The 57671-nt window shown below is 64.3% G+C and carries 55 protein-coding genes and 1 pseudogene (2 of these 56 running past the window's edge); 20 read left to right on the forward strand and 36 right to left on the reverse strand.

The window, feature by feature from the left end; all coding sequences use genetic code 11:
- Nucleotides 1-270 carry the start of a CDP-glucose 4,6-dehydratase gene (gene rfbG, locus IVB45_RS25650; protein WP_247356653.1) on the reverse strand. 804 nt of this gene lie to the left of the window's left edge, so only the first 270 of its 1074 coding nucleotides appear in the window; its start codon is at nt 268-270; its stop codon lies beyond the left edge, outside the window.
- Complete coding sequence (gene rfbF, locus IVB45_RS25655; RefSeq protein ID WP_247356651.1) at nt 267-1037, reverse strand: glucose-1-phosphate cytidylyltransferase; 771 nt, start codon at nt 1035-1037, stop codon at nt 267-269. The genes rfbG and rfbF overlap by 4 nt, the downstream gene beginning before the upstream one ends.
- A gap of 251 nt (nt 1038-1288) precedes the next feature.
- Between rfbF and IVB45_RS25660 the strand changes: the two are divergent.
- A pseudogene (locus IVB45_RS25660) lies at nt 1289-2103 on the forward strand (UDP-glucuronic acid decarboxylase family protein); the annotation flags it as partial.
- A gap of 404 nt (nt 2104-2507) precedes the next feature.
- On the opposite strand, the gene IVB45_RS25665 reads toward IVB45_RS25660, so the two are convergent.
- From IVB45_RS25665 to IVB45_RS25710, 10 genes are all read right to left on the reverse strand, one after another.
- Nucleotides 2508-2678: a hypothetical protein gene (locus IVB45_RS25665; RefSeq protein WP_247356649.1), complete on the reverse strand. Its 171-nt coding sequence runs from the start codon at nt 2676-2678 to the stop codon at nt 2508-2510.
- Between the two features lie 49 nt (nt 2679-2727).
- Nucleotides 2728-3171: a hypothetical protein gene (locus tag IVB45_RS25670; protein WP_247356647.1), complete on the reverse strand. Its 444-nt coding sequence runs from the start codon at nt 3169-3171 to the stop codon at nt 2728-2730.
- A 462-nt stretch (nt 3172-3633) separates the two neighbouring features.
- Nucleotides 3634-4827 (reverse strand): glycosyltransferase family 1 protein, encoded by a 1194-nt coding sequence (locus tag IVB45_RS25675; protein ID WP_247356645.1) that lies wholly within the window; start codon nt 4825-4827, stop codon nt 3634-3636.
- Nucleotides 4820-5752 (reverse strand): NAD(P)-dependent oxidoreductase, encoded by a 933-nt coding sequence (locus tag IVB45_RS25680; RefSeq protein WP_247356643.1) that lies wholly within the window; start codon nt 5750-5752, stop codon nt 4820-4822. The genes IVB45_RS25675 and IVB45_RS25680 overlap by 8 nt, the downstream gene beginning before the upstream one ends.
- Before the next feature lie 3 nt (nt 5753-5755).
- A complete protein-coding gene (locus IVB45_RS25685) occupies nt 5756-6529 on the reverse strand; it encodes a methyltransferase domain-containing protein (protein ID WP_346015286.1) in 774 nt (257 codons plus the stop codon).
- A gap of 67 nt (nt 6530-6596) precedes the next feature.
- On the reverse strand, nt 6597-7202 hold the full coding sequence (locus tag IVB45_RS25690) for an acyltransferase (RefSeq protein ID WP_247356638.1): 606 nt from the start codon (nt 7200-7202) through the stop codon (nt 6597-6599).
- Nucleotides 7203-7244: 42 nt separating this feature from the next.
- A complete protein-coding gene (locus IVB45_RS25695; RefSeq protein ID WP_247356636.1) occupies nt 7245-8285 on the reverse strand; it encodes a glycosyltransferase in 1041 nt (346 codons plus the stop codon).
- Nucleotides 8286-8336: 51 nt separating this feature from the next.
- A complete protein-coding gene (gene asnB, locus IVB45_RS25700; RefSeq protein ID WP_247356634.1) occupies nt 8337-10175 on the reverse strand; it encodes an asparagine synthase (glutamine-hydrolyzing) in 1839 nt (612 codons plus the stop codon).
- 3 nt (nt 10176-10178) lie between these two features.
- The gene (locus tag IVB45_RS25705) at nt 10179-11732 is read right to left on the reverse strand and encodes an oligosaccharide flippase family protein (protein WP_247356632.1); all 1554 of its coding nucleotides are present in this window, start codon (nt 11730-11732) and stop codon (nt 10179-10181) included.
- Between the two features lie 213 nt (nt 11733-11945).
- Entirely contained in the window at nt 11946-12557 is a 612-nt protein-coding gene (locus tag IVB45_RS25710; protein ID WP_247356630.1) for a hypothetical protein, read from the reverse strand.
- Nucleotides 12558-12954: 397 nt separating this feature from the next.
- On the opposite strand from IVB45_RS25710, the gene IVB45_RS25715 reads away from it, so the two are divergent.
- Nucleotides 12955-16506, forward strand: coding sequence for an autotransporter outer membrane beta-barrel domain-containing protein (locus tag IVB45_RS25715; protein ID WP_247356628.1), 3552 nt, complete (start codon nt 12955-12957; stop codon nt 16504-16506).
- A 28-nt stretch (nt 16507-16534) separates the two neighbouring features.
- On the opposite strand, the gene gspM is transcribed toward IVB45_RS25715, so the two are convergent.
- The 9 genes from gspM to IVB45_RS25760 form a co-directional block, all read right to left on the reverse strand.
- Nucleotides 16535-17116, reverse strand: a complete 582-nt coding sequence (gene gspM, locus IVB45_RS25720) for a type II secretion system protein GspM (protein WP_346015288.1) — start codon at nt 17114-17116, stop codon at nt 16535-16537.
- Nucleotides 17117-17124: 8 nt separating this feature from the next.
- A complete protein-coding gene (locus tag IVB45_RS25725) occupies nt 17125-18162 on the reverse strand; it encodes a PilN domain-containing protein (RefSeq protein ID WP_247356623.1) in 1038 nt (345 codons plus the stop codon).
- Between the two features lies 1 nt (nt 18163).
- Nucleotides 18164-19078 (reverse strand): type II secretion system protein GspK, encoded by a 915-nt coding sequence (locus tag IVB45_RS25730; protein ID WP_247356621.1) that lies wholly within the window; start codon nt 19076-19078, stop codon nt 18164-18166.
- Complete coding sequence (locus IVB45_RS25735; protein WP_247356619.1) at nt 19075-19779, reverse strand: general secretion pathway protein GspJ; 705 nt, start codon at nt 19777-19779, stop codon at nt 19075-19077. Before IVB45_RS25735 ends, IVB45_RS25730 begins: the two co-directional genes overlap by 4 nt.
- A gap of 11 nt (nt 19780-19790) precedes the next feature.
- The gene (locus IVB45_RS25740; protein WP_247356617.1) at nt 19791-20186 is read right to left on the reverse strand and encodes a prepilin-type N-terminal cleavage/methylation domain-containing protein; all 396 of its coding nucleotides are present in this window, start codon (nt 20184-20186) and stop codon (nt 19791-19793) included.
- Nucleotides 20164-20658 carry a prepilin-type N-terminal cleavage/methylation domain-containing protein gene (locus IVB45_RS25745; RefSeq protein ID WP_247356615.1) on the reverse strand — a complete coding sequence of 165 codons (495 nt, stop codon included), beginning with the start codon at nt 20656-20658 and terminating at the stop codon, nt 20164-20166. The genes IVB45_RS25740 and IVB45_RS25745 overlap by 23 nt, the downstream gene beginning before the upstream one ends.
- Nucleotides 20621-21076 (reverse strand): type II secretion system major pseudopilin GspG, encoded by a 456-nt coding sequence (gene gspG / locus IVB45_RS25750; protein WP_051462659.1) that lies wholly within the window; start codon nt 21074-21076, stop codon nt 20621-20623. The genes IVB45_RS25745 and gspG overlap by 38 nt, the downstream gene beginning before the upstream one ends.
- 64 nt (nt 21077-21140) lie before the next feature.
- Nucleotides 21141-22352, reverse strand: coding sequence for a type II secretion system F family protein (locus IVB45_RS25755; RefSeq protein WP_247356613.1), 1212 nt, complete (start codon nt 22350-22352; stop codon nt 21141-21143).
- Between the two features lie 5 nt (nt 22353-22357).
- A complete protein-coding gene (locus tag IVB45_RS25760; protein WP_247356611.1) occupies nt 22358-24067 on the reverse strand; it encodes an ATPase, T2SS/T4P/T4SS family in 1710 nt (569 codons plus the stop codon).
- Between the two features lie 204 nt (nt 24068-24271).
- Here IVB45_RS25760 and gspD point away from each other — a divergent pair, with 204 nt between their 5' ends.
- Entirely contained in the window at nt 24272-26572 is a 2301-nt protein-coding gene (gene gspD / locus IVB45_RS25765; RefSeq protein WP_247356609.1) for a type II secretion system secretin GspD, read from the forward strand.
- Nucleotides 26573-26576: 4 nt separating this feature from the next.
- Entirely contained in the window at nt 26577-27173 is a 597-nt protein-coding gene (locus IVB45_RS25770; protein WP_247356607.1) for an A24 family peptidase, read from the forward strand.
- A gap of 101 nt (nt 27174-27274) precedes the next feature.
- Here the strand turns inward: IVB45_RS25770 and IVB45_RS25775 are convergent, their stop codons facing one another.
- Together IVB45_RS25775 and IVB45_RS25780 are read right to left on the reverse strand one after the other, a co-directional pair.
- Nucleotides 27275-27841 carry a tetratricopeptide repeat protein gene (locus IVB45_RS25775; RefSeq protein ID WP_247356605.1) on the reverse strand — a complete coding sequence of 189 codons (567 nt, stop codon included), beginning with the start codon at nt 27839-27841 and terminating at the stop codon, nt 27275-27277.
- A gap of 214 nt (nt 27842-28055) precedes the next feature.
- Nucleotides 28056-28712, reverse strand: a complete 657-nt coding sequence (locus tag IVB45_RS25780; protein ID WP_247807528.1) for a right-handed parallel beta-helix repeat-containing protein — start codon at nt 28710-28712, stop codon at nt 28056-28058.
- Here IVB45_RS25780 and IVB45_RS25785 point away from each other — a divergent pair.
- From IVB45_RS25785 to IVB45_RS25795, 3 genes are all read left to right on the forward strand, one after another.
- Complete coding sequence (locus IVB45_RS25785) at nt 28699-28980, forward strand: hypothetical protein (RefSeq protein WP_247807529.1); 282 nt, start codon at nt 28699-28701, stop codon at nt 28978-28980. The two genes, IVB45_RS25780 and IVB45_RS25785, sit on opposite strands and share 14 nt — an antisense overlap.
- 1232 nt (nt 28981-30212) lie before the next feature.
- Nucleotides 30213-30371, forward strand: a complete 159-nt coding sequence (locus IVB45_RS39105; RefSeq protein ID WP_346015285.1) for a hypothetical protein — start codon at nt 30213-30215, stop codon at nt 30369-30371.
- A 145-nt stretch (nt 30372-30516) separates the two neighbouring features.
- Complete coding sequence (locus IVB45_RS25795) at nt 30517-31710, forward strand: CoA transferase (protein WP_247356601.1); 1194 nt, start codon at nt 30517-30519, stop codon at nt 31708-31710.
- A 90-nt stretch (nt 31711-31800) separates the two neighbouring features.
- Here the strand turns inward: IVB45_RS25795 and IVB45_RS25800 are convergent, their stop codons facing one another.
- From IVB45_RS25800 to IVB45_RS25845, 10 genes are all read right to left on the reverse strand, one after another.
- Nucleotides 31801-32073: a hypothetical protein gene (locus IVB45_RS25800; RefSeq protein ID WP_247356598.1), complete on the reverse strand. Its 273-nt coding sequence runs from the start codon at nt 32071-32073 to the stop codon at nt 31801-31803.
- Nucleotides 32074-32142: 69 nt separating this feature from the next.
- Nucleotides 32143-32658, reverse strand: coding sequence for a leishmanolysin (locus IVB45_RS25805; RefSeq protein WP_247356596.1), 516 nt, complete (start codon nt 32656-32658; stop codon nt 32143-32145).
- Nucleotides 32607-32987: a hypothetical protein gene (locus tag IVB45_RS25810; RefSeq protein ID WP_247807530.1), complete on the reverse strand. Its 381-nt coding sequence runs from the start codon at nt 32985-32987 to the stop codon at nt 32607-32609. Before IVB45_RS25810 ends, IVB45_RS25805 begins: the two co-directional genes overlap by 52 nt.
- A gap of 180 nt (nt 32988-33167) precedes the next feature.
- Nucleotides 33168-34061: an outer membrane protein gene (locus IVB45_RS25815; RefSeq protein WP_247356594.1), complete on the reverse strand. Its 894-nt coding sequence runs from the start codon at nt 34059-34061 to the stop codon at nt 33168-33170.
- Between the two features lie 445 nt (nt 34062-34506).
- Nucleotides 34507-35376, reverse strand: coding sequence for an outer membrane protein (locus tag IVB45_RS25820; RefSeq protein ID WP_247356593.1), 870 nt, complete (start codon nt 35374-35376; stop codon nt 34507-34509).
- A 149-nt stretch (nt 35377-35525) separates the two neighbouring features.
- Nucleotides 35526-37049, reverse strand: coding sequence for a tripartite tricarboxylate transporter permease (locus IVB45_RS25825; RefSeq protein ID WP_247356592.1), 1524 nt, complete (start codon nt 37047-37049; stop codon nt 35526-35528).
- 12 nt (nt 37050-37061) lie between these two features.
- A complete protein-coding gene (locus IVB45_RS25830) occupies nt 37062-37604 on the reverse strand; it encodes a tripartite tricarboxylate transporter TctB family protein (protein ID WP_247356591.1) in 543 nt (180 codons plus the stop codon).
- Between the two features lie 176 nt (nt 37605-37780).
- Nucleotides 37781-38755 carry a tripartite tricarboxylate transporter substrate-binding protein gene (locus IVB45_RS25835; protein WP_247356589.1) on the reverse strand — a complete coding sequence of 325 codons (975 nt, stop codon included), beginning with the start codon at nt 38753-38755 and terminating at the stop codon, nt 37781-37783.
- 146 nt (nt 38756-38901) lie between these two features.
- The gene (locus tag IVB45_RS25840) at nt 38902-39699 is read right to left on the reverse strand and encodes an enoyl-CoA hydratase/isomerase family protein (RefSeq protein WP_247356587.1); all 798 of its coding nucleotides are present in this window, start codon (nt 39697-39699) and stop codon (nt 38902-38904) included.
- Nucleotides 39700-39743: 44 nt separating this feature from the next.
- A complete protein-coding gene (locus IVB45_RS25845; RefSeq protein WP_247356585.1) occupies nt 39744-40943 on the reverse strand; it encodes an aminotransferase class V-fold PLP-dependent enzyme in 1200 nt (399 codons plus the stop codon).
- Between the two features lie 231 nt (nt 40944-41174).
- On the opposite strand from IVB45_RS25845, the gene IVB45_RS25850 reads away from it, so the two are divergent.
- The gene (locus IVB45_RS25850; RefSeq protein WP_247356583.1) at nt 41175-44186 is read left to right on the forward strand and encodes an FAD-binding and (Fe-S)-binding domain-containing protein; all 3012 of its coding nucleotides are present in this window, start codon (nt 41175-41177) and stop codon (nt 44184-44186) included.
- On the forward strand, nt 44179-44607 hold the full coding sequence (locus tag IVB45_RS25855; RefSeq protein ID WP_247356582.1) for a heme-binding protein: 429 nt from the start codon (nt 44179-44181) through the stop codon (nt 44605-44607). Before IVB45_RS25850 ends, IVB45_RS25855 begins: the two co-directional genes overlap by 8 nt.
- A gap of 159 nt (nt 44608-44766) precedes the next feature.
- Here IVB45_RS25855 and IVB45_RS25860 read toward each other — a convergent pair whose 3' ends face one another.
- Complete coding sequence (locus IVB45_RS25860) at nt 44767-45405, reverse strand: DUF3102 domain-containing protein (protein WP_247356581.1); 639 nt, start codon at nt 45403-45405, stop codon at nt 44767-44769.
- A gap of 587 nt (nt 45406-45992) precedes the next feature.
- Here IVB45_RS25860 and IVB45_RS25865 point away from each other — a divergent pair.
- From IVB45_RS25865 to IVB45_RS25900, 8 genes are all read left to right on the forward strand, one after another.
- Entirely contained in the window at nt 45993-46340 is a 348-nt protein-coding gene (locus IVB45_RS25865; RefSeq protein WP_247356580.1) for a hypothetical protein, read from the forward strand.
- A gap of 359 nt (nt 46341-46699) precedes the next feature.
- Nucleotides 46700-47041: a hypothetical protein gene (locus tag IVB45_RS25870; RefSeq protein WP_247356579.1), complete on the forward strand. Its 342-nt coding sequence runs from the start codon at nt 46700-46702 to the stop codon at nt 47039-47041.
- Nucleotides 47038-48339, forward strand: coding sequence for a hypothetical protein (locus IVB45_RS25875; protein WP_247356578.1), 1302 nt, complete (start codon nt 47038-47040; stop codon nt 48337-48339). Before IVB45_RS25870 ends, IVB45_RS25875 begins: the two co-directional genes overlap by 4 nt.
- A gap of 482 nt (nt 48340-48821) precedes the next feature.
- A complete protein-coding gene (locus tag IVB45_RS25880; RefSeq protein WP_247356577.1) occupies nt 48822-49106 on the forward strand; it encodes a hypothetical protein in 285 nt (94 codons plus the stop codon).
- A gap of 242 nt (nt 49107-49348) precedes the next feature.
- A complete protein-coding gene (locus tag IVB45_RS25885) occupies nt 49349-50281 on the forward strand; it encodes a hypothetical protein (RefSeq protein WP_247356576.1) in 933 nt (310 codons plus the stop codon).
- Nucleotides 50282-50292: 11 nt separating this feature from the next.
- Nucleotides 50293-50913 (forward strand): hypothetical protein, encoded by a 621-nt coding sequence (locus tag IVB45_RS25890; protein ID WP_247356574.1) that lies wholly within the window; start codon nt 50293-50295, stop codon nt 50911-50913.
- Nucleotides 50910-51695: a metallophosphoesterase gene (locus IVB45_RS25895; RefSeq protein WP_247356571.1), complete on the forward strand. Its 786-nt coding sequence runs from the start codon at nt 50910-50912 to the stop codon at nt 51693-51695. The genes IVB45_RS25890 and IVB45_RS25895 overlap by 4 nt, the downstream gene beginning before the upstream one ends.
- A 55-nt stretch (nt 51696-51750) precedes the next feature.
- Nucleotides 51751-52107: a DUF6634 family protein gene (locus IVB45_RS25900; protein WP_247356569.1), complete on the forward strand. Its 357-nt coding sequence runs from the start codon at nt 51751-51753 to the stop codon at nt 52105-52107.
- A 248-nt stretch (nt 52108-52355) separates the two neighbouring features.
- On the opposite strand, the gene IVB45_RS25905 is transcribed toward IVB45_RS25900, so the two are convergent.
- Together IVB45_RS25905 and IVB45_RS25910 are read right to left on the reverse strand one after the other, a co-directional pair.
- Nucleotides 52356-53138 (reverse strand): enoyl-CoA hydratase/isomerase family protein, encoded by a 783-nt coding sequence (locus IVB45_RS25905; RefSeq protein WP_247356567.1) that lies wholly within the window; start codon nt 53136-53138, stop codon nt 52356-52358.
- Nucleotides 53139-53255: 117 nt separating this feature from the next.
- The gene (locus IVB45_RS25910) at nt 53256-55346 is read right to left on the reverse strand and encodes a molybdopterin oxidoreductase family protein (RefSeq protein ID WP_247356566.1); all 2091 of its coding nucleotides are present in this window, start codon (nt 55344-55346) and stop codon (nt 53256-53258) included.
- 250 nt (nt 55347-55596) lie between these two features.
- On the opposite strand from IVB45_RS25910, the gene IVB45_RS25915 reads away from it, so the two are divergent.
- The 3 genes in view from IVB45_RS25915 to IVB45_RS25925 are tightly spaced (at most 15 nt apart) and all read left to right on the forward strand, a layout consistent with a single transcriptional unit that may run on beyond the window.
- Entirely contained in the window at nt 55597-56553 is a 957-nt protein-coding gene (locus IVB45_RS25915; RefSeq protein WP_247356672.1) for a tripartite tricarboxylate transporter substrate binding protein, read from the forward strand.
- A 15-nt stretch (nt 56554-56568) separates the two neighbouring features.
- On the forward strand, nt 56569-57039 hold the full coding sequence (locus IVB45_RS25920) for a (2Fe-2S)-binding protein (RefSeq protein WP_247356564.1): 471 nt from the start codon (nt 56569-56571) through the stop codon (nt 57037-57039).
- On the forward strand, nt 57036-57671 hold the start of the coding sequence (locus tag IVB45_RS25925) for a molybdopterin cofactor-binding domain-containing protein (RefSeq protein WP_247356563.1). 1500 nt of this gene lie beyond the right edge of the window; only the first 636 of its 2136 coding nucleotides appear in the window; it begins with the start codon at nt 57036-57038; its stop codon lies beyond the right edge, outside the window. Before IVB45_RS25920 ends, IVB45_RS25925 begins: the two co-directional genes overlap by 4 nt.

Genomic DNA, 57671 nt, shown 5'->3' on the forward strand with positions numbered 1-57671 from the left:
TTGCGCCGCCATGTGAATGACAATGTCCGGCGCGGCCTCAGTCATTGCGGCGCGCAAGGCGGAGAGATCACGAATGTCGGCGATGCGCTGCCTGATGTCGTCGGCGATGCGCGCCGTCACGAACAGCGAGGATGGATGCGTCGGCTCGAGCGCATACCCGTAGACGCTGGCGCCGAAGCGGCGCAGCAACAGCGAGGCCCATGCCCCCTTGAAACCGGTGTGCCCGGTCAGAAAGACTTTCTTGCCGCGCCAGAATGCGGGATCCGTCACCAGACTCTCCATTTGGCGCGGAGGTTCGCCCATTCGCCCTCCAGGAAATTGCGATCCCGCAGCGAATCCATCGGATGCCAGAAGCCGGGATGCACATAGGCGCGGAGATCGTCCCCACTCACGAGTTGCTCCATCGGCTCGCGCTCCCATATCGTCTTGTCGCCCTCGATGACATCACCGACCGACGGCGACAGCAGGAAGAAGCCGCCATTGATCCAGCCGCCATCGTCGTTCGGCTTCTCCTCGAAATTGACGACCCGGTCACCCTCGATAGCAACCGCGCCGAAGCGCTTTGCAGGCCGCACCACGGCGACGGTGGCGCGCCGCCCATGCGCCTTGTGGAAAGCGATCTCGGCGGCGAGGTCGATGTCGGCGACGCCGTCCCCATAAGTCAGCGCAAAGAAAGGCTCGTCCGCGACGTAAGGCAGCACCCGCTTCAACCGCCCGCCGGTCTGGGTGTCTTCCCCGGTGTCGACCAGGGTGACCCGCCAGGGCTCGGCAGTTTCGCGATGCACCTCCATTCGGTTTTCGGCCATATGAAAAGTCACATCGGACATGTGCAGGAAGTAGTTCGCGAAGTACTCCTTGATTATGTAACCTCGGTAACCAAGACAGATCACGAAGTCATTAAAGCCATAATGACTGTAGATCTTCATGATGTGCCAGAGAATAGGACGGCCCCCGATCTCGACCATCGGCTTCGGACGGGTGCTGGTTTCCTCGGCGATTCGGGTACCGAGACCTCCGGCAAGAATTACGACCTTCATTGATCTCTCCAGACGGGAACACGCATCCATCGCAACTTCTATACAACCGGCCGCGACCGGGAAAATCCATCCCAGCGAGAGGTTTAAAGGCAATAACTCAGCAGGAGCAACCCTCTTGGCATTTCCCTATAGCGGCATGAGGCTGACAGCCTCTCCGAGAACCGGTCGTGCCGTCAAATGGCTATGAAATTGCCGAATGTTCGTCGGCTCGGGGCAGCGGCTTCATCGGGTAGCATGCTTGCTAAAGACCGATCGAGCCCTAGCGTCAAGGACGGAACAGCAGACAGTTCACCGGCAGCCGGCGCAACATCGCCCCATCTGATCGCAAATCCGCTGTTCGAGGCGGTCCGGCACGACGTCAGTTTCCCGCTCTACACCGAGGTCGACGCGATCTTCAACCTGGCCTGCCCGGCCTCGCCGATCCACTACCAGCGCGATCCCGTCCAGACCACCAAGACCTCGGTGCACGGCGCCATCAACATGCTCGGCCTCGCCAAGCGGCTCAAGGCCCGCATCTTCCAGGCCTCCACAGTGAGGTCTATGGCGATCCGCTGATCCATCCCCAGACCGAGGATTATTGGGGCAACGTCAACCCTATCGGCATTCGCTCCTGCCACGACGAAGGCAAGCGTTGCGCCGAAACGCTGTTCTTCGACTATTGGCGCCAGCACGGCCTGCCGATCAAGTCGCGCGCGTCTTCAACACCTACGGCCCTCGCATGCAGCCCAATGACGGGCGCGTGGTGTCGTCCTTCATCGTCCAGGCGCTCAAGGGCGAACCGATCACGGTGTTCGGCGACGGCGGGCAGACCCGCTCCTTCTGCTATGTCGACGATCTCGTCGAAGCCATCACGCGGCTGATGGCGACCGGTGAGAACATCACCGGCGAGCTCGCCGAGAAGGTGATCAAGCTCACCGGCTCGCGCTCGCAACTGATCTTCCAGCCGCTGCCGCAGAACGATCCGCGCCAGCGCCAGCTCGACCTCACCAAGGCAAAGGCGGCACTGGACTGGGAGCCGAAGGTCGCGCTTGAGGACGGGCTGAAGGAGACCATCGCCTATTTCAAGCGTACTCGAGCTGGTCTGATCCAGCTCGCAACTTCCGTCGGCCGCGCAAGCGAGCTTCCGCAACGAGCGCACCGCAGGCAGCGAACCTGGAGGTGGCTTGGGCTGGGGATCAGCTACGGGCCGGCGAGCGGATGCGCTCCACCGCTTATCTCGTGCCCGTCTGTGGCAGCCCAACCGCCCAGCCCATAAATCCAAACAGTAGCGCCGAGTTCGTCGGCGAGCCACTCATCAAAAACTCGATCCCGACGAATATCAGGCCAGCAAGCAGAAAGGACGCGGCGGGATTCGAGTGCGTCCGCTTTGCTGCCGACATCACCGCCAAAACGAACGCAGCAGCCAAAAGCAGCGCTGCGACAACACCAACCTCGACTGCGGCTTGCAATACGACGTTGTGCGGCTCAGCCTTATAGCAAGATTGTTGAGCGAACGTTTCCGATGCCTTGGCCGAGAAGTCCAAGCTTCGGCAACAGGTTCAAGGCTTCCTCTGTGATTATTTGAATCGCAAAGGTACCCTGGGTATCGCTTGCCAAGACCGGAACGTTCTCCACGACAAGCCCGATGATCTTGCCGGACATCGCGGGACGCGCGGCCAAACCGATGACAATGCTCAGACCCCGACGCCGGCTACGGCAATCTGACGCCGGCTGCCCATCCTAGCCGTCGCAGCGAGCGTGACAGCCAGGGCGACGAAGGGTGTCGCACCATTGCTGCGGCAAACACGAACGCAGGCAAGGCGATCAAACCGCCAACAACACGCCATTGAAGCGACGACAAGTTCATTGAAAGCAAAGCAAAGACCAGGAAGCACCACGTCAGCGAAAAAACGGTCGGACCTTCGTGGAAACCAAGAACGAGCGGCTTGTACTCGCCGCTCCGATCGTAAACCACCGCCCAAGCCGTCAGCAGGGTCCCAACCAAAACGAGCGCCGCCGTGATGCAGGAGAAACGCGAGAGATCAAAACGACTACCCACGGCCCGAAACGCGGGATAGGCGGCCATTGAAAGGGCGAGCAGCGCATAGTCGCGATCAGTCGTCGTTCGACCGTTGACGACTACGGACGCCAACATGAGCGCTGCCAATGCAACGAACAAATAGTCTGCCGGTGGCGGCTGAAATTCCTCGCATGACGAGCAACGGCGCGATCATGACAGCCGCTGTCATGGCTGCATGGCCCTTCGTGCCACGCATGCCATACAAGAGAAGGACTGAGTTAGTTGAGACCCAAACCGCTATTGCTGCGTTCGTCAACCAAGTCTTCGTCATCGGTTTGATCGCTGACATCCGATCGCCGAGACGATCAATAATCCCATCGTTGTGACGAGAGGTGCAAAAAGCCCAATAGCATCGACGTCAATCATGACTACGAGCAAGACGCGCTACTACGCGTACCTGCTAGCATTGCGGCATCAACTTGTAAATATCGCGCTGCCAACTGAGCAGGCTTGGGTCGGCGCGCGTTCGTCGGGCACCTAAGAATTCGGTCACTCTGAGCGAACCATGGTCATGCGCATCCACGCTTTCAATCAGGTTTAGCCGCGCCGCGACGCCATCACATCCCGAGTCAGCCGGATGAAATCCGCAACGAACGCCTCTACGCGATGCTGCAGGTTCGGCAACAAATTTCGGACGAACGCAGGCCCGGTGGTTTGCGCAACCTGCAACATGTGATCGGCAAGCGACTTGGGGTCGCGGATGCCGAAATATCGCGCGCCGCCCTCGGTCTGTTCGCGATGGACATCGATGTCGGACAGGATCATCGGGACACCAAACGACTTCGCTTCTTCGACAGTGGTGCTCCACCCCTCGCACTCCGAAGGATTGATGAGGGCCATCGATGCACGCAGGAGGGCGTAGACGTGATCCAGCGGGATCATTCCGAGATGTCGAAAATTCATCTCCAAGCCGCGCGCCCCGACCTCCTTCATCATCGCCTCGAAAAGACCAGGCTCGCGGAAGTCTTGCGTGCTTCCCGACGCCGCGACAACGACGTCCAGCCCTCGAGATTTCAGCAGATCAAGCGCATCGACCACGATCTGGTGGTTCTTGTGCCGCCAGAACTGGTTGGGCAGATAGAAATATCGTGGTGGAAGGCCATAATGGGCGATCACGTCCGGCGGCTTCGTGGCGAGCAGGTTGACGGGGGGCTCGGTCGCAAACCGAACGACCGAGACGCCGTTTGAATTGCCCGGATAGAACCTTCTGAGATCTCCGAGCGCGCTGGCGCTGCTCAACATGATGTGCCGGCCGGACGCGATCTGAACCCGAAAGCCGATATCACGCCGCCAATAGGCGCCCCTGGAGAAAAGATGGGGAAGCAGGCGATGCTGGAAATCCGGGAACCATGCGACCGCGGGAAATGGCAGGCGCCAGCCAAAGAAGCGCGCAGACTCGAACACCATGTCGATCCTGCTGGCCTTGAATTCGGCGACGGCAGGCACGTCCAGACCAAAGACGATCGCGCGGGCGAGGTCCGTCGCACGGGCAAGACCGGTCGCTGCGTGATCGAACACCGGCGAGCGCACGACCTCGACGCCGGGAATGCCGGCCAACGCCGCGATCTCCTCGGGATCGTCCGCCGTTCCGGCAAACAGCACGGGTGCCACCGTTCCCGGAGAATGCCGGTTGAGCACCTCGAACAGATTGCGTTGATAGTTGTAGCCACCCGCCCATAGTCGACGTGGGATGTTGGTGAATGCAATCCGCAGCGGCGCGCGCTCAGGCACGAGCCTGGCTCCTGAACCATTCGACGTAGTCGGCCAGTCCGTGCTCGAGCGGGATACGCCAATCGAAATTCATGTCGAGCACGCGCCCGTTGTCCGCCAGCAAGCTCGTCGGGTCCCCTGGACGTCCGACGCCGGAAAAGCGCACGACCGTTTTGCTGTCCCAATGCCTGATCAGTCCCTCGGCAATCTCGGCCACGCTCACGCCGCGCCCCGAACCGCCATTGATCACGCCAAAATCGTCCTGCCACTCGGCCCCCGCGACGCGCGCCAGCAAGCGAACGACGTCGCGAACGTCGGTCCAATCCCTTATCTCGGCCCCCGTCCCTCCGAGATTCAGCGTTTCTACCTCGCTCCCCAGCCGAGAGCAGATATCCCAGAGCAGTTGCTTGCGAAGGTGAGGACCGTAGACAGAGAACAGCCGCACGGCCATGCAGTGAATGCCGAAGCTCTGGACGTAGCTTTGGCACAACTGTTCCATGACCAGCTTGTGGTGTCCGTAAGGCGACATCGGCAGAAGCGCCGCGCTCTCCGGAATCGGACCGGTATGATCGGCGCCGTAGACAGCGGCGCTTGACACCGCGATCAGCCGGCTGCTGGGCGCAAAACTTCGAAGCCATTCGAGCAGCCGCGCCGTGCTCGTCACGGTCCGCGAAAAATCCTCGAACGGGCGCGCGATCGACAGCCCAACCGACGACCCGCCGGCCAGATGGAAGACGTGCGACGGCAGGCCGTGCAAGGCGGCGAGCGCATTCAGATTGGCATCATCAACTTCACCGTTGATCCAGGCCTGCAAACCGAGGGCCTGTGCCTGGGCCGGATCCAGCGCACCGTGACCGACGCCATGGACCGCATGCCCGGCGCTCGCCAGTTCGCGAACGAGATGACGTCCGATGAATCCGTTCGCACCGGTAACCCACGTGGACATGTCCTAGACCTTGTGACAGACGAACGAATAGAGCCGGCCGGGCCGGTGGTCAAAGCGCTCGGCAAGCGAGAGCAGGGACTCGAAGACATGCTGCGAAGCAAACGCCGCGCGCCACAGCGGGCCGGCGGGAATCTTCCGCGTCAGTTTTTCGACGACCGCGGATCGCAGCGTCTGCATCGTATACGGGAACAGATTGATCGCGCTCTGCAGCGGAGCCAGTGTCCCGACAGTGGCGAACCCGGCCGACTTCAACGCGCCGGTATAGCGGTCGAGCAGGTAGGCATGCTCGCCCCCGTAGAGGTGATGCAGCGGGTGCTGATCGAGGAATTTTTGAAGATCGCCTTCCTTGCTGATCACGTGCTCGCGCGCCGCGATCAGCATACCGCCGGGGCGAAGCACGCGAAAAATCTCGCGGCAGGCACCATCAAGGTCGCGGGTATGATGCAGCACGGCGCGCGCGAAGACGAGATCGAAAGTGTTGTCGGCGAACGGCAGGCGCTCGGAAAACTCCTCGACCACCTGGATGGGCAGCTGCGTGCTCGCCGCAAGAGCCCGGATTGCCGCAGTGCCGACGATGGCGCTGCCATCGGGCTCGAGTGCAGTCACCTCAAATCCGCTGCGAGCCAGCGCGTAGCTGGCAATGCCGCGCCCCGCTCCCACATCGAGAGCCGTGCCAGAGCGCCCGGCCAGGAGCGCCGTGACCGCCTGCCATTCGGAACTCTGAAAATAACGCTCGGCGGCGGCGATCAGCGGATCATCGTAGAAGGCGTCGCGCACGAGCTGACCCTGATCCGGCTGATTGCGCAGCCAGACAACGGCATCCTCCCACGTCGTGAACTTGTCGTCACCGCTCATCGGACCGGAGCTCCCTGACCAGCACAGCCGGATTTCCGGCCACGATCGAGAAAGGCGGCACGTCCTTGGTCACGACGGCCCCGGCCGCCACCACGGCCCCCGGCCCGACCGTCACGCCGCGCAGCACCATGGCTCCCGCGCCAATCCAGGCATCATCGCAGATCCGGACCGGGCTTTCGTCGAGCGAGAGTTCGCGCGGATGACCACTTGTGAAGATCTGCCGGACCTGGGCATGCCGCGCGGCCGCCCCGATCGGATGGGTCAGACTGTCGAAAACATTTGCCGAATGGGAGATCAGAACCCGGTTTCCGATTTCGATGGAGCCGGCCGACCAGATCCGCGTCCCCTCCCCGACATAGCACCATTCGCCGATCTTGATCTCGCCGCCATGGGCGAAGGTCATGAGTTCGCCGAGGATCCGGCTCTGTGGGCCGATGACGATCCTGTCGGCATCGCCGCGGATGTTCCTGATCCTCGCGCTGGCTCCGAGCGCTGCCCCGTCATCGAGACGGCAAGTCGCCCGGCCCATCATGCGCTGGATCAGGTAGTCGGCATTGCGGCCGGTGAGCCGCTGGATCAGCAAGTTGAGGTTCATGCAATCAACTGAAATCGCGTCGTTCTGGACGCTCTAGCACGGCTAAACCCGTCCGACGAGGTCGCCGAACTGTTTCCATTGCGCGTCCTTGCTGTAGATGTCCCGGATGCGGGCCCGACCAAGCGCAGCGAACTCCGCCAATCTAGGCCAGTCCTGCAGACTGCGCGAAATGACCTCGACGGCCTGTTCGGGGCTATTGTAGGTCTCGATAGTCACCCCCTCCTGCATGCCGGCGGGATAGCTACCGGCGTCGGAGACAAGCAATGCGCCGCATCCCATCGTCTCGAAGCAACGCATGTTGCCGCGATCCGTGCCGGCCATGTCGATCGCGCCGTTGAACACGATCTTCGACGAGCCAATCAGTTCGTAGAGGGCTCTGCCGAACACCGGCGGCCTAGCAATGGCGGCGATGGCATCGGGGCGCCGGTGCTGTCGCAGTGGCAGCAATCGCCCGATCGTGCTCTCTGCGAGCCTGGTCAGGCGTGATGCATCGAGACAAAGCACGATATTGCGGTGATCGGCGAGCTGTGCGACCTGCTCCAGCGTCTTGGCGCGCACGCGATGATGTCGAGAATAGCCGCCGGCAAAGGCGACATCGATCGGGCGCTCGCCGTGGCCATACTCCTCCATCACCGGATCATGCGCCGGGAAGAATGTTTCGACCCGGCATCCGTTACGGCGCCAGATATCGAGGATAGAGGGAGCATTTCCGAGCACGGCTCGATAGGCAGTGAAATCGGCATTTCCCGACGGCGCGGCACGCCAGCACAGCGCCTTCTTCACGCAGCCCGGCAGCTTGGCAACGAATGCGCTTGGGTAGCGCACGGGATCGAGATTGTAGAATACCTCAGTAGCGTGATGCTCAATTTGCGCGAGCAGAATGGCCTCGAGCGTCGGCTCGCCCGACATACCCTGCTCGCGCGCCCAGCGGCGCTGCAGGACCTTGTCGTCACCGTTGGTGAAGAAGGCGTCCGGCGAACCGTCGAGCACCGGTTGAAGAAAATGCGACGCGCCGAAACGGTCGTGCAGAAACACGCGCCGCCGCTCCGCGAAGCTTTGCGTGCCGGCCGCGAGCTGGTTCAACCGCGGCAGATAGGACGGATATAGGGCGCTATTCTGGAACAGACGCATCGTTTACGCGTACCTCGCCAACATCCATTTCATATTCAGATACGGCCAGATCCGCCCGACCGACTCCCAGTCCCAGGACTTCGTCGCCGTCAAACGGCTGACCGCCGCGCGCAGGCCCGCTTCATCCACCAGTTCCGCGAACGCCGGCACATTCTTGTTCAGCAGGTCAGCCGTCCAGCCGGCCAGCGGTCCGTTCAGCCATTCCGGCATCGGCGAATTGAAGCCGACCTTGCGGCGAGCGGTGCGAATGGACTCCGGCATCAAATTGGCCATCGCCCCCCGGGCAACAGCCTTGGTATAGCCGTCTGCCGACTTGCTGCTTTCGGGAAGCGCCATCGTATAGGTCACCAGCCGCCAATCCATGAACGGCATGCGGACTTCGACGCCGTGCGCCATCGAAAGGCGATCGAAGTTGCGCAGGATGGTGGGCAGCACCGTGCTGTGAAACATCCGATAGAGGCGCTTGTTCAAGCCACCCCATTCACGCGGCAGCACATCGTCCTCCGCTATCAACGGGAGCGGGGCGGGAAGATTGCGCAGCCCACCGCGCAGAAAATACACGCCCTTCCGCTTGAGGGCCAACGCACGGAGGACATCCACACAACGCCGGGCCAGTTTCGAACGTGACGCGAGGTCCTCCGCCGCGTTCCGTATTTGAAACGCGCGCGCTTGTCCTTCCTGCAAATAGCCGCCCATCAGCTCGTCCGCGCCGTGGCCGTCGAGTGACACCGTCACGTTGTTCTGGGTCAATTGGCGATAGAGCAGCCATATGGCGCTGGGCAACGCGATGTAGACGTCATCGAGATCGTCGAGAATCTGATCGAGGTCCGTCAGCGCATCGGCCTGTCCGATTTCGAGAAAAGTTGGCGCGACATTGGCCCAGACGGCGGCCTCCTCGGCCATCGGCCTCTCGTCGTTCAAGGCGCCGGGGAACGTCGCAACAAAGGCGTGACGCCATGCCGCGCTGTCACGCGGCCCCATGCCTTCTTTCTCGTGCGCCGCCATGGCGCAAATCACGGCCGAGGAATCGAAGCCACCCGACAGGCATGTTCCGATTGGCACATCGCTGCGCATGCGCAGCGCCACCGCATCCTGGAACAGCTCGCGAAAGCGCGCGACACGCTCGGCTTCGGTGGCCGGCACCGGTGGCAGATGGTCCACGGTCCGCCACCAACGCTTGACACTGACCTTGCCCTGGCGAAGCCACATGCAGTGGCCGCCCTGCAGGCGGCGAACCTGGCGAAACAGGGTCCGCTCGCTTCCTTCGATCCCGAAGGCATCGAGGAGCAGCCGGCGCGCAACCTCCATGTCGACGAAAGTATCGATCAGTCCGCTCCGTACCAGCGCCCGTTGCTCGGAGGCGAAGATGAATCGTTCCGGCGACGTGGCATAGAGCAGCGGCTTGATGCCGAAGCGGTCGCGCGCAAAGAACAGCTCGCGGGTGCTCGTGTCGAAGATCGCCAAGGCCCACATGCCGTTGAAGCGGGGCAGCATGTCCTCCCGCCAGGCCTGCCAGGCGGCCAGGATCACTTCGGTATCGGATTGGCTGCGGAACACCGCGCCCTGCGCCTCGAGTTCGCGGCGAAGCTCGAGGAAGTTGTAGATCTCGCCGTTGAACACGATCACATGGCGGCCGTCCGCGGACAGCATGGGCTGATAGCCGCCCTCGCCGGGATCGATGATCGCCAGGCGGCGGTGGCCGAATGCGAGGCTTCGGTCCGCGCTGAACCAGGTCCCCTCGCCGAACGGACCGCGATGCGCGATCAGGCTGGTCAGCCGCGAGATGTCGGCCGGTTCGACCGCATCGCCACCCAGATTTACGATGCCTGCGATTCCGCACATGTCCTAGACAGTCTTGAGGGGCCAGAAGCGAGCGACGATCGAACGAATATCTTGCCGGCAAGCCCTTCGATACGGACCCAATTGCGACGCCGCAACCACGATTGCGAAAATGATCGCGGCCGTCCCCGACGAAACAGCTCCCACCGACCACCAGGACGGCGCGGGCTGGAATGGCGCGCGGTCGAGACCGTACCGCACCGCCAGCGCCGTCGCGATGCCGATGCCGAGCGGCATCAGCACGCAATGCACGATGCGCGACCACATGCCGGCGACGTCAAAACTACGGCACAACAGGAAGACAATGGTCGCCATCTGCGCGATCATTCCGGCGCATGCGCTCCAGCCTGCGGCCTGCCATCCGAAGCGTGGCAATGCGATGGCACTGGTCACGAGTGTGACGACACCCGTGGTCAAGGCGATAAGCGCGTTGGAGCGCGACCGCCCGTGCGCGAGCAGGTAAAAGCCAAAGACGTTCGCGCTCGATCCGAGGATCCCGGCAATCGACAGGACGACGAGAACCTGTGCAGCCTCGGCCGCGACCTCGGCGCCGGTCCAAACATGCAGCAGCGGACCGGCCACGGGGATCAATCCGCCGAGCGCGCTTGCGGCCAGGACGTTGAGAATCCACGACGATCGGAACAGCAGATCGACCTTGCGGTCCTCGCTCTCCCCCTGCAGCGTGCTGAAGAAGGGAAGCAGGATCTCGCCGATCTTCAGGATACCGATATAGGTCGCCTCCTGCAGGCGCTGCGCGACGCCGTAGAAGCCGACAAACTGCGGTTGCAGCAGTGCGCCAAGCAAATATCGATCGGCCTGCCCCGCAAGCAGCGCACCACCCTGTGCGGCAACCTGCCATCCGCCGAACCGAACCAGCCTACCAAGCGCCTCGCGATGCAATGCTGGAGGCGCCAGCCACTGACGCATTTGGCCGCGACACCAAGCCAGCGCCAGCAACAGGCCGATCGCCAACCCCAGCGCCTGGCAACCCAGGAATGTCGATGCGTATGGCGCGGCGGGGATCAGGAGGAGCATCGAAAGAGTCGAGACGACAGTGCTGACGATGCCGATCGAGGCGATCCGGCGATAGTCTTGCCGCGCGGTGAACAACGAAATGAAGATCGCCGATACACACTGGCACAACCAGCCGATACCGGCCAGCGCGAAGGCCAGCGCGAGATCCTCGGCGGCCGGACCGGTCAGATGAAATCCGAGACGCGCGAGCGGAGCCCCGGCAACCAAAAGGAAAATGGCGATTGGCCCGCCCGCGCCGACCGCGAGAATGGCCGCGGTCGCGAACAGGCGTCGCGCGTCGTCGCGGTCGGACGGCTCCAGTCGCTGTGCAAGCTCGCGCGACGTCGACAGCCCGAGCGCGTTGCTGAACACCAGTGCCGGCGCAATGCATGCGGTGACAAGACCCGCGACGCCGAATGCCGCGAGGCCAAGATGGGTGATCACGAAAGGCAGGATGGCCAGGTTCAGCACCACGGCTACCACGAACGTCATCGCATTCCAGGCGGAATTCCCCAGCAGATCGGGCGGTGTTTTTCTCAACCTCATGCCAGCCACCCGGCTACCACCTCAACAAGCCTTTGCCCCGCGCCGGTCAGGGTTCCCCCAAGGCAGCGCGAATTCGGGCTAGCAGTCGGTTCACGGAATGTCGATAGCCGGCGGCGGCCGCAGCCGCCACGGTTTCGACCGTTCTTTCGGGCTCGTCCGGAGGCTTCCCGGACAGATCACGGACGTGTGCGGCCCGATCCCCGAAAAGCACGATCAGAGCCCATCCGACTCGCCGTTCTTGGGCGTCGAGCGCGGCACGAAAGGCGAAGATGGGTCAGTCAGGCCCGGCATCGTTGGCCTTCCGCCGGCATCCGCGGGCGGGCCCGCGGGAGGGGCTGCGTCCGGCCGCTGGAGCGCCAGCACCTCGCTGCGCTCGCCCTGCTTGAAGGTCACCTCGCGCGGCTGCACGGAGGTCAGCGACCAGCCGCCGAGCGATTCGCCCTGCCGCAGGCGCACGACCTTTTGATCGGTGCGGTTGACGAGAATCGCGATGGCATCGCCCTCGCCCACCACGGCCCCGACCAGCAACAGCGGCGGCGGGGCCTCGACGGGCTTGGGGGGCGGTGCGGACACATCCTCGACCGGCGATGCCACGACCGCGCGCGGCGGCGGCCGGCGCATGGCCGAGAAGATCGGGCGCTCCTGGGTCGCGGTCAGGGCCGAGAGTGGCACCGACCACAGCGGATTGCCGCGAGGAGCGGGCTTGGTCGAAGCCTGCTGCGGTGGCCGCGCGATCGGGCGCATCGTTCCGACATCGACACTGTCGGCGGGGCTGCCCGCAGCATCGTCGGACAGGACATCGATCCGCGATGAGGTGGCGGCCATGGTCCCGGCGGGGCCCAGAACCACGCACAATACGGCCAGTCCTGTCGGTCTCAACCACCCGGACATCGACATTCCCCTGCGACCACCGTTCGCACGAAAAGACGGCGAGGCGTCCGCGCCAAACTAGTTCCGATCGTCAGCGCCATCAACCTAAAGCGTGCTGCCGGACCGACGGCAAAGCCATTTGCTCCGCAGATGTTGCAATGCATGAATATGTTGCCCGAGGGCCACGATGGTCGAAAATGCAAGGCGGAACAGGGCGGAACCCGATGCAGATGGATATCCGTTCATTGCGGCACGCTGCAACGCTATGAGATCATGGCGAAAGCGCCGGGCCTTGCCACGCGCCTCCGTTACCTCGTTTGCGACTATTTCTTTGCTGATTTGAGAAGACCTGATGGCTGGACCGACGAAGGCTGGTGGGCGGAACGGATACGGGCTGCGATCGGGCCTGCGCCACTCCCTGGCGACCCTGCTGGCGACCACTGCGCTCGGCGTCGTCGCCGCGCACGCCCTGGACGGCGACTGGGTCGGCGGCACCAGCGACTGGACGGACGGCACGAACTGGTCGTCCAACCCGATTGTGCCGGATGTAACCGCGACGTTCACGAACACCGGCAGCACGGCCGTCGACAACAACAACGGCGTCGTCGTCATCGGCACGATCAACTTCGCGAACACGGCGCAGGCCTACTCGGTCACGATCGGCAACCCGTTCATCATCAACGGGACGGGTATCATCAACGATTCCGGCAATGCGCAGAATTTCGAAGTCACCTCCGGCAACAATCTGGTGTTCCAGAACAGCAGCACCGCGCGCGGCGGTGTCGGCGCCGGGGCCGTAATCATCACAAACGATGCCGGCGGCACCGTCAACTTCCTTCAGAACAGCACCGCGGGATCGGCAACCCTCGTCAACAACAACTTCGTCACGTTCGAGGATTCCAGCTCTGCCGGCAACGCCCTGATCACCAACAACGCCAACGGCCAGATCGATTTCTTCACCAGCGCTTCCGCTGGCAGCGCCACGATCAACAACCTCGCTTCGGCGACGCTGAACTTCCACAACAATACCACCGCCGCAACGTCGACCATCACCAACGACGGAACGGTGAACTTCGACGGTTCCAGCACGGGCGGCAGCGCGCGTTTCGTTAACAATGTCGGGGGCACGGTCGATATTTCCGGCCTGACCAGCACCGGCATGACGGCGGGCTCGATCGAAGGCGCCGGCAATTACGTGCTCGGCGCCAAGACCCTCACCACAGGCAGCGTCAACACCTCCACCCAGGTCGACGGCGTGATCTCCGGCACCGGTGGCGGACTGACCAAGGTCGGCACCGGCACGCTGACGCTGACCGGCATCAACGGCTACACCGGCCCGACGACGATCTCGGCGGGGACGCTGGCGATCTCGGGCTTCGGCAGCATCGCAAGCTCCAGCGTCGTCACGGTGAATGCGACGCTCGATATCTCCGCGGTGTTGTTCTCGTTCAATCCCATTACGACACTCGCCGGTAATTCTGCTGGTATTGTCAACATGGGTGCCAACAGCCTCGTCATCACCAATGGTTCGACCGAATTCGCAGGCGTGATCCAGGGCACAGGCGGGCTTGAGGTTTTCGGCGGAACGCAGACGCTATCGGGCGTGAACACCTACAGCAACGTCACGCAGATCGATTCGGCCGCGACCCTGGCGCTGAAGGGCAGCGGCTCGATCGCCAATTCGCTCTATGTCGCGTTCTCAGGCCCCGGTGCAACGCTCGATATCTCCCAGACCACGTCCGGGGCTTCGGTCACCCAGCTGTTCTCGTTCGGCGCCAGCGGCGTCGTCGCGCTGGGATCGAAGACCCTGACGATCACGAGCGGCAATTCCTTCGGCGGCGTGATCCAGGACGGCGGCATTGGTGGCGGTACCGCGGGCAATCTCGCGATCGCGAACGGAGCTGTGCAGCAGCTCTACGGCACCAACACCTATACCGGGACGACAACCATCGCGAGCGGCGGCGAACTGGATCTCATCAACTCCGCCGGCAGCGACGGCAGCATCGCAACCTCGCGCAATGTCATCGCCAACGGCATCTTCGACATCTCGGCCCTGAGCGCCGGCACTTCGATCAAGTCGTTGGCGGGCTCTGGTAACGTCAACATCGGCGCCAACACACTGACGATCACCAACGGCATCGGCAATTTCGCGGGCGTGATCGACGATGGCGGCGCGGGCGGCGGCCTGACGATCGCCGGCGGCAAGCAGACGTTGTCCGGCGCTAACACCTATAGCGGGCCCACCACCGTGAACGGCGGCACGCTGGTCGTCGATGGGTCGATCCTGAGCTCGACCACCGTCAACGCGGGCGGCACACTCGCCGGCAGCGGCACGGTCGCCGGCGTTGCGGTCAATGGCGGTACGCTCGCCCCAGGCAGCACAGCGACCCCGTTCGGCCCGCTGACGATCAACGGCCCCCTGAGCTTCACAGCGGCCTCGACCTATCTCGTGCAGGTCTCCTCCAGCAATGCCAGCCTCGCCAATGTCAACGGCGCGGCCACGCTCGGCAACGCGACGGTGAGCGCGATGTTCGTCTCGGGCACGATCAAGAAGCAGTACACGATCCTGTCGGCGACTGGCGGTTTCGGCGGCACCGCCTTCAACGCAGCCGTCCTCTCCAACCTACCGACGATCAACGCGTCGCTGAGCTACGGCACCAATAATGTGTTCCTCAATATCGGCGTGAACTTCGCGCCGAGCGGCGGCCTCACCGTCAACCAGCAAAACGTTGCGACCACGCTGGCCAACTTCTTCAACTCGACCGGCGGCATTCCGGCAGCCTTCGCTGCGCTGACGCCGGCCGGGCTGACGACAGCCTCGGGCGAACTCGGCACCGGCATCATCCAGTCCGCGATCAATGCCGACGGGCAGTTCCTCAATTTGATGCTCGACCCGACCGTTATCGGCCGCTCGGCCGGTTTCGCCAAGGCGGGCAGCGTGGCGCAATTCGCCGAGAGCGACGACGCGGCCGCCTATGCGTCGATGCGCCCGGCCAACGCGCGCGAGCGCGAGGCTTATGCGATGGCGACCAAGGCGCCGCTGCTCGTCTCGCAGCCCGCCAGCCGCTGGAGCCTCTGGACGGCCGGCTATGGAGGCTCGGCACAAGTCGGCGGCAATGCACCGGTCGGCTCGCAAGACCTCACCGCACGGGTCTGGGGCGGCGCGGCCGGCGCCGACTACAGGGTTTCGGTGGACACGCTGGTCGGCTTCGCGCTCGGTGGCGGTGGACTGAGCTACTCGCTCGCCAATGCGATGGGTTCGGGCTCGGCAGACCTGTTCCAAGCCGGCGTCTATGGCCGGCACAATTTCGGACCGGCCTATATCTCCGCCGCGCTCGCCTATGGCTGGCACGACGTCACCACCAACCGCACCGTGGCGCCCGGCGGCTTCGACCAGCTGCAGAGCCGCTTCAAGGCCGACACCTTCTCGGCCCGCTTCGAGGGCGGCTACCGCTTCGCGACGCCAATGATCGGCCTCACCCCCTATGCGGCGGCGCAGGTGACGAACTTCAACCTGCCCAGCTACTCCGAAGTCAGCCTCAATGGCGGCGGACTGTTCGCGTTGAACTATGCCTCGCAATCGCTGACCGACCCCCGCTCCGAGCTCGGCCTGCGCACCGACAAGTCGTACGCGATGCAGAACGGCGTGCTGACGCTGCGCGGTCGCGCCGCCTGGGCGCACGACTACAACCCGGGCCGCGCCGTCCTCGCGCTGTTCCAGACCCTGCCGGGCACCAGCTTCGTCGTGAACGGCGCCCGGGTCGACGCCGACTCCGCGCTCGTCAGCGCCAGCGCCGAGATGAAATGGCTGAGCGGCTTCTCGATCGCCGGCACCTTCGACGGCGAGTTCTCCGGCAACGTCACCAGCTATTCCGGCAAGGGCGTGTTCAAGTACGCTTGGTGAGCCGACGTCGTGAGTTGACGAGGCCGCCCTACTTCCCCGCCTGCCATTGACCGGAGACGCCCAAAATCACCCTGACGCGGCCGCTGGCCGCATCACTCAGCGCCGTGGTCTGCGGCACCTGGACGTCGAGCTGGTCGACGAACAGGAACGGCATGCCGGCTTCGAGATCGTACAGAAGCCTCTGGAGCGCGGGCTGCTCCAGCTCGCAGCTGACGACCAGGCCGACGAAGCCGTCCTTGGTCTGCGCGCCCGTGACGTCGACCTGCGAGGACTGGACCGAGCCGCCCACATCGGCGACCGCGGCCGCAACCCGCTGCAACAGATTGGCGCCCGCGACCGTTACGGTCGGCCCCTCCAGAAACGGCGTGCCGGGATGCTCGGCCGAGAGGGCCGCGGCGCTCTTGGCGCCGCTCTTGCGGCCGCGCAACTGGTCGAGCAGGTCGGAGGTCTGTGCCAGCGCCTGGCGGTGGGCGATGACGTCGGCGATCGACAGCCCCGCCATCAGCAACAGCCCGCCGGTGATCGCGAGATAGAGCGTGACCGCGATCAGAGGCGAGCCGACGAGCGCCCGCTCAACCGCATTTCCGTTTGCGACCTTGGCGCTGCTCATGATCTTGTTCATGGCGCGTTCCTCGGTTCGATCTGTGCCTCGATGTGGAAGCGTTCGCCGGGATCGGATGGGCTACGCGTCGTCGGAGCGTAGAAGGTCGCGCGGGTGAAATGCTGGGACTGCTCGATCAACGGGATCAGCGAGGGCGCATCGCGGGTGATGCCGCCGATCTGAACCTTGTTGCCGGCCAGATGCAGCTCGGTGACATAGGTGTGGTCCGGCAACAGCCGGCTCAGCGATTCCAGCACGATCACACTCGCTGGCGTCTCGTACTTACGGCGCTCGAGCAGCGCGAGCGGCGAGCGCTCGCCGCTGTCGTTGCCGCGAAGTGCGGCGCGACGCTGGCTGATCTGGCGTTCGAGCTCGCTCTGCCGCGCGCTGAGGCTGTCGGCCAGGTAGCTTGCCGCGACCGATCCGATCACCGCTGCGACCGCCGCGAGAACCAGCACGGCTTGCAGCGTCCGGCCCAGCCGCACGGGGTCGATCGCCCCGCGCGATCTTTGCTCGAACACCTTGATGCGCCTGCCCTCGGGCGTTTCCGTCACGATCGCGATCGCCGTCGGGTGGAAGGACGACACCGCCTCGACATAGGTCATCGCCAATTTGCGCGGTGCCGCCGCGATCTCCGTGGAGATGCTCTCGCTGCCATGCGCCACCGGAACGCTGCAACCGAATACGGCCTCGCTCGCGCTCCAGGGCGTCAGCCGGTCGATCTGCGCCCGCACGATGCCGTCCAGGAAATCGGCCGCGCGCGCCGGTAGCTCCAGTGGTCGGAACAGGAAACGGGTCGGCCGCAGCACGATCTCGATGCGGCTACCGCGGACGATCTGCGCAAGATCGGCACCGATGAACTTACCATCCTCGAACGCGATTTCCTTCGGGACGTTCTCCGCCTTCGCCGCATCCAGCGCGAACGCGCCGCTCTCGAGCTCGACCACCCGCACCACGCGCGGCGATACCATCCGCTCCAGCCCGGCAACGACCGTGCCGGCGACGGTGCCGGTCCATGCATCGATCACGGCGCGAAGGGAGTGGAGCGAACTCATCTCACAGAGACTTTCCGGCGGAGCCGTCATAGGCGTTGTGCCACGACAATACACGATACGGCTCATCGCCGTTTTCGAGAAGCAGGATGACGATCTCGGCCGAGCTGCGCCGATGCGAACGCACCTCGACCGCGACCGTCAACCGGTACGCCCTCGAGCCCTCGACCGTCGCGTTGACGGCGCCGGCGAGCCCAATCAGAGATCGCGGGTCGACGTTGGGATCGGTGCGGTCGCGCAGCACCTGTTGCAGCATTCCGGGCGTCATGCCCGGCAGTGCCGCAACCACCTGTGGCGCGGCGTCGAGCACGTTCACGGTCCGCATGTTGCTGAACACCGTGACGAAGGGCAGCGCGCGTTCCACGACGGCGGCCGGAATGCCGCGCACCAGCCAGAGCTCGTCGCTATGCGGGAACGGCGCGTGGCGCGGCAGATAGGACGCGCCGAGCGTGCGATAGTAGGAATCCTCCGGATTGTCCTGGCCGGGCTCCGTCGACGCTCGCCAAGCCAGGATCCGGTCGGCGTAAACGGGCGCGTCCGCCGCTGCGACGCCGAGCGCCATCATCAGTCCCGCGAGCATCGGCTTCGGCGCCATGTTGAGATCGACGCGCGCGGCTTCCGACCGGAAGGTGACGCTGACACGTCCGGCGCCGACGCGGGCATCGAAGGTGCCGCTGGTCGGACGCGTGGCCTCGTTCTGCGCCGTCAGCCGGTACGCCGCGAGTTCGAGCCCGGCATTCACCAGCGCATCCGCCTGCAACCGGTCGGCATTGACGGCGACCGTGACCGCGGTGTTGGTGACATAAGTCAGGTAGATCAGCGCCAGCGCAGCCAGCGCCGCCAGCATCCAGAGCACCGCAACGACGATGAAGCCGCGGCCGTCACGAAGTCTCGCACGCCCGTGCCTCGCTCCGCTCACAGCTGCTGCTCCTCTTTCTCCGCCTGTTGCGGTCGCGGGCGTGCCGTCACGCAGGTCGTCGGATTTTTCGCCCGCGCACATTCGGCCGGGGCCGTGATGTGCGGGGTCACCGCGCCTGAGACCGAGAGGACCTGGCCGGTGGCACTGTTGCGCACCGTGATGCGGATGCGATCCGGCAGCCGTGTCTGGCCGCGCCAGGTCGGCAGCCACAGACCATCCGGCCCGGCATAGCTGAAGCTCACGCGGAACGGCGCGCGGATCAGCACGACCTGGTCGACGAAGCGGATCTGGCCGTCGGTCGGCATCGGCTGGAACGGTGCGCGCTCGCGCACCAGCGCGAGCCCCTGTGCGTCGGCCTTCTCGACCAGGCGGATGAATTCGAGCCCCGGGCGCGTGCTCGGGCCGAGCGCAGTGCGCAGGAAGGTCACCGACAATTCGGCGCCGTCGAACAGCGGCGCCCTGGCGTCGCCGTTGACCGTCATCTGCTCGGCAACCGACAGGTCGGCGACGATGCGGTCGAGGCCGGTTGCGAGACGCTCGGCCTGCTGCACGCGGGCGATGCCGCGATTCCAGTTCGGCAACCATTGCGCCGTCACGGTCGCCAGCGCCGCCAGGATGACGGTCATCAGCAGCGTCGCGAGCAACACTTCGAGCAGGGTGAATCCCGCTTCGTCGGCCAGCGCGCGGCGCAGGCGCTTCATTGCCAGGCTCTTCATTGAGGAGGCCTCGGCACCAGCTTCACGGTGGTGATCTGGATCGCGCTGCCGTCGGCGCGCTGGAGGCGCAGATTGACGGCCAACGGCACGAAGCGGCCGGTGGCGGGATTTCCGCCCGCCACGTTCATTGGCGCGACGTCGACGCGCCAATGGCTGCCCGCCAGTTCGCCGCTCTGCCGGCCGGGTTTCAGCAAGGAGCGTGCGGGCAGGTCCGCAAGCAGGGTCTCGGCGGTGCCTGATAGCGCCAGATGCTGATCGATCGCACGCGTGCCTTTCACCGTCGTGGCAATGACCGCGCCGATCGTCCCGAGCACGACCGCGATGATCGCAAGCGCGACCAGCGCCTCGATCAAGGTGAAGCCGGCGGCGTCAGAGCACCTTCTGCGGGACAATCTCGACGCCTCCGGTCAACCAGTTGACGCGCACCTCATAGCCCATGCCCGGGCGCGCCAGCGCGATGACCCCGCCGCACGACATCCCCGACGGAAAGAAATCGATCGACCGCCCCGCGGCGCGATCGGCACAGCGAGAGGCCAGCATCGCCTGCACGACCACGTCGCCCGGCAGGCGGATTGTCCGACCGGTGACGCCGGAACGGATCGAGCGCCCCTCCGCGTCAACTTGAGTCGCGATCCGCACTTGCCGGCGCAAAGCCGCGTTGCGGTCCGCTTTCAGCAGTGCCGCGGTCTCTACCGCGTAGCTCTCCAGCCTGGCGCGCGTCGTCGTGCGCGGAACGGCCGGAAGGATGATCGCCGCGAGCAGGCCGAGGATCGCGAGCACGCACAGGATCTCGATCAGCGCGAAGCCGCGCGCATGGCAGACGTCCTCAGCGCGCGCCGCTGACAATGTCGGCTGCCGTTCCACTGCCGCCTTCCTGACCGTCTGATCCGAGCGAGATGATCTCGTAGGGCGTGCCCGCGCCCGGCGAGCGATAGACATAGATGTGCCCCCAGGGATCGCTCGGCACCACGCCGCCGCGCAAATAAGGCCCGTTCCAGCCGGCCTGGCTGGTATTACGGGCCAGCGCCGCGAGACCTTCATTGGATGTCGGATAGCGCCCGAGATCGAGATAATAAAGATCGAGCGCGCTGGAAAAACTCTCGATCTGGATCTTCGCCGCCTTCGCCTTGGACTCGCCAAGATAATTCAGGACCCGCGGACCGACCAGCGCCATGATCATCCCGATGATGGTGATGACGACCAGCATCTCGACAAGGGTGAAGCCCGCCTCCCCGCAGGCTCCGCGCCGCCGGTCGCGCCTCAGCGATGGATGTTTGGTCACTTCAAGCCTCTCCCGTTATCTAACAAAGTATGGCCTAACAGTATCCGTCCCAACAATATCCGGCCTAACCGACAATCTGGCTCACCGACATCAGCGCCGTCATCACCGAGGTGATCAGGCCGCCGACCACCACCGAGATCGCAATGATCGCCGCCGGTCCGGCGATGCCGACGGCGCGGTCCAGCGTGCGCTGCAACTTGACCTCGTAGAATTCCGCGACGCGTCCGGACAGCATCGGCAACTGTCCGGTCTCGTCGCCGAGCCGGAGCATGCGCACCGCCATTGCGGGCAGCGCCTGCGTCTCGGCTAGCGCGTCGGAGAGCTTCGAGCCATGGCGGACACGGTCGGCCGCATCGCTCCAGACCGCGGACGGACCGGTTGTCGCCATCATGTCGATGAGGATGCGCATGGTGACGGTGAGATTGACGCCGCTGCCGAGCAGCAGGCCGAGATTGCGACAGAACAGCGCGGTGCGATACGCGCTCATCACGTTGCGGATCGCCGGCAGCCGCGTGATCGCATTGGTGAGGCCGCGGCGGAAGCGCTCCTGTCGGAGCACGAGCCAAACGACAGCGATCGCAGCAGCGAGGCCGCCTAGCACCGCATCGGAATTGCCGCGCAGGAAAGTCGATATGTTGAGGAAGATTCCGACGATGGGATCGACCTTGGCGCCGAAATCCTGCAACACGCTGGCGAACTGCGGCAGCACGAAGGTGAGGAAGAACAGCAGCACGCAACCCGCCGCGCCCAGCACGAAAAGCGGATAGCGGATTGCATCCGACAGCCGGCGCCGCAACGCCTCGCTGCGCGCGCGTTCGCCGGCCAGCACCTCCAGAACCTGATCCAGCGAGCCCGAGGCCTCGCCGACCCGCACCAGCGCGATATACATCGGCGGAAACAGCCCCTCGTGCCGCGCCAGCGCCTCGGCAAAGCTCTCGCCCGAGACGACGCGCGAACGGATGTCGGCGACGACCGGGCGCAGTCGGCCTAGATCGGGATCTGTCGCGAGCAGCTCCAATCCGTCGTTGATGCGGGCGCCTGCGCGCAGCAACAACGCGAGATCGCGGGTAAGGATGGTGACGTCCTCCGGCTTCGGCCTGTTGAAGAGGCTCAACACACCGCCGGTCGCGCCGCCCTCTTCCGCCGTGACGTTGTCGACCAGCACCAGGCCAAGCCGCTCGATCCGCTGCGCGACGTCGCCGGGCGCGGGCGCGGCGATGGCGCCGGAGACCAATTCGCCGTTGGCATTGAGCGCGCGATAACGATAGTTCGGCATGATTTCTAGCGCACCGTCGTGACGCGGAAGACCTCGGGCACGGTCGTCATTCCGGCCCGGCATTTGGCGACCGCGTCCTCCAGCATTGTCGTCATGCCGCCGCGCATCGCTGCGGCATCAATGCTATGGGAATCGGTCTGTGGGCCGATCAGCGCACGCACTTCGTCGGACATTTCCAGGATCTCGAACACGCCGTTACGGCCGCGGTAGCCGGTGCCGCCACAGCGTTCGCAGCCGCCGGCCTCGTGCACGACCTCGCCGCACACGAAACCGATCACGGCAAAGCGCGGGTCCCTGGCGAGATCGGCCTCGGTCAGCGCGTGCGGCACCTTGCAACGGTCGCAGAGCACGCGCACCAGGCGCTGCGCCACCACAGCGCGCAGCGTGGATTTCAGCAAAAATCCCTCGATGCCGAGATCGATCAGGCGCGGTACTGCAGCCGCCGCGGTCTCGGTGTGCAGCGTCGTCAGGACAAGATGTCCGGTCAGCGCCGCGTGGATCGCGATATGCGCGGTCTCGGCGTCGCGGACCTCGCCGACCATGATCACGTCGGGGTCCTGGCGCACGAAGGCGCGCATTGCCGAGGCAAACGTCAGCCCGATCGACGGTTTGACCTGGGACTGGTTGATGCCGGCGATTTCGTACTCGACGGGGTCCTCGATGGTGAGAATTTTGCGCGTCGGCTCGTTGAGGATCGACAGCATCGTCGCAAGCGTCGTGGTCTTGCCGCTTCCGGTCGGGCCGGTGACCACGATCATGCCGTGGGGCATGGCGAGCAGCCGCGTCATCGCGCTCTCGTCGCGCGCCGCCAACCCTAGCTTGCTCATCTCCAGCAGGCCGCGATCACGCGGCAACAGGCGGATGACGGCGCTCTCGCCGTGCTGCATCGGCATGGTCGCGACGCGAACGTCGAGTTCGTTGCGCCCGACCCGGACGCGCGCCGCGCCGTCCTGCGGCAGGCGTCGCTCGGCGATATTGAGGCTAGCGAGAATCTTGATGCGCGAGATTAGCGCCTGCGGCGGAATGCCGTGCGGCGACGGCAGCGCGCGCAGCAAGCCGTCGACGCGCATGCGCACCGCGAGTCCGGCGCGGAACGGCTCGACATGAATGTCGCTGGCACGCAGGTCCACCGCACGCTCCAGGAGATCGTTGAGCGCGCGCACCACCGGCGCGCCGCTGGCGAGATCGCGCAGGCTCTCGATGTCATCGTCGGACTGCTGCGCAACGCTCCTGCCGCCTCGATCGGCATTTGCGTCGTCGGCCTCAGCGCGCTGATCGAGCACCGTCGTGATGTCTTCGTAGGACGCCACGACGACGTCGACCGGTGTTCCGAACACGATTTCGGCGGCGCGAATGGCCGCCGTGTCGGAGGGGTCGGCAACAGCCAGTCGGAAAACATCATTCGACGCACTGAAGGGGAAGATGGTGGATTCGCGCAGAAAGCGGCGCGAAAAACCGTCGAGGCATGGCGTGGCCGCGAGCAGCTGCGGGAGGCTCAGCCGCGGAAGTCCGAAATGATCGGACACTTCGTCGGCGAATTCGGCTGCCGAAAGATCGGTGGCCTCCCACAATTCGCGCAAGGGGCGCGTGATCGCAGGATTGGCTGATTTGTCTGCATGAGATTGGGCGTGGGCATGCGCCCGCGGCGGCAATGAATATTTTTCCAGGAGGTGCTGCCGGAAGCTATCTGCGGAGCGGTCGCGCATCGCATTCACAGCGTTGACCTTGTTACCCGAATGCAACAACTTCGGCGGGTCAAGGCAGGCCCTTTCCCCTTGACTTATTTCTTAGCAAAAACATAATCGTGGCGCAAATTATTGCGCGTCCGAACCAAGGGGGATCGGATGCCTATTTCACTTAGTATTGGTAGGCGTATTTTGTTTGAAGTGGTCCAGCCGCTTTTGCGCCTGCGCTCAGCGTTGACTGGAACGCTCGTTCTGTCGTCGTCCGCCTTCCTGCTCGCGGCCTGCATCGTCACTGCCGACCAGTCGATCGAAGCAGACCCCAGGGATCCGCGCGCGCAGGACATCGCCGACAAGATCCGCTCCCTCGATCTTCAGCCGCGGCAACCGGCTGATGCGGGGGCGAGCGGCATTGCGCAGGCAAAGGCGTCGAGGCCGGCGATCTATCTCGGCGATGGTGCAACGCCGCAAGGCGGCGCGGTGGCCGAGCGCGATGACACCGGCGGCAGCGGCTACGACCTCAATTTCGAGAACGCGCCGGTCGCCACCGTCGCAAAGGTCATCCTTGGTGACGTACTCAATGTCGGCTACACCATCGATCCCCGCGTGCAGGGCACCGTCACGCTCGCCTCGGTGCGCTCGGTTCCCAAGGCAGACGCGATCTACGTGCTGGAGAACACGTTGCGCATGTCCGGCGTGGCGCTGGTGCGCGACCGCACCGGCTACCGCCTGCTGCCGGCGCCGGAAGCCGGTCCCGGCGGCATCGATCGCTCCGCCAATGCCGCGGCCGGCCAAGGCATCACCGTGGTGCCGCTGCGCTATGTCTCGGCCCAGAACATCTTCAAGCTGCTCGATGCCTTCGGCGTGAAGGCCTCGACCATGCGTCCCGACGGTGCCCGCAACACGCTGATCGTCAGCGGCAGCGGCGCCGAGCGGGCGACCGCGGTCGACACCATCCTCTCCTTCGACGCCGACTGGATGCGCGGACAATCGGTCGGCATCTTCCCGGTCCGCAACTCCACGCCCGAGCCGCTCATCTCCGAGATGGAAAAGATCATGGATTCGGGCGAAGGCGGCCTGAGCCAGAGCGTGGTGAAGTTCCAGCCGATCGGCCGCCTCAACTCGATCCTGGTCGTCAGCCAGAAGCCGGAATATCTCAAGCGCGCGCAGACGTGGATCGCGCGGCTCGACCGCTCCGACACGGATGGCCTGAACCTGAAATCCTATCCCCTGCGCTATGGCAATTCCAAAGCGGTGGTGGCGCTGTTGAACGAGATCCTGTTCAACCAGGGAGCAAGCGGCAGCTCCTCGCTCGACAATTCCGCGAGCCAGATTTCGCCCGGCTCGGGCACCGCGACGTCCTCGTCCGGGACCAGTCCGATCGCCTCGCTCAGCGCGCTTCCGACTGCGGCAGCAGGCGCTGCGACCCCGGTCACCGGTGCTCCCGGCTCGTCGCTGAGCGTGCGTCCCGCGCCCGCGGCGGCCGGTATGCCCGGCCAGGACAACGGCTCCGGCGCGCTGCTCGGCTCGGGCGCGAAAGCCTCCAACAACGCGGTCCTCCAGAACGTACGGATCACCGCCGACGTCACCAACAACGCGGTGCTGGTCTATGCCAACGCGGACTCGCAACGCGTCGTCGAGCAGACGATCCGGCAGATCGACCGGCCGCAGCGCCAGATCGCGATCGAAGCGACGATTGCCGAGGTCACGCTGAACGACGCGTTGAACTACGGCGTCCAGTTCTTCATCGCCAGCAAGCAGGGTTCGGTCTCCAACACCATCTCCGGTGTCAGCAATTCGAGCGCGATCGGCAGCGTCGAGGGAACGAGCAACGCCGTCAACGCCGCGGCCGGCGCCCTGCTTGGACGCGTGCTGCCGGGCTTCAACTTCCTGATCGGCTCGGAGAACTCGCCGCGCGTCATCCTCGACGCGCTACACGGCGTCACCAACGTCAAGGTGTTGTCGAATCCGTCGCTGGTCGTGCTGGACAACCAGGCGGCGACCCTCCAGGTCGGCGACCAGGTTCCGTTCTCGACCGGCACCGCGACGGTGCTGACCGCCAACAACACCGTCGTCAACACCATCGATTACAAGAACACCGGTATCATCCTGCGCGTGCTGCCGCGCGCCAACGCCAACGGCAACGTCGTGCTCGACATCGAGCAGGAGATCTCGAGCGTCGCCGCCGGCAGCTCCGGCTCGCTGACGCCGACGATCTCACAGCGCAAGGTCAAGAGTTCGATCGCGGTCACGAGCGGCCAGACCGTGCTGCTCGCCGGCCTGATCAGCGAGACCGAGAACAGGCAGCGCCAGGGCATTCCGATCCTCGATTCCATTCCCGGCGTCGGCGACGCCTTCTCGCACCAGGGCAGCACGCGCGCCCGCACCGAACTGATCCTGTTCATTCGCCCGACCGTCATCAAGGACGGCGTCGATGCACATGTCATCGCCGAGGAGATGCGCAGCAAGATGAACAGCCGCCTGGTCGGCACCAGCAATCCCGTGGTCACCGTGAGCCCGCCCAAGGCGGCGCGCTGACGGCGTGACGGATCGGGGCGCGAATGACGGGCCGGGCCCTGCGCTCGCGCTCAGCCTCGCGCTGCTGCTGGGCGTGTTCGCAAGCCTTGTCACCGCACCGGGCGCGGAAGGCCTGTACGGTGCGTCTCTCGCCGTCCTGATGGTCGCGATCGCTGCGAACGATGCCCGCCACTACCTTATCCCGAACGAACTGACGGGCGCCGCCTTCGCGCTCGCCTTGCTCCGCGCCGGCGCCTTGACGCCGGAGACGGCGGCCGAGGCGCTGCTCTGGGCGGTCGTCCGCGCCGGTTCGGTCGCAATGCCGCTCCTGCTGCTGATGCTGCTCTACCGGCGCTGGCGCGGCCGTGACGGGCTTGGGCTTGGCGACGTCAAGCTCGCCGCGGTCTGCGGTGCCTGGCTCGATCTCGCGACGGTGGCCGCGGTCATCGAGCTTGCGGCGCTGCTCGCGATCGGCGCCTATGTCGCCGGTGCCGCCCTGCAAAGTAAGCCGCTGCGCGCGACCGCCTTCCTGCCGTTCGGGCTGTTTCTGGCACCGGCGATCTGGATCGGCTGGCTGGGCGAGACCTGGTACACGAACTGGCTCGGCGGCTGGCCGGGCTAAGGTTCGAAGATAGCGGGAAAAGTCGCCATTCCGGCGCAGGCGTGAGGCGCCGCCCCGGTGGTCATCGGCTACTGTGCATGGGATTGTTTTCGACTTTTCTGTCAGTGCTCGTGGCTCGGCGCCCATTCCAGCGCCCGCAATCGTGCCTGCGCGATCTCGCCGCGGGTCATCTTCGCGGTCACCGCGTCGCGGATGCGCTGCCGCCCTTCGCGAGCCCGCGACCCCGCCGCCGCGGTCGACAGATTGAGCCATTTGCTGGCTTCAACTATATCGCGTGGCACGCCCTGCCCGCGGTCATAGAGCAGGCCGAGCGAATATTGCGCGACGCCATCACCCTGCTCGGCAGCGCGGCGATACCACATCGCCGCTTCTGTGTAATTCTGCGGCACGCCGCGGCCGGTTTCGAACAAAAAGCCGAGATAGCTCTGTGCCGACCGGTCGCCGCGCTCGGCCAGTGCAATGAATATCGCTGAGGCCTGCTGATAGTCCTGCCGATTGAAAGCGACTATGCCCTGGTGCAGCGATTGTGCTGCGGCGGGTGCAACCGCCGCAAGCAGCGGCATGGCGATGAGCGCAACACGAAGCGCCCGCGATACATAGCCTGACGCCGGCCCACGCGTGCAAACCGCACGGCGCCGCTCCAGATCACGGCTGTCTTCGTTCCTCATCGGCGCCCTGTATCGGTGTGATGGCCGTTCTTGCCGCGAGACTAGTCCCGCGTCGATCGAGAATCCATCCTTGAAGTTACCCTGGCGTACACCAGGCGCCGCGGATCTTGGAGCGACGCTCGACGCGCGAGCCGCACGGAAGGCTCGGACGGGGATGCCGTCCGAGCCTTGCTTAGTTCAGCCGCGGCGCCTTCGCGCCACGTGATCGTTTCGGCTATTTCAGCGCCGGAGAAAGCAGCGTCACCGCTTCGCCGGAGCCATTGCCGAGAATCTGGTTGGTTCCGAACGAAGACACTGTGCCGCTGATGCCGACCGAGTTGGCGTTGATCTCGGTCTGGCCAATCCGAACGAAGGTATTGGCGCCGGCGCTGATGCCCGTGCCGTTGCCGGCGAACGCCGAGTTGCTTATCATGGCAACCAGCGCCGCACCGCCCGTGGCCAGCGAAACCCCGGCTCCGGTGTTGTTGCCGACGTTGCTGTTGCGGATCGTGGCATTGACGGAACTGCCGCCGTTTCCATCGATCGCGATACCAGCGCCGTTCTTGTAGGCGACGAGATTTTCCACCATGCCGGTGAGCAGCGCGCTGGCCGCGCTGGGCCTGAGTTGGACACCGCCGAGGGTGTTGTTGGTGACGGTAACGCGCGAGATCATGATGGTCGAGGCCGCACCGTTGTTGACCTGAATCCCGAACTGGCTGGTGTTCTGGATGATGCAATCTTGGACCGTCACCGCGCCAGCCGACAGAACCCGAATGCCATTGAGGCCAGTATTGGCGCCGTTGATGTCCAGGCCCTTCAGGACGATCTTGTCGGCGGCTAAAGCATTGATGATGATGCCGTTGGTACCGGCCGACAGAATGCCGCCGATCACGCCTTCACAGATGATGCTGATCGATTTGGTGATGGTGACGGCGCCGAAGCCGGCTGAATCAAGGCAGTTGATCTCACCGGCCACGGCGGTCTTGGAGATAGCGCCGGCGAAAGTCTTGCAAGGCGCCGTGCGGCTGCACGGATTGACGTCGTCGCCGACACCCGAGACCCAGGTACGGGTCGCCTGCGCATGTGCGGGCGCCGATGCCAAAGCGGGAAGCAGCATTCCTAAGGCCAACGCTAGGAAGGTAAAGCGACGCATGAAATAACCTCCTTAATGTGCCAAGAGATTGCTCCCGGCAGATGACTTTTCTTACAATGGAAGTGATGTGCAACTCGGAACAGCGTTACTCACACAACGTCAGAGCAGTCTAAAAAAAGCAGCTAATCTCCTCGCCTGAGCGAACCAGTCTTGGCGAACCAATCTTGGCGCCCTGCGAGACGGGCACGATATGGCATTGCGTCACGCAGTTGGAAAAACCAATACGAACACAAAGTTGTCCGTATATCCCGCACAATGCTTGCAAGAAGTGTCGGCAACTGAGATGCCAAATATACGTCCGGCAACTTGAGGGGAAGTTCAACGGGATCTCGGTGTTTTCTCGGCCCACTTTCAGCCTGCGACGAAGTGTCACAGCAAAGGCGCAGCAGCATGTTCGCCGCACGCCGAGTTTAGAACGTGACGAGTGCCGTAAGATGGCCGCTCTACACTGCCGCCAGAATTGCCGCCGCGTCCTGGTCACTATACAATTCGATCCGCGATCCGTGCACAGCGTCGGGGCCGGCAGGCGTACCCCTTGATGCGGAGAGCCGGCGGAAGACGGACTCGGTAGCTGCACATGCAGGGACAGCCCCGAGTCGGCGCCGTGAACAGCATCGAGAAGTCGAATGCTCGGTCGAGGCCGAGCTCGGTTCGCCGATCGTGCCATCGACGTTCAAATTCTGATGAAGAAAGCCACTAACGTCTCTAGAGCCTGGCTTTTTCTCGAGACCATGCCGCCAACCGCGTTCGAGACCGAGCTATCGCCAAATTTTAGGCCACACCCCGTCCCCGTCCATCCTGTTAGAGCATCCGGCAACAGCGTTGAATCAAACGTGATCGACGACGGCTTCCAGCGAGGCATTTGACGTAAGTCCATGTGATCTCTGATTCTGAGGCTGGGCATGGGAACGGCTGCGCTTCGGACGATTTTCGGTCGCGGGTTGTCGAGGAGATTTTGGCGCGAGCCTCGCGTCGGGAGGCCGCAGAGCGGTTCAAGGTGAGCGCGGCCTCGGCTACTAGCCATCCAATTCCGTAGTGATGCGGGCCGAGGGCAAGGACACAGGTTCTGTTTGCGGCTATGAGTCGTAAGGAAATCATGAAACTAGGCCCATTTTCGGCCGGTCTGATCGGGGTCCTGGCGGTATGCGGTGGGCTGGATCGCCTGCCCATCGGAGAACAACCTGTCATGGTCGGAAAAGCCAATGCGGATGAAGGTGGCAAGGCGGGACGCCCCCCTCCATGCCAATGGCCCGCGATCCTGCCGCTGCGGTGGCGGAGGACTTCGAAGCCGCCCGCCAGAAGGGAACGCGGGAGGCCCTTGAGCTCTTCATCGCACGCCACGGCGATGACCCGCTGGCCGAGCATTCGCGCGCCGAGCTGAAGCGCCTGTCGCGCTGATCACTTTACGCAGCGGAGCAAGCCGTCTCAGGCATTGCATTTCGGCAGACGGCATCCGCGTCGGCCCAGGCTTGCTGCAGCATGTCTTGCCGCATGATGTTTCGGCACTATGGTGGCACTGCAATCTGTCCCGGAGCCTATCAAGATGCCCTTTCCGCATGCCTCCGAAGCCCTGTCGCGCTTCACCGTGCTCGATCTGACCCGCGTCCGGTCTGGGCCCACCTGCGTGCGGCAGCTCGCCGACTGGGGCGCGAACGTGATCAAGATCGACGCGCTGACCGAGGATGCCGGCGGCGAGCAGCCGGGCGGGCCGCGGCGGGGCGCCGACTTCCAGAATTTGCATCGAAACAAGCGGGCGATGACGCTGAACCTGAAGGACGAGCGCGGGCTCGCCGCGTTCAAGCGCCTCACCGCCAAGGCCGACGTTGTGGTGGAGAATTTCCGCCCCGACGTGAAGAAGAAGCTCGGTATCGATTATGAGGGCCTCGCCAGGATCAATCCGCGCATCGTCTACGGGAGCATCTCCGGCTTCGGCCAGGACGGGCCCTACCACAAGCGTCCGGGCTTCGATCAGATCGCGCAAGGCATGGGCGGGCTGATGTCGATCACCGGCGCGCCGGGCGAAGGCCCGATGCGGGTCGGCATTCCGGTCGCCGACCTCACCGCCGGTCTGTTCTGTGCCATGGGCATCCTCACCGCGCTGCTGGAGCGCGAGGTCTCGGGCAAGGGCCAGTGGGTGCAGACTTCGCTGCTGCAGGCCCAGATCTTCATGCTCGACTTCCAGGCCGCACGCTGGCTCATGGAGAAGGAAGTGGCAAAGCAGGCCGGCAACAACCACCCGACCAGCATTCCGACCGGCGTGTTCAAGACCTCGGACGGCTACATCAACATCGCCACCACGGGCGGCCGGATCTGGGAGCGCTGCGCGCAGGCGATCGGCGCGCCGGAACTCTACAGCCATCCCGACTATCTGACCGCGCCGGCCCGCTCCAAGAACCGCGATGCGCTCAATTCCGAGATCGAGAAGCGTACCTTGACGAAGTCAACCGAGACCTGGGTCCGTGAACTCAACGAGGCCGGCGTGCCCTGCGGGCCGATCTACGCCATCGACCAGATGTTCGAAGACGAACAGGTCAAGCATCTCGGCATCGCGCAGGAGGTACCGAATGACGAGGATCGCGACATCCGCCTGGTCGGCCAGCCCGTGACGCTGTCGCGCACGCCGAGCAGGATGGTGGCGCGGCCGCCGGAGTTCGGCGAGCAGACCGACGAAGTGCTGAAGGAGTTCGGCTTCGGCACGGACGAGATTGCCAATCTCAGGGACGCCAAAGTGGTGTGAAAGAACGGCCGCGTCTCGGCGGCCGACCTTTCGAATCCGCGTCGTCGTGGACATCACGATCGGCCCGGCATCAACTGCTTGCACAGTCGTCTACGTCTTGCGCAACCCGTCGAAGCGCGTGTCGACATAGTGGCCGGCCGCGTCGACAACCCTACAAAGCTCTCCGCCATCATGATAGAGCAGAACGACCTTGGCTCCCGCCTCGAATTGTCCGTTCGGTGGTCCGCTCGGCATACCACGCGAGGCATAGAATGGCTGCGATCTCGCCACCTGGTGGGTGAACTGGTTGGGCGGCGGGGAGATCAGGCAGTCCGACGGGATCAGTGACGAATCTGGAAGCACAATCGCTTCCGGTCGCTTCATGCCCTCCATGATTCCCCCTGAATTTCGCCGGGAGCCTTGCTCGGCAAAGCCTTGGCTAAGAGCCTTGGCCTAAGAGCCGAGGCTTTCCTCGGGCAACGTGATCGGAATCCGCCGGAGCACGATGCCTCTTGTCTTGTCGGCATGCGCGGCAGCAAGTCCCGCCTCGGCCATATGGAGATGATCAGGCAGGTGATGCGCTTGGACAACCTCCATATTCACCTGATAGCCGAGATCCTGCAAGCTGGCGATCGTCAACCGGCTCATTGGATTGCCGCCTTCATTGACGAAACCGGTCATCAACTCTGCGCCGAACACAGTGTCGCGCCAATGCGAGTCCACCGTCCCTTCACCACCGGTGTTTTCGACGGGCACAGGCAGCGACGTCGCGGAACCGCGAAGCTTGCCGTATTCGCGCATTGCGTTGGCACCGTTGAATGTCGGGTTGTTGGTGTGGGCGCCTTTCAACAATTTCTTGTTCGTCCAAATCGTGCCGATACCGATCACATGCCCCATCTCGTGTGTGATGACGTCGTTCAGGGTGCCGTCGGCCTCCATAGCAGCGAGATCGGCCGTATCGAATTGCATGTCGCCGGCAGGAACGCAGCGGCCCCCGCATTCTTCGGGCGCAAGCGGTTCGGCCCCGCCTGGCCGAGAACATTGCCGGGACCGTCGATGTCAGTGCCCTGCGCCGTGGTACGAAGATTGTTGATCCTTTCGCCACCGACCGTGACGTCAGGCAAATCTCCGACGATGGCGTGTGTCCAACGATTTGCCGCAAGCTTGAAAGCGGCCTTTTGTTTATCTGTCAGTCCGCCCATAAACTGAACTTCGATGGTGTAGCCTCCGGCGGCTGCGGCTGCGACCGCGTGTGAAATCTCGGCACCTTTCCGGGCTCGATAGTGTTCAATAGCCATGACGTCCTCCAAAAAAGCAGATCAATAAACTTCTATCTATGATTGCATAATGATCCCGATTAACCTTGCTGACAAGTGCGAGAAAGCGTCACGGGGCCTGACTGTTCTCACACCAAGACCGCAAAGCCCGGCGTTACCGCCGGGCTTTCGACTCGTAGAAGCTGTTCGCGAAGCAGTCGCTCAGGTGCCGCTGAAGCGATAGTTGACGCCGAAGCGCAGGATGTTGTCGATGATGTGCGAGCGGTAGCCGACGACCAGGGGCGCGCCGCTGAGCGCGATTACTGGCGTTGCGAGCGAACCCGATACGGTTCCGAGATCGACATGGAGATATTCAAGCCTTGCGCTCCAATTGTCGGCGAAGGCGCCTTCGATGCCGGCGCCTGCGGTCCAACCGACCTTCGTCGTGCTGTTGCTGAAATTTGCCGCAACGGGCGTGAACGCCAGGTTGTCGTCGCTTCCAGGACTGCCACTGACATTGGTCGCGGCGATGGTGCCCGAGGTGGAGACGCGGCCATAAGCGAGACCACCGGTGCCGTAGAGCAGCACGCGCGGCGTCACCGCCACGCCTAGCCGGCCGCGGACGGTGCCGAACCAGTCGAGCCTCTGGACGAGATTGAACGTAACGGGCAGTGCCGGATCGAACGTGTTGTCGCCGCGATGACCCGGCGTGCAGACGCCGTCCTGCAAGCCCTCCGGCGCGCCGGCGCATAGCGCATCGAAACGGCCCTTCCGGCCGCTGCCCTGAAAATCGGCCTCGAAGCCGACCACGAACATCTCGCGCTGCCAGTTGTAGCCGATCTGTCCGCCGCCGGTGACGCCGTTGAGATCGAACTTGCCGGCGCTCGAGTTCAATAGCGCGCCGCCTCCGCTGTCGACGAAATCCGCAGTCGTGGCCGAGCGACCCCAGCCATAGCCGACGTTGATGCCGGCGTAGAAGCCGCTCCAATCGTGGCCGGGATCTACGGCCACCGGCGGCGCCTTGGTATAAATGTGCGGCACCGCGAGATCAGCGGCGAAGGCAGGCGGTGCGAGCAGCATGGCGGTCGCGACCGCAACCAGCAGAGTTCGCGTCATCAATCTTCCCTCGACAAACGGCGTTGCCTGCTCGCCTCCTCGCGCAAGCCGGGCGAGGCGGGCGACTCAGTGCCGCGACACTAGGGAAGAGCGCATCGCTCCGCGTCGTGCGAACGAAGGTCAGTCGTTTGTGGGATGCGAGCGGACGGTCGCGCACGAGAGGCGCGCGCGCACCATCCGGGCGTGCTCGAAATCGCTGCTATCTCAGTAGGATTTGATGGCCGGATGAATTTCGCAGACTGGCGCGATGGCGTCGGGAGGCGCTCGACGCATACGGCTCAGCGGGTCCAACCAGAGCAGATCAGGCCGCGGATGGGGCGCGACCGCAACAAGTCGATCGCGCCGTCCGATCGTTAGTTCTGGCGCCATTTTCCAAAAATCAGGACAGAAACGACAAAGCCCGGCTCGAGCCGGGCTTCGCTTGTTCTTGACGCCTCTGTTGATCTTAGTATCTGGCGACCACCGGGCCGCCGAACTGGTAGTTGATGCCGGCGCGCAGGATGTGGTCGGTGAAGCGCGACGATACGTTGGCACTGACCGTGGAGAGCGGCGCCAGCGTGAACGGACCGGACGAGAAGGTGCCGAGATCCATATAGAGATATTCGAGCTTGGCGCTCCAGTTCTGGGTGATCTTGCCCTCGACTCCCACGCCGGCAGTCCAGCCGGCGCGCGTCGTCGAATTCGAGCCGACCGAGGCGATCGCGACACCCGCGGGCGTGAAGCCGGTCATGGTGCCCGTGGTCTTGATTTCGCCGAAGGCCAAACCGCCGGTGCCGTAGAACAGCACCTTGGGCGTCGCCAGGATGCCGACGCGGCCGCGCACCGTGCCGAACCACTGGAGATGCTGATCGACCGTCAGGGTGGTGGCAGTCCCGAGACCAGCGGGCGCGAAAGTCAAACCGGGAAGGCAGGCGCCGCCGGCAAGCGTGGCGATAACGCAGCTATAGCCGGCGCGGCCCTTCTCGCCCGACCATTGCAGGTCGCCCTCGATGCCGTAGACCCAGTTGGCGCTCTGCCAGTTGTAGCCGGCCTGACCGCCCGCGATGCCGCCGTTCATGTCGAACGACGCATTGGTGATGGAGCCGGCGGGCGGCACGATCGCAGCACCTGTTGCCGAATTGAAGTAGGAGACGTCGGTACGCGAGCGGCCCCAGCTGTAGCCGCCATTGGCGCCGACGTAGAATCCGGTCCAGCTCCAGACCGGATCAACCATGACCGGCGCCTTGACGTAGGGCCTAGCGGCCAGATCGGCAGCCAGTGCGCCCGTCGCGAACAGCGACATCGCCGCCGCCATTCCAATCACAATCCGCTTCATGGCAATTCCTCCGCACAATTTTGTGATGAAGATATACGCCGAGGAGCGCCAAAGGGCTGTGCCGCGTCAGCAACAACCCGGATCAATCGCAGCGTGCAACGCCTGGGACCAGGACGACATCACCCCCATGTACTTGAATCCATGGCTGATTACGCCTTGCTTGGCACCGGCTTGCCTCCCTGCGTCAATCCGACACGGGCAAGCAAACCGTCGATCACCGGCCAAAACAGCAGCACGATCGCCAAGGTCGTGATCGAGCCGACCAAGCCGTTCGACCAGAACACCTTGAGGTCGCCGCCGGCACCGATCATCGACAGACGAAAGGCATCCTCGGCGCGGTTGCCCAGCACGAGCGCCAGCGTGAACGGAGCGAGCGGAATGCCGATCTTCTTGAAGACGTAGCCGACGACGCCGAAGCCGAGCATCAGCCAGATATCGAACATCGCATTCTGGATCGCATAGGCGCCGATCGCGCATGACACCACGATCATCGGCGCCACCGCGGCGAACGGCACGCGCAGGATCGAGGCGAAGATCGGCACCGTCGTCAGCACCAGCACGAGGCCGACGACATTGCCGAGATACATCGAGGCGATCAGGCCCCAGACGAAGTCCTTGTGCTCGACGAACAGCAGCGGTCCCGGATTGAGCCCCCACACCATCAACCCGCCGAGCAGGATCGCGGCGGTGCCCGAGCCGGGAATGCCGAGCGCCAGCATCGGCAGCAGCGCCGCGGTGCCGGAGGCATGCGCCGCCGTCTCCGGCGCGAACACGCCCTCGATGCGGCCCTTGCCGAAGCTCTCGGGATCCTTGGCAAAGCGTTTTGCCAGATTATAGCCCATGAAGGAGGCCGCGATCGCGCCGCCCGGTGTGATGCCGAGCCAGCAGCCGATGAAGGAGGAGCGCAGCAGTGTCACCCAGTATTTCGGCAGGTCCTTCCACACAGCAAGCACGACGCGCAGCGATATGCTCGCCGCGTGTCCGCGCAGCGCCAGGCGCTCCTCCATCGTCAGCAGGATCTCGCTGATGCCGAACAGGCCGATGACGGCGACCAGGAAGTTGATGCCTCGCAAAAGCTCGGACGAGCCGAAGGTCATGCGCAGATTGCCTGACACCGTGTCCATGCCGATGCCGGCGAGCAACAGTCCCAGCGACATCGAGATGACGGTCTTGTGCTTGGCCTCGCGCCCCAGCCCGACGAAGGAGCAGAAGGTCAGCAAATACACCGCGAAGAACTCCGGCGGGCCAAACTTCAACGCAAAGGACGAGATCATCGGCGCAAGAAAGGTGATCAGCAGCACCGCGACCAGCGAGCCGATAAAGGAGGACGTGAACGCCGCCGTCAGCGCCTCCGCCGCCCTGCCCTGCTGCGCCATCGGATAGCCATCGAAAGTGGTCGCGACCGACCAGGCTTCGCCGGGGATGTTGAACAGGATCGAGGTGATCGCGCCGCCGAACAGTGCGCCCCAGTAGATGCAGGACAGCATCACGATCGCCGAGGTCGGATCCATCGTGAAGGTGAGCGGCAACAGGATCGCGACGCCGTTGGGTCCGCCGAGCCCGGGCAAGACGCCGACGAAGATGCCGAGCACCAGCCCGACCATCATCAGCGCGAGCGTCTTCCACGTCAGCAAGACCGCAAAGCCGTGAAGCAAGAGACCGAAAGCTTCCATCGCGGGCCCGCCTTAGTGGCCGAAGGCCGCTTCGAGCGGCCCTTTCGGCATGATGACGTCGAAGGCGACGTCGAAGGTCACGAACATGATCGCCGTGAATACAGCAGCGGTGAGCAGCGACTTCCACAGCGCGATCTTGCCGACGAGACGCATGAAGCTGGCGATCAGGAGGAAACTCGCGACATAGAGGCCGAGAAACTGCGTCGTCAGGCAGAACAGCAGCGTCGGCCCGAACACCGCCATCACGCGGCGGGCTTGCGCGCGCGTGACGAAGGTCTCAGCTGCCGCGCGGTGAGCGACCAGCGCCACGATCAGGCCGTAGAGGCTGGCACCACCGAGAACGACGGAGAGATAGAACGGGAAATAGCCGGGCTCCGGCCCGGTCGAATCCCAGGAGGCGCCGGTGCGCCAATTGTCGTAGCCGAGCGTCGCGGCCAGCGCGAGCAGCAGGAGGCAGACGAATATTTCCACCGTGCCGGAGGAGACGACGGAAGGCGAGTCGTCTTCGGGCGCGGTCGGATCGTCGACGACGATTTCAAGATCGGTTTTGGACATGAGCTGACAACAACCGCTGCGGCTGATCCCCTCAACCCGCTTGCGGAGAGAGGGTTAGGGTGAGGGGAAGTCACGGCGGGGACGGTGAGAGTTGAACTCGCGGAGAGTCCCCCTCACCCGGATTGCATCTTGGATGCAATCCGACCTCTCCCCGCAAGCGGGGCGAGGTGAAGCAATCACTTCGCGACGAATCCGGCTTCCGTCATCAGCGACTTGTTGACTGCATCGTCCTCCTCGAGGAATTGCACCATGTCCTTGCCGGTGAGAAAGATCGGCTTCAGCGCCTGCTTTTCCATGTAGTCCTTGTATTCGGACGTCTGCGTCACCTTGTGGAACAGCTCGACGTAGAACGCCTGCTGTTCCGCCGTGACCTTGCCGGGCAGGAACATCGCGCGCAGCATCAGATACTGGACATCGACGCCCTCCTCCTTGCAGGTGGGGATGTCTGCCCAGGACTGCGTCTCCGTCACCTTGCTCGTGTAGGAGATCCGCTCCTTGTCGAACACGCAGAGCGGACGCACCTGGCCCGCGCGCCAGACTTCGAGATTCTCGGATGGATTGTTGACGTTGGATTCGGTGTGGTTGCCGACGAGCTGGGTCGCGGCCTCGCCGCCGGACTTATAAGGCAGATAGGAGAATTTCGCGCCGGTCTTCTGCTCGAGGAACACGGTCAACACGTGATCCTCGCGCTTGGAGCCGGTGCCGCCCATCTTGAACGGCGCGGCTGCCGCCTTCGCGGCCGCGACGAACTCCTTCACCGTCTTGGGACCCGCGCTGTTGTCCCACAGCACGAACTGGTCGAGCGCGATCACCGAAACCGGGGTCAGCTCACGCCAGTTGAACGGGATCTTTGCCGACAGCGGCAGCATATAGATCAGCGAATAGGCGATCAGCACCTTGTTGGGGTCGCCCTCGCTGGATTTCATGTACATCAGCGCTTCGGCGCCGGAAGCCCCGCCCTTGAGCGAGACCACAATCGGTTGCTTCATCAGATTGTTCTTCTGGATGGCGGCTTGCATCATCCGCGCCATCTGGTCGGAGGCGCCGCCCGCGCCTGCCGCGACCACGATCTCGACCGGTTTGGTCGGCTCCCAGCCGGCAAAGGCCGGCGTGCTCAACGATAGCGCTGCTGCGACGCCAACAGCTTGCATTAGAATTCGCACGAGTGTCGTCCCCTGGATTATTGGCTTTGTTTGCCAGGAATTTATCGACACATTGTGCGGACTATTGCGAGCGAGTTCAAGCAGGCGAGGATGCCGCTACCTATGACTTTAGGACGAAGCCAGCCTAGCTCGCGCTACCTGCCCTTCCAGTTCGGCGTGCGCTTGTTGAGGAAGGCGTCCATTCCCTCGCGGAAATCTTCGCTCATATAGGCCTTGAGGATCAGATCCTCGCCCTCTTCGCGCGACAGCGTGCGGCGGATGCGGCGGACTGCCTCCTTGGTCGCTTCAAGCGTCAGCGGGGCGTGGCTCGCCACGAGCCTGGCGGTCTCGTCGGCGCGGCGCTGCAGCGTCTCGACGTCGGGAACGATCTCGTTGAGAAGGCCGAGCGCCAGTGCTTCCGGCGCTTCGACGAGGCGTGCCTTGAAGATCAGATCCTTGGTGCGGGCGGGGCCGACCAGCGAGACGACGCGGCTGATGTTCGACATCGACAGGCAGTTGCCGAGCGTGCGCGCGATCGGAAACCCGATGCGCGTCGTTTCAGTCCCGATGCGCAGGTCGCAGCAAGCCGCAATTCCGGCGCCGCCGCCGGTGCATGCCCCCGCGATCGCCGCGATCACGGGCACGCGGCACTGCTCGAGCGTACCGAGCACGCGGTCGATGCGGGCCTCATAGTCGAGCGCATCCTGCGCGGTTTTGAACGCACAAAACTGAGAAATGTCGGTGCCGGAGGCAAACGCCTTGTCGCCGGCGCCGGTCAGGATCAGCGCCTTGATCGAGCGGTCGGCGTTGATCTCCTGGCAGATCTCCGCCATGCGCTCGTACATGGCGAAGGTCAGTGCGTTGCGCGCCTGCTGGCGGTTGAAGGTGATCCGCGCGATGCCGTCCGTGACGGAGTAGAGCAGGTCTTCGTTGGCGGTCGTCGGTGCGTTCATCGCGCGCTCTCTTTTCTCTAGGTTAGTTCAGGCAACCTGGGCCTTCAGGCCACCTGAGCTTTGGTCATCGGCACCGCGTCGCGTCCCTTCAGGACGTCCATGGCCGCCAACACGCCGCCGCTCCGGTGCGGGATCTTTGCAAGATCGAGGCCCATCTCGACGCCGGCGAGCGTCCCCATCAGCATCAGGTCGTTGAAATGGCCGATATGGCCGATGCGGAACACCTTGCCCTTGACCTTGTTCAGGCCAGTGCCGAGCGACATGTCGAAGTTTTCCAGCACCACCTTGCGGAAGGCATCGGCGTCATGGCCATCAGGCACGCGCACGCCTGTCAGCGCCGGCGAATGCGCGGCAGGATCGGCGCACTGCGTCTCCAGGCCCCAGACCTTGATCGCGGCGCGCGTCGCCGCGCTATGGCGCTTGTGGCGGGTCCAGACGTTCTCGAGCCCCTCCTCTTCCAGCATCTTGATCGCCTCGCGCAGGCCGTAGAGCAAATTGGTGGCGGGCGTATAGGGGAAGGTGCCGAGCTTGTTGAAGGAGATGACCTCCTGCCAGTCCCAATAGGAGCGCATGCCGGGGTTGGCCTTGGCCACCGCGAGCGCTTTCTCCGAGACGGCGTTGAAGCCGAGGCCCGGTGGCAGCATCAGGCCCTTCTGCGAGCCGGCGACCGAGACGTCGATGCCCCAGGCATCGTGCTCGTACTCGATCGAGCCGAGGCCGGAGATGGTGTCGACCATCAGCAGCGCGGGATGCTTGACCCGGTCGAGCAGCTTGCGCACCTCCAGCGGCGGCGTCACGCAGCCGGTCGAGGTCTCGTTGTGGACGACGCAGACCGCTTTGATGGTGTGCTGCTTGTCGGCGGTAAGGCGCTTCTCGATCTCGGCGAGGTCGGCACCATGGCGCCAGTCACTCGGGATGAAATCGACGTCGAGCTTGAACTTGTCGGCGATGCCGCGCCACAGCACGGCGAACTGGCCGGTCTCGCACATCAGGACCTTGTCACCGGGCGCGAGCACGTTGACCATCGCGGCTTCCCAGGCGCCGGTGCCGGACGAGGGGAAGATGATCACGGGCTGCTTGGTGCGGAACACCCGCTGCATGCCGGCGAGGACGGCGAAACCGAGCTCGGCGAACTCCGGACCGCGATGATCCAGCGTCGGCATGTCCATCGCCCGCAGCACCCGGTCGGGCACGTTGGTCGGTCCTGGAATCTGGAGAAAATGCCTTCCAGTATGCACGGTCATCGGCGTCCTTCCCGGTCTTTGAATCTGTCTTTTGCGTCTGTCTTGGCCTTGAGCCCAGCTTGACTTCCAGCCTTTTGGTCTCAAGGGGCTGCGCGAGCCGCTCGAGTATCACTATTCGCCGGGCTTGTCCCTCGCCGGGCGGGGTCCGTCAATGCACAAGAAGCAGGGCTCGCCTTGCCAAGGGCCGTGACCGGAGGCAAGACGGGGGCGGCGAACAGGCAAGAGCGGACCATGGCGGCGGAAGTGCCCGGGAAATCACAGGAATCGGCCAAAAAGGACGGCCTCGCGGCACGTCTGGCCCGGGACGTGACCGGCGACGTCCTGTTCGACGCTTTCAGCCGCGGCCGCTACGCCACCGACGCTTCCTTCTACCAGATCATGCCCCATGGCGTGGTGGTGCCGCGCACCATGGACGAGGCCTTGCGGGCGCTGGCGATCGCGCGCGACGAGGGACTGAAGGTGACCCCGCGCGGCGGCGGCACCTCGCAATGCGGCCAGACCGTCAATGACGGTCTCGTGGTCGATCTCTCGAAGCACCTGAACCGGATCCTGTCGCTCGACGTCGAAGGACGCACCTGCGTGGTCGAGCCGGGCATCGTGCTCGACGACCTCAACCGCCAGCTGAAGAAACACGGCCTCTGGTTTCCGGTCGACGTCTCTACGGCCTCGCGCGCCACAATCGGCGGCATGGCCGGCAACAATTCCTGCGGCGGCCGTAGCCTGCGCTACGGCACCATGCGCGACAACACACTGTCGATGGAGGCCGCGCTTGCCGACGGCACGCTGAGCCGCTTCGGCGAGGTCTCGCGCGATCTCTCCGATCTCGATGCGAACGACAGCGCCCGCGCCCTGTTCCGCGACATGCTCGATCTCGGCGCCCGCGAGGCCGGGGAGATCGCCGCACGCTTTCCAAAAGTGCAGCGCCGTGTCGGCGGCTACAATCTCGATGCGCTGGTGCCGCGCAATGCCCGCAACAACATGGCGCACCTTCTCGTCGGCTCCGAGGGGACCCTCGCCTTCACCACCAAGGTCGAGCTGAAGCTGTGGCCCGTGATCCGCAACAAGGCGCTCGGCATCTGCCATTTCGGCAGTTTTTACGAGGCGATGGACGCGGCCCAGCATCTGGTCAAGCTCAAGCCGATCGCGGTCGAGCTGGTCGACCGCACCATGCTCGCACTCGGCCGCGACATCGCGATGTTCCGACCCATCATCTCCACTGCGATCAAGGGTGATCCGGATGCGGTACTCGTGGTCGAGTTCGCCGAGGAGGATCAGGCGGACAACCTCGTGCGCTTGAAGCAGCTCGGCGAGCTGATGGGCGATCTCGGCTTCGGCTGGAACAACGACAAGCGCAAATGGGGGGGCGTGGTGGAAATCACCGAGCCCGCGCTGCAGAGCGGGATCGCCGATTTCCGCGCCGCCGGCCTCAACGTCATGATGTCGATGAAGCAGGAGGGCAAGCCGGTCTCCTTCGTCGAGGACTGCGCCGTGCCGTTGCCGCATCTCGCCGACTACACCGCACGGCTGAGCGAGGTGTTCGCCAAGCACGGCACCAGCGGCACGATGTATGCTCACGCCTCCGAAGGCTGCCTGCATGTGCGGCCCGTGCTGAATTTGAAGCTGGACAAGGACGTCAAGGCGATGCGGGCCATCGCCGAGGAAGCCTTCGAACTGGTGCGCGAGTACAAGGGCTCGCATTCCGGCGAGCACGGCGATGGCCTGGTGCGCTCCGAATTCCACGAAACGATGTTCGGCGAGCGCCTGGTCGCCGACTTCAGGGAAGTGAAGCAGCGCTTTGATCCCGAGGGCGTGCTCAACCCCGGCAAGATCGTCGACGCACCGAAGATGGACGATCGTTCGCTATTCCGCTTCAAGCCTGAGTATCGCGTCGCTGAACTCAAGACAAAGCTCGACTGGTCGGCCTATCCCGGGGCCGGCGGCGGTTTTCAGGGCGCGGTCGAGATGTGCAACAACAACGGCGCCTGCCGCAAGCTCGAGGGCGGCGTGATGTGCCCGTCCTACCGCGCGACGCGCAACGAGAAGGACGTGACGCGAGGCCGCGCCAACACGCTGCGCCTCGCGATCTCCGGCCAGCTTGGCGCGGGCGCGCTCTCCTCCGACGAGATGATGGAGACGCTAAAGCTTTGCGTGTCCTGCAAGGCCTGCCGCCACGAATGCCCTGTCGGCGTCGACATGGCCAAGATGAAGATCGAGGTGCTCGCCGCGCGCGCGGCCTCGCATGGCCTGACCTTGCGCGACCGGCTGGTCGGCTACCTCCCGCGCTATGCCGGCCTCGCGTCGCGCTTCGCGCCGTTGGCGAATTTGCGCAACCGCAGCCCGCTGTTGCGAAAGCTGTTCGAGCGCTTTGCCGGCATCAGCGCCCGCCGCGCGCTGCCCGCCTTCCGCAGCGACGTGTTCGTGCCGCCGGCCGAAGTGGTCGGGCCGGAGACCGGCCGCGAGGTCGTGCTGTTCGCCGATACCTTCAACCGCATCTATGAGCGCGAAAATCTCGACGCCGCGCTGCGCGTGCTTGAAGCCGGCGGCTACCGCGTGCATCTGCCGAAACCTGCAAGCGGCAGCCGTCCGCTGTGCTGCGGCCGCACCTTCCTGTCAGCGGGCCTTGTCGACGAAGCCAGGTCAGAGCTCGATCGTCTCGTCGCCGCCTTCGCGCCCTTCGCCACGCGCGGCGTGCCGATCGTCGGTCTCGAGCCAAGCTGCCTTTTGACCTTGCGCGACGAGCTCGCCTCGCTGCGCAAGGACGATGAGGCCAAGGCCGTCGGCGCCCACGCGTTGACCTTCGAGGAATTCCTGGTGCGGGAGGCCGAGGCCGGCCGACTGCAACTGCCGCTCGGCAGCGTTGCCGACAAAGCCGTGGTGCACGGCCATTGCCATCAAAAATCCTTCGGTGCGTTCAAGCCGGTCGAGCAGGTGCTGCGCCTCATCCCTCGCCTTGAGGTCGAGACCATCGAGTCGAGCTGCTGCGGCATGGCCGGCGCCTTCGGCTACGGCGCGGATACCTACGATGCCTCGATCGAGATGGCCGAGCTCTCGCTGCTACCCGCCGTGCGGCGCGCGGACCAGAATACTCTCATCGTTGCCGACGGCACCTCCTGCCGGCACCAGATCCACGACGGCGCGGAGCGCCAGGCGCTTCACGTCGCACGCGTGCTGGCGATGAGCCTGGATCGTGCCGAGACCCAATCCACAACCCCTCCCGTTGAAAAGGAAACCAGCCATGGCTGACCTCACCCTCGACACCGCCCGCAAGATCCTCGACGCCGCCTTCGCGAAATCCACCGAGCTGAAGCTGAAGCCGCTGGTCGTCACCGTCCTCGACGCCCGCGGCGTGCTCAAGATCGCCGCGGCGCAGGACGGCACCAGCCTCATGCGCGCCGAGATCGCGCACGGCAAGGCCTATGGCGCGCTCGCATTGGGCATGGGCTCACGCGCCCTGTTTCAGCGCGCGCAGGAGCAGGCCTATTTCATCGATGCCGTGAACACCATCGCCAAGGGCGCGCTGGTGCCGGTCCCCGGCGGCGTGCTGATCCAGGACGGCACCACCCTGTTAGGGGCAGTCGGCGTCTCCGGCGACACCTCCGACAATGACGAGGCCTGCGCGGTTGCCGGCATCCAGGCGGCAGGACTGAAGGCCAACGCGGGCTAGCCGCATTGCCGTCTCCCTTCGAGAGTTGAAAAAAAACGCGCTGGTAACTTCGCAGCCTCATGCTGAAATGCGGGCCCAGGGACTACAGCACGTGCGGGAGAGGACGACCTAGTTCTGCGGCCTTGGACCCTGCATCCAGCAAGCCGATATTCAGTCAACTCAGCCAGCGGTCAAACTGAGGGTCACTGGCCTTGCCCGAGCGGCGCTGGTTTTTCTGATCCGCATGGCTGCGTGTTCGGCCAAATCCGCGAGAAATACCCGCCCCGCCGGCCGCTCCAGGACGAATGCCTGCAGAAGTGCGCAAAGATCGAGATCGATCGCCTCGGTGATCATCGCCGCCATCACCTTGGAGTGTCGGGAAGAGGACTGGTCCGTCCGCGTGCTACTCTCCTTACTGGGGCGTATCGCTTCCTTTACCCATTCGACGGTGACCCGCTCGCCGCGCTGCAGGCGGGCGATTACAGTATCCACCACATCGGGGCCGACTGCCGCAGCACCAAGATCCTGCGCGGCAGTGAGCGGCAACGCGTAAATAATGGCGCCGTGCTGCGCGAATAGAAGCGCCGCGTTCATGTAGCGCTGCGCAGTACGCGGCTTGTAGCCAAATTCCAGGTCGCACCACTCGCCGAAGTCCCCATGTTTCAGATGGGTTTTCGCGGTCCGCAATGCTTGACCGATCCCAACCCCGCCGCGCGTCAGGTTCTTTTCGCCGTGGAGGATTTCCGCGGTGAGCCGCTTCAGATCATCCCTGACGTCCGGGGGAAGTCGGCCGTAATCGAAGCCGTCGCCATTCGGCATGGTTGCATACCCGTTACGCGTGTCCAAACTTTAACGCTCCATACCAATAGCTATTATTGGAAAAATGTCAATGTTTCCAGAATGATGGCAACTTGGCACACTGCCGCGATCGACCAAATGCGAAAAGCTTTTCGCTTTTGCCCCCTCCGTGATGCGCTCATCCGGACATGCCGACTGGCGTCGGCGGAGCTGGAGCCCGTTGCGAAAAACCGTTGCTCGAACGTCCGAAATGGCGGCGGTCCGCCAGAGCCAGCGCCTCTCCTCGGTTTGCGGCGAAGTTCAAACCGTCTCGCGTCTCTCCAGGGCGGTCGTCGCTCGAAAGCAGAGTAACGCTTCGGCACGTCCTTTGCGGGCATCACGAAGCTTCCGAGCAACACCCGAAATCTTGCGCCAATGGCAGCAGTAGCCCGATTGAGCTTTTCACGTTGCCGGCTTTCTCTACCATGCCGGTCCTGGCCGTCCTTTGGCCGATCATGCTATGTTCGAACCACCAGTCGGATAAGCCTGTCATCGGGACGCAACGACGCATTGAATTGCGTCGCCATCTTCCTGGATAAGAACCACCACCGTCGTTCACGACCGAAACTGTGAAACGAACCGGCAAGTCGGAGCGGACGGTACAGCGCCTGGTTCTCCGCGCTGCCAGGAACGCTAGCCCCAATCTCAAGCGCGTTGCGGGAACGGCTCTCGACCGTGCGGCGGAGTTCGATGCGCTTCCGCTCCTGCCGGTCGCAGATCAGGAACGGCTGATTGAGCAGGCGAGGGCGAGCGCCATGGTCTCGGCGGTGGAGTTCCGGAAGGAGACGAGCGAGCAGAATGCTCCTTCGGCGTCTGCTGTTGGCGGATTTGCCGACGATGACCCGCCGGGCCTGACGGCCTTGAAGGCGGCGGGGCGCGAAGCATCGAGCGGCGCGTGGGCGGCGTTTGTGGCTTAGGAATATCACCTGTCCATAGCCCGCCGAGTAAGTATGATTTGCGGAGGCATTTCGCCTGAACCGAAGAGAGTTGTTGCGTCTGACTGTCAGCTGCGTTAATCTACGATACAGTGAGAGAGTTCTTCTGCTCGGGATTCATATGCTTGCAAGGTCGCATCTCGGATGAGCGCCCGGCTGGGAAAAAGCCAGCCAGATCGAAAACTCCCCCTTCACTCTCTCAATGATGGCAATTCGGCCGGTCTCGTCGGGCATTCGTTACCCCCGTCGGCCCTCGCCTGGCTAAAGTCCCTCCGAGCGCTTGCATCGCCTGACAACGGGCACGAATACCCCCGGCAGCAGAACGTCTGGTCGAGGCCCGCATGACGCGAAAAACTCGCCGGGGCAATCCAGCACTTTCGATACGCCTGACCCAAGAGGAGAGAGATCACCTTCGGGAGAAGTCATCCCTTCTTGGGACCACCGAAAGCGGTTACCTTCACGCGCTGCTACAAGCCGACATGGGCAAGAGGCAGCGCCGTCCAGGCCGACAGCATGTCGTTCTGCGCGAGGGATTGGCCAGGATCCACGCGGCATTGATTGTCCTTGGAAACCAATCCGTTTCAGAGCAATCAGATATCGGTGCGACGAGGCTCGTCGAACGCGGGCTCGCCGACGTCGTTGCCGCCCTCTTGCGGCTGGAAGATACGGTCCGCGGCGAATGATCGTAAAGGCCTTCAAATACAGGAGCGGCCAGAAGGGCGCGCAACGCCTGAACCACCATTTGTGGAAGGAGGATGGTCAGCACGTCGAGCTGTCTGAAACCAGAAATCTGCATGTGCCGGACAGCGCCGCAGGACTTCGGGTGATGCAATGCCTGAAGGGAGGCACGAGGGCGGAGATCGCGTTCTGGCACATCATCATATCCCCAACCACGACCTTGGACGCGACGGATCGCTCCCGTGTCGTGGACATGGTCATCGGTGAATTGCGGGCGGAGGCTCACCCGCTGATGATCTGGTCGCATGCTGACAAGCCTCGTGCGCGTCCAGGGGGAGGAGCGACCCATCTCCACCTCGTGCTCGGCCACATCTCGCCCACACTGCGCGCGCTCGACATGCGCAATCATGTTCAGCGACTTCAGAAGGTCATGGCCATTGCGACCTACGAAATCGAAGGGACGATCGCGCGCAGCTCGTTTCATCGTGGCATCGCCGCACGACTGGTCAGGGAAGGAAGGGCCGATGTCGCCGCTTGGCTCACCGACATGGCGGCTTCTGCCCCTCGGTCGCGGCCGCCTCGGATGACGGATGCGATGCGCCGGGCAGCAGCGGCTGCGGGGTTCAAGCTGCCCGCCTTTCAGGCCGAGCTCGAACGTCTTTGGGTTACCGGCGCATCGGAACGGAGATTCATCGCGTTCTTGTCCAGCGCCGGCATTACGGTCAGGAAGGGCGATCGGTCGCCGCACGCACTTCTGCTCTATCGTGAAGACCAACTGGTCGGGGTCATGCACCACATCCTCAAGCGCGGATCCGTTCCCGTCTACCGAGAAGCCGTACTGAGATTTCCGGGTCTCTGCGATGGGCCTTGGTCCTCCATTGACACCCCGACGGCACCTTCGAGGGAGGTCTACGCCCTTCGGCTGGAGATAACGGACGGGCTCGAGGCGCCGCTGAGACGCATCAGGAGGAAAGTGCTCGATCTGACCTACACCCAGGCGACCTCATCCGGCCGGGCGTTCGCGACCGAACCGGACCGACTTGCGGGCCGGCTCGATAAGCTGTCGCGCGCCGCCGCGATCCTCGAAACATCGATCGATCTGTTGTGGACGGACGAGCGCTGGGTTGTGAGGCCGGTCGAGGCACTGCTCGACCACGCCAAGCGCCTCCTGGGCGGCGGCACGCCCGTGACATCCGCCCAGCCGGATAATCGGGACGACGCAGAAGCGTCGCCTAACATTGAGGTGGCGGCCGTCGCGCAGGTCGAGGACGAGACATTAATGGGGCCCCTGTCGGGACCTTGACGGCGAAATCAGGCGTCGCAGGCGATTGCAAAAGAGATCAGGACGCCGCTTCAAAGCGGATGACAACCACCCGTCAGCCCGAACAACCCGCACGATTCTGTGAATCCGCAGCCGTCGGAGAACACCATCATGACGAGGTCCCGACTGCTCGGGTGTCGTACACCCCATCTCTGGTTCATGGAGGAAGAACGGCCGCCCCGGCGGCGAGCGGGATGCCGTGATCGATCAGGATCGTGCGGCCGGCAGTCGAGCCTATCGTCGTCTCCCCGCGGCGCAGATTCGGCGGAGGCCCATGACACCGGCGAGCCCTCGTTCGTTAAGGCGAAGTAACCATCTTACGGGCGGAGCGGGGGCGACCCTTGCAATTCGGAAAAACCACCCCATACTGATCAGGCCGCTCGCAATTCCTGCGGAGGCGGTCGCTGCCGGCGCTTGCAACACCGACAACGACCTGACCACAACCGACCGAATAGGAGTCGATCATGGCTAACAGCCAGTCTTACTGCGATTCGTCCTTCCCGTCCCCGATCTCCGAGGCCCCGGCCGCGTCCGGTATGCGTGGGATCATCCCCGCCAAGCCCGCGCTCTTGCCGGCCTTGCCGGAAGGTCAGGCGCCGGCGGTGCCCGGCCCCTACATCTTGAGCGACAGCACCGCCATGTATGTCGGCCACAGCGCCGATCGCGGTCGCGGCCATCAGGAGCGCGGCGCCCCCCACACGACCCCGTTCCCGGACCGGGTCACCTCCTCCACCTCCACCATCGACTAATCCGGATCGCGGGACCGACGTCGCCAACGCAACAAGCGTGGCACGCAACCGGCTCGTGGTCCGTCCAGTTCGTCAGGTACGGTCAAAGGCGCCAGCGCCCGTTGACCGTTGCCATACACGCGAACAACGGCACGGCCGGATCAAGCTGCCGCCCTCCGGGACGGCAGTGCGGCGTGCATTGCCAAGCTTTGGCGTCGTCGGCTCTCGCGCTCTCGAACCCAACTCAACCAGCGAGAATCAACATGACGCTTTTTTCTGCCAGCAACTCGGTGCAGGCCGCCTGCACCATCGTCCACCGCCCGCTCGGCGGCATCGAGGGCCTGCGCGAGGTGCACGACGACGTCGGCCGCCTCTCGGTGTCCGCCTTCCCGTTCGCGATGATCCGGGACATGTCGATGGCGCGCGCGGCCGTGCCGGCCTGCTACATCCTGGCCGATCATGCCAGTGCCTATATCGGGGAGACCGGCAATGTCGGCCGCAGGCTCTCCGATCACTTCCGCGACTCCACCAAGAGCTTCGCCAAGGAGGTCTACGTGGTCTCGGGCTACGAAGGCGCCTGGCTCGACCGGTGCGCCGCCCTTTACCTGCAGTATCGCTTCACCAGGATCGCCGAGGAGGCGGGGCTGGTCGAGGTCAGAAAGGGCGTCAGTCCGCAGGTCCTGGAGCTGCCGAGCCACCGGCGCGTCTCGCTCGACATCTTCGTCGAGCACGGCGAGCGCCTCCTGTTCGACGCCGGATGCCGGACGCTGCGCAGCAACTTCGGCAGCCAGCGCCGCCTCGCCGTCGAGGCCGAACCGGTCGGCCCCGATGATTCCGGGCCGATGCAGATCGGCGTGGTCGCCGCGCCGCCGACCGGCAGCGAGCTCGAGCTCGCCTATTCCGACCTCTGGGCGCGCGGCTACCACGCCCCCGACGGCTTCGTCGTGATGGCGGGCTCCGAGGTCCGCAGCACCGTCAACCCCAGCGCGCCGCCGATCGTCGAGACGCGCCGCGACGAGCTGATGGACGCCGATGCGTTGATGCCGATCCCGGGCCTGCAGGATCGCCAGCGCCTGTGCGTGGCCGTGTGCTTCCCGTCGGCGGCTATCGCCGCGAAGGTCGTCACCGGCGCCCATGTCGACTCCAGCAAGTGGCAGGCCCCGCGCTATCCGCAGCCGATCCTGATCGCAGCCTAGGAGCCGACCTCATGACCGATGCAACGGAGGTGCCGGAGCGCAAACCCCGGCACCGTGAGGCTCGCGAGCCCGATGCCGGCACCTGCACTCTCCTGGCGGCCGAACCCGCCAGGGATGCGCAATTCGTTCCCGTCGACAACATCCCTTGGCCGGTCAAGACGCCGAAGCGTCTGTGGCCGTTCGAGGCCAGCGACGTCACGGCCTTGCAATGGTGGCGGACGTTGCCGCCCGACATGTTTCGTCACGCCGAGCAGGCCCTGCTGCGCACGACCCTCGATCGGATTGCCCTGCTCCGTGGCGACGACGACTTCGCCGCCGCGCTTGCCGGCAATGCGACTGCGGCGATCGACGTCGCGCTCTTCCTGATGCCGATCACGGAGATCACGCTGAGCGTCGACATCGCCATGACGGCATTGTGCCGCTCTGCCCTGGCGCCGAACGCGACGGCCGCGCTGGTCATGGCCCAGATCGCCGGTCTGACCCACCTCGGCCACGAACATGCCGTCGAGCTCGCCACCTCCTGGAGCGCCTATGGGCGGCGCTACGTCGACGATCAGGAAAAATACCGCGAGGCCGAGGCGGTGCTGCTCACCGCCTTCCAAACACGCCAGCGCGAGGGAGAAAGCGCATGAACATCCAGATCCTGTCCGATCTCCACGCGGACGTTCATCCGATCAAGCCGATCACGATCCGCCCCGACGTCGACGCCGTCGTCGTGGCCGGCGACGTCTGCGAGGGCGCGGTCAACGCCTTTGCCTACCTGCGCCGCATCGTACCGATGCCCATCCCGATCCTGATGGTGGCCGGCAACCACGAATATTATCACCGCTTCCTTCCGGACGAGCTCACGCTTGCCCGCGCGAAAGCCCCAACCTTCAACATCCACTTCTTGGAGAACGACACGGTCGTGCTCAACGGCGTCTGTTTCGTCGGCGCAACGCTGTGGACCGACTACCGCATCTTCGGCGAGACCAATATCGGCGCCTCGATGAGCGCGTGCGCGGCCGGCATGAACGATCATCGTCGCATCGGCTGGCAGAAGCGGCCGTGGCTGCGGTTCCGACCGCAGGAAGCCGCGCTGCTCCATCATCAGTCCCGCGCCTACATCGACGCGACGCTCTCGACCGGCTTCGGTGGGCCGATCGTCGTCATCAGCCACCATGCCGTCCATTGGAACTCGGTGCTGCCCAAGTACCGGACCGATCCGGTCACGGCGGCTTTCGTGAGCGACATGACGGCCATCATCGAGGCCCATCGCCCCACGATGTGGGTGCACGGCCATGTCCATAATTCCAGCGACTATCGCGTCGCCAATTCTCGCGTCGCCGAGACCCGGATTGTCTGCAATCCCCACGGGTACGGCAGCGAGAACCCCGCCTTCGACGGCTCGCTCGTGATCGAGGTCGGAGGATAGGGCAAGTCCCGCCCCAACATCACTCCATCGAAAGCTCCTGCCGAAGGTCTTGCCCATGCTGGTCCGCGCGTTTCGGTTTCTCGATCCCGCTCGCATCTCCTCCGATCTGCCCGATCGACTTCACGCGCTTGCCGACGACTGCGAACGGCTGCATCGCAGTTCCGCTGTTCCGGCTACTGTTCTCAGCGACGCGCCGCTCCTGCAGGACTGGGCGCCCGTCCCGACGAGCGACGGCGTGAGGCTGGCCGGCTACGTCACGGGGCATCCGGTTCACGGCAATTGTCCGGTCGTGACGACGCCGCTCTGGTGGGCGGATCCTTCGGGCGGATGGGTTCGTAGCCTGTCCCGGTTCTACCGCCTGGGCGCCTGTGCCGGCGACGGCATCGTCCGCACGGCCGAAGATCGCGGATGACAATTGGTTATCGTGACAACGACGCTCTCGGTCGTTGTGCCATGAACGATTCCGGCCCTACCGGCGCGCTCCAATCTACAGTCCGATCGGACGGACGCCTTCCGATACGACGCCGACCACGATCTGCGATACTGACGAAATAGGGGCCGTTTGCATGGTCACGAACGGCACTTTATCATGGGTCGCTGAGACTACAGGTTGGATGAGGCAGACCTCTCTGCAAGTCTTGAAGCCAATTGACGACAAAGCTATTTTCCCAGCCACTGGGGTTTGCGCTTTTCGCCAAAGGCCTTCAGGCCTTCCTTCGCATCTTCGGTCATCGCGAGCAACGCGATCTGGCTTTCGGTATAGGCGATGCTCTCGTCGAACGACATGGAGGCGATCGCGCGCATGGCGTATTTGCCGCGGCGGATTGCGGTCGGCGACTTGTCGACGATGCGGCCGATCAGCCAGTCGACTTTTGCGTCCAGCTCGGCGGCCGGGACGACGTAGTTGAGGAGGCCTGCGTTTTGCGCGGCTTTCGCATCGAAGGGCTCGCCGGTGAGCGCCCATTCGTTGACGAGTCGCGGCGGCGCGATGTTCTGCAGGAGGCTCAGCACCTGCATCGGAAACACGCCGACCTTCACCTCGGGCAGGCCAAAGATGACATTGTCGGCCGCGACCGCCATGTCGGTCATGCACAGGAGCCCCATGCCGCCGGCCATGCAGACGCCGCCGACACGCGCGATCGCTGGCTTGGTCGCGTTCTGCGACAGCCGCAGCAAATCGGCATAGTCGACATTGGGCCTGGAGAAATCCATCGCGAACGCCGCGCCCGAGTTTTGCAGGTCGGCGCCGGCGCAAAATGCCTTCTCGCCCGCCCCGGTCAGGACGATGACGCGAACGTCCTTGTCGTCATGCGCGTCGCGATAGCCCTTGACGATGCCGGCGATTACATCGCCGTTCAGCGCATTGCGCTTCTCCGGGCGGTTGATGGTGATCCAGAACGCCTGTCCGCGCTTTTCGGTGATGACGCTGTTGGTGTCGGTCATGGCCTGCTCGTCCGTTGACAAAAACTTTACGGACATTTGCGGCAGACCTGCGCACCAGCGCAAGGGCAATCTGCGACGCTAGCGCCTCGACACAAATTTGCGGAACGATACCTGCGTTTAGACGCCGGCCGCTTTGCTGATCCAGACCTTGTTATCGTGGAACGCAGCGCCGCCAATCGGCGCGACCGCCTCGGCGCCGGTCAGGACGTTGATGCCGCGGCCGCCGATATGGTTCTTGTTGGGATGAACGGACTCCGCGATCAGCACGCCGCGGCGCACGCCTTCGAACAGTGTGGCGATCAGCGTGGTCTCGCCGCGGGTGTTGCCGAGTGTCACGGCGTCGCCATCCGCGATGTCGAGCGCGGCCGCATCCAGGGGATGGATCATCACGCTCGCCTTGCCCTCACGCGCCTGGGAGGACGGCGTCTCGTTGAAGGTGGTGTTGAGGAAGCTGCGCGACGGGCTCGTGGCAAGCCGGAACGGATGGGCCTGGTCGGAATGCTCGATCACCGCCCAATGGTCCGGCAGCGACGGCATCTTGTCGAAGTCACCCATCTTCTGGCCGAACGGCGGATGCGCCCAATCGGCCTTGAAATGGAATTTCCTGTCGGCATGGGCGAAGCCGTCGAGATAATGCGACGTGCGGAAGTCCGGCTGCAGGTCGCGCCAGAGGTCGGCTTCCAGGCCGGCTATGTCGCCGTGATCGCTCAGCTTCAGCGTCGCGTCGATCAATTCACGCGGCGTCAGCTCAAATCCCGGATGCCTGGCGCCAAGCCGCGGCGCCAGCGCCTGCAACACCTCGTGATTGGAGCGGCATTCGCCGGGCGGGTCGATCAGCTTCGGCCCGACCGAGATGTGCTGGTGGCCGCCGCCGTAATAGAGATCGTCATGTTCCATGAACATCGTCGCCGGCAGCACGAGGTCGGCCATCTCGGCGGTCTCGGTCATGAACTGCTCGTGCACCGCGACGAACAGATCCTCGCGCGCAAAACCCTGCCGCACCAGCGCCTGCTCCGGCGCCACTGTCATCGGGTTGGTGTTCTGGATCAGCATCGCCTTGACCGGACCCTTGCCGTGCAGGGCCTCGGAATCGCCGGTGAGGATGCGGCCGATCTGCGACTGATCGAGCGCGCGGATGGTTGGGTCGATGGCGTCGTGGCCTTCGATGATGGATTCATTGAAGTGCCACAGCGCGTAATTGTTGAAGAAGGCACCGCCGCCTTCATATTGCCAGGCGCCGGTCACCGCTGGAATGCAGTTCGCGGCATGCATCTGCGCCGCGCCATTGCGCGAGCGGGTGAAGCCGTAGCCGAGCCGGAAGAAGGTCCGCTTGGTCTCGCCGACCAGTTTGGCAAAAGCCTCGATCTCCGCCACCGGCACGCCCGAGATCGCGGACGCCCATTCCGGCGTGCGGGTCTTCAGATGCGCCTCGAGCTCGCCAGGGCAATCGGTGTACTTGTCCATATAGGCGCGATCGGCATAGCCGTCGCGGAACAGGACATGCATCACGCCGCAAGCGAACGCGCCGTCGGTGCCGGGCCGCAGGATGATCTTGATATCCGCCTGCTTCATGGTCTCGTTGTCGTAGATGTCGACGGCCGCGATTTTGGCGCCGCGCTCCTTGCGCGCACGGGCGGCGTGCGTCATCACGTTGACCTGCGTGTTGACGGGGTTGGTGCCCCAGATCACCACCAGGTCGGACAGCGCCATCTCGCGCGGATCGACGCCGGCGATCTTGCCGGTGCCGATCGCGAACCCGATGCGCCCGACATTGGCGCAGATGGTCTGATAGAACCGCGAATATTTCTTCACATGCGTGAGGCGGTTGAGGCCGTCGCGCATCACCAGTCCCATCGTGCCGGCGTAATAGTACGGCCAGATTGAGTCCGCGCCGAATTCGCGCTCGGCCTGGTTGAAGCGATCCGCGATCTCGTCCAGCGCCTCATCCCAGCTGATCCGGGCGAATTGGCCGGAGCCCTTCGCACCCGTTCGGCGCAGCGGATACATCAGCCGTTCAGGATGATGGATGCGCTCGGCATAACGGGCGACCTTGGCGCAGACCACGCCGGCCGTATAGGTCTGCTTTTTCGAACCGCGGACACGACCGATGCTGCGTCCCTCGAGCACCTCGACATCGAGGGCACAGGCCGACGGGCAATCATGCGGACAGGTCGAATGGCGGATTTCGATCTTGGCGTGCTGGTTCATGTCCAATTTGGTAACACCAAAATACCCCTCAGCCGAGGGTATTTATCCGGCAACGCCCATGCGATTTGCTCAAATCACGCGCCGCCGGTTCCTGCCGCGACCGCGAAGAGCGGCGCCGCCACACCGAAAACCACCCGAGATTCCAGGCACCATCAGCCTTGTGAGGCGTCGACAGTCCGCCTCCCCTGCCGCTACAGTGCCCAACAACAAGAACGACATCAGGGAGGTGGGTGTGACGGCCCGACAGTTCATGCTGGCGCTGGCCGCCGGCCTGCTCAGCGCATGCTCCGCACCGCCGTCCCTGGCGCAAGACTATCCCAACCATTCGGTCCGGATCGTCGTGCCCTTTGGCGCCGGTGGGCCGGCCGATGTCGCGGCCCGGCAGATCGGCAATGCGCTCCAGGAGAGTTTTGGCCAGCCCTTCGTGATCGAGAACCGCACCGGTGCGGGCGGCGTCATCGGCACCGTCGAAGCGGCGAAGTCGCCCGCCGACGGCTACACGCTGTTGATGATGTCCAACACCCAGACCGCGAACGAATCCTTGCTGACACCGGATAAACGCAAATACGAGCTGATGCGCGACCTCGCGCCGATCGCACCAGTCAACTCTTCCGATCTCGTCATCGTGGTGAACCCGCAAGTCGCAGCGAAGACGCTGCAGGAGTTCGTCGCGCTCGCCAAGTCGCAGCCCGGCAAACTGAACTACGCCTCCTCCGGCCAGGGCACGCCCTATCACATGGCCGGCGAGCTGTTCAAAGCCATGGCCGGCATCGACCTCGTCCACGTGCCCTATCGCAACAGTGGCGAGGCACGCAGCGGCGTGATCGGCGGGCAGGTGCAGATGATAATCGACGCCGTGCCGGCGATGGCGCCGAACATCGGCGAGAACCAGGTCCGCGCGCTCGCGACCACCGGCAAGCAACGCTCAGCGGTGCTGCCGAACGTGCCGACCGCGATCGAGGCGGGGGTCGCAGGCTACGAAGCCACGATCTGGCTCGGCCTGATGGCGCCGACCGGCACGCCGAAACCCGTGATCGACAAGCTCAATGCCGCCGTGAACGCAATGGTGAAGCGGCCCGACATCGTCAAGCTCTGGACTGCGCAGGGCGCGGTGCCGATGTCAATGACGCCGGAGGAATTCGACAAATTCCTGCGCGGCGACATCGAAAAATGGGCCGACGTGGTCAAGAAGTTCGACAAGTCCTGAGGCTGTAGAGCGACAATGCCTACCATTCAATTCCAGCTCAACGGCACGGCCGCGGCCGTGGATGCCGATCCGGATCAGACGCTGCTCGACGTGCTGCGCAGCCGGCTCGGCGTTACAAGTCCGCATTTCGGCTGCGGAGCCGGCGAGTGCGGCGCCTGCCATGTCATGGTCGACGACCGAGCGATGGCCTCGTGCGACCTGCCGATGTGGTCGGTCGCGGACAAGGACGTCGTCACGGTGGAAGGCCTCGGCACAGCGGAGCAACCGCATCCGCTGCAACGCGCCTTTAACGCCGAACAGGCGATACAATGCGGCTATTGCGTCTCGGGAATCCTGATCAGCGCGGCGGCTTTGCTGAAGCGCAATCCGTCGCCGACGGAGGCCGAGGTGAAAGCGGCGCTTGATCGCAATCTGTGCCGCTGCGGATCGCACAACCGCATGGTCCGCGCTGTGCTGCGGGCGGCGTCGGAGATGGTGGAAACATGAGTGCGCCGTCCCCTGCCCAAACACTGCCGGTCAGCCTTGCTGCCAATCCCAAGCTGTCATCCTGGGTGAAGCTCATCGGCGAAGGCCGTGTGGCGATCTCGCCCGGCAAGGTCGAGATCGGCCAGGGCATCGTCACGGCCCTAGCGCAGATCGCAGCCGACGAGCTCGACGTCGATATTGGCCGCATCGAGATGATCCGCGCCTCCACGGCGGCAAGTCCGAACGAGGGCGTCACCTCGGGCAGCCTTTCGGTCCAGCAATCCGGCCGGGCGCTGCGCCACGCCTGTGCCGAGGTCCGCCAGCGCTTCCTCGTCGCAGCATCCGAACGTCTCGGTGTCGATGCCTCGCTGCTCGACATCCATGACGGCACGATCTCGGGTCCCGGCAATGTCAGGACCAGCTATTGGGAGTTGGCCGGTGACGTCTCGCTCGACCACGACGCCAAAGCGGGCGCGACAGCGAAGATCGTCGCCAAACGCACTGTGGCCGGACATTCGGTCCAGCGCGTCGACATTCCAGACAAGGTGTTCGCGCGGCCGCGCTTTATCCATGACTGTCCGCTGCCGGACTTGCTGCACGGACGCGTGCTGCGGCCGGACATTTCCGGCGCCAGGCTGATCGCGCTCGACGAG

Origin of the sequence: Bradyrhizobium sp. 4, from assembly GCF_023100905.1 — a bacterium.
Lineage (GTDB): Bacteria > Pseudomonadota > Alphaproteobacteria > Rhizobiales > Xanthobacteraceae > Bradyrhizobium.

Coding starts and splice junctions, on each gene's coding strand:
- rfbF (WP_247356651.1), bottom strand. CDS start 1,037: ATGAAGGTCGTAATTCTTGCCGGAGGTCTCGGTACCCGAATCGCCGAG.
- IVB45_RS25665 (WP_247356649.1), bottom strand. CDS start 2,678: ATGTCCGGCAAGATCATCGGGCTTGTCGTGGAGAACGTTCCGGTCTTG.
- IVB45_RS25670 (WP_247356647.1), bottom strand. CDS start 3,171: ATGTTGGCGTCCGTAGTCGTCAACGGTCGAACGACGACTGATCGCGAC.
- IVB45_RS25680 (WP_247356643.1), bottom strand. CDS start 5,752: ATGTCCACGTGGGTTACCGGTGCGAACGGATTCATCGGACGTCATCTC.
- IVB45_RS25690 (WP_247356638.1), bottom strand. CDS start 7,202: ATGAACCTCAACTTGCTGATCCAGCGGCTCACCGGCCGCAATGCCGAC.
- asnB (WP_247356634.1), bottom strand. CDS start 10,175: ATGTGCGGAATCGCAGGCATCGTAAATCTGGGTGGCGATGCGGTCGAA.
- IVB45_RS25705 (WP_247356632.1), bottom strand. CDS start 11,732: ATGAGGTTGAGAAAAACACCGCCCGATCTGCTGGGGAATTCCGCCTGG.
- IVB45_RS25710 (WP_247356630.1), bottom strand. CDS start 12,557: ATGGCCGCCACCTCATCGCGGATCGATGTCCTGTCCGACGATGCTGCG.
- IVB45_RS25715 (WP_247356628.1), top strand. CDS start 12,955: ATGGCTGGACCGACGAAGGCTGGTGGGCGGAACGGATACGGGCTGCGA.
- gspM (WP_346015288.1), bottom strand. CDS start 17,116: ATGAGCAGCGCCAAGGTCGCAAACGGAAATGCGGTTGAGCGGGCGCTC.
- IVB45_RS25725 (WP_247356623.1), bottom strand. CDS start 18,162: ATGAGTTCGCTCCACTCCCTTCGCGCCGTGATCGATGCATGGACCGGC.
- IVB45_RS25735 (WP_247356619.1), bottom strand. CDS start 19,779: ATGAAGCGCCTGCGCCGCGCGCTGGCCGACGAAGCGGGATTCACCCTG.
- IVB45_RS25755 (WP_247356613.1), bottom strand. CDS start 22,352: ATGCCGAACTATCGTTATCGCGCGCTCAATGCCAACGGCGAATTGGTC.
- IVB45_RS25775 (WP_247356605.1), bottom strand. CDS start 27,841: ATGAGGAACGAAGACAGCCGTGATCTGGAGCGGCGCCGTGCGGTTTGC.
- IVB45_RS25785 (WP_247807529.1), top strand. CDS start 28,699: ATGCCGCCGATCACGCCTTCACAGATGATGCTGATCGATTTGGTGATG.
- IVB45_RS39105 (WP_346015285.1), top strand. CDS start 30,213: ATGCCAATGGCCCGCGATCCTGCCGCTGCGGTGGCGGAGGACTTCGAA.
- IVB45_RS25795 (WP_247356601.1), top strand. CDS start 30,517: ATGCCCTTTCCGCATGCCTCCGAAGCCCTGTCGCGCTTCACCGTGCTC.
- IVB45_RS25800 (WP_247356598.1), bottom strand. CDS start 32,073: ATGAAGCGACCGGAAGCGATTGTGCTTCCAGATTCGTCACTGATCCCG.
- IVB45_RS25805 (WP_247356596.1), bottom strand. CDS start 32,658: ATGCAATTCGATACGGCCGATCTCGCTGCTATGGAGGCCGACGGCACC.
- IVB45_RS25810 (WP_247807530.1), bottom strand. CDS start 32,987: ATGGCTATTGAACACTATCGAGCCCGGAAAGGTGCCGAGATTTCACAC.
- IVB45_RS25815 (WP_247356594.1), bottom strand. CDS start 34,061: ATGACGCGAACTCTGCTGGTTGCGGTCGCGACCGCCATGCTGCTCGCA.
- IVB45_RS25820 (WP_247356593.1), bottom strand. CDS start 35,376: ATGAAGCGGATTGTGATTGGAATGGCGGCGGCGATGTCGCTGTTCGCG.
- IVB45_RS25825 (WP_247356592.1), bottom strand. CDS start 37,049: ATGGAAGCTTTCGGTCTCTTGCTTCACGGCTTTGCGGTCTTGCTGACG.
- IVB45_RS25830 (WP_247356591.1), bottom strand. CDS start 37,604: ATGTCCAAAACCGATCTTGAAATCGTCGTCGACGATCCGACCGCGCCC.
- IVB45_RS25835 (WP_247356589.1), bottom strand. CDS start 38,755: ATGCAAGCTGTTGGCGTCGCAGCAGCGCTATCGTTGAGCACGCCGGCC.
- IVB45_RS25840 (WP_247356587.1), bottom strand. CDS start 39,699: ATGAACGCACCGACGACCGCCAACGAAGACCTGCTCTACTCCGTCACG.
- IVB45_RS25845 (WP_247356585.1), bottom strand. CDS start 40,943: ATGACCGTGCATACTGGAAGGCATTTTCTCCAGATTCCAGGACCGACC.
- IVB45_RS25850 (WP_247356583.1), top strand. CDS start 41,175: ATGGCGGCGGAAGTGCCCGGGAAATCACAGGAATCGGCCAAAAAGGAC.
- IVB45_RS25855 (WP_247356582.1), top strand. CDS start 44,179: ATGGCTGACCTCACCCTCGACACCGCCCGCAAGATCCTCGACGCCGCC.
- IVB45_RS25860 (WP_247356581.1), bottom strand. CDS start 45,405: ATGCCGAATGGCGACGGCTTCGATTACGGCCGACTTCCCCCGGACGTC.
- IVB45_RS25870 (WP_247356579.1), top strand. CDS start 46,700: ATGACGCGAAAAACTCGCCGGGGCAATCCAGCACTTTCGATACGCCTG.
- IVB45_RS25875 (WP_247356578.1), top strand. CDS start 47,038: ATGATCGTAAAGGCCTTCAAATACAGGAGCGGCCAGAAGGGCGCGCAA.
- IVB45_RS25880 (WP_247356577.1), top strand. CDS start 48,822: ATGGCTAACAGCCAGTCTTACTGCGATTCGTCCTTCCCGTCCCCGATC.
- IVB45_RS25885 (WP_247356576.1), top strand. CDS start 49,349: ATGACGCTTTTTTCTGCCAGCAACTCGGTGCAGGCCGCCTGCACCATC.
- IVB45_RS25890 (WP_247356574.1), top strand. CDS start 50,293: ATGACCGATGCAACGGAGGTGCCGGAGCGCAAACCCCGGCACCGTGAG.
- IVB45_RS25895 (WP_247356571.1), top strand. CDS start 50,910: ATGAACATCCAGATCCTGTCCGATCTCCACGCGGACGTTCATCCGATC.
- IVB45_RS25900 (WP_247356569.1), top strand. CDS start 51,751: ATGCTGGTCCGCGCGTTTCGGTTTCTCGATCCCGCTCGCATCTCCTCC.
- IVB45_RS25905 (WP_247356567.1), bottom strand. CDS start 53,138: ATGACCGACACCAACAGCGTCATCACCGAAAAGCGCGGACAGGCGTTC.
- IVB45_RS25910 (WP_247356566.1), bottom strand. CDS start 55,346: ATGAACCAGCACGCCAAGATCGAAATCCGCCATTCGACCTGTCCGCAT.
- IVB45_RS25915 (WP_247356672.1), top strand. CDS start 55,597: ATGCTGGCGCTGGCCGCCGGCCTGCTCAGCGCATGCTCCGCACCGCCG.
- IVB45_RS25920 (WP_247356564.1), top strand. CDS start 56,569: ATGCCTACCATTCAATTCCAGCTCAACGGCACGGCCGCGGCCGTGGAT.